Annotated in this window: 65 protein-coding genes (1 of these 65 running past the window's edge); 34 read left to right on the plus strand and 31 right to left on the minus strand. The window is 70.3% G+C overall.

Features of this window, described 5'->3' with window-relative positions:
* The 3 genes from LFM09_RS36040 to LFM09_RS36050 all read left to right on the plus strand — a co-directional run.
* Positions 1-1,024 (plus strand): acetate/propionate family kinase (locus tag LFM09_RS36040; protein ID WP_414101075.1); only part of this gene is annotated, 1,024 nt, incomplete at its 5' end.
* Positions 1,025-1,114: 90 nt separating this feature from the next.
* Positions 1,115-1,453 (plus strand): sporulation protein, encoded by a 339-nt coding sequence (locus LFM09_RS36045; protein ID WP_414101076.1) that lies wholly within the window; start codon positions 1,115-1,117, stop codon positions 1,451-1,453.
* A 6-nt stretch (positions 1,454-1,459) separates the two neighbouring features.
* Positions 1,460-1,774 (plus strand): hypothetical protein, encoded by a 315-nt coding sequence (locus LFM09_RS36050; protein ID WP_414101077.1) that lies wholly within the window; start codon positions 1,460-1,462, stop codon positions 1,772-1,774.
* A gap of 70 nt (positions 1,775-1,844) precedes the next feature.
* On the opposite strand, the gene LFM09_RS36055 is transcribed toward LFM09_RS36050, so the two are convergent.
* The 3 genes from LFM09_RS36055 to LFM09_RS36065 are packed head-to-tail and all read right to left on the minus strand — an operon-like array spanning position 1,845 to position 3,186.
* Positions 1,845-2,060, minus strand: coding sequence for a PLD nuclease N-terminal domain-containing protein (locus LFM09_RS36055; protein WP_414101078.1), 216 nt, complete (start codon positions 2,058-2,060; stop codon positions 1,845-1,847).
* Positions 2,057-2,500, minus strand: a complete 444-nt coding sequence (locus LFM09_RS36060) for a universal stress protein (RefSeq protein ID WP_414101079.1) — start codon at positions 2,498-2,500, stop codon at positions 2,057-2,059. The genes LFM09_RS36055 and LFM09_RS36060 overlap by 4 nt, the downstream gene beginning before the upstream one ends.
* Positions 2,500-3,186, minus strand: a complete 687-nt coding sequence (locus LFM09_RS36065; RefSeq protein WP_414101080.1) for a CBS domain-containing protein — start codon at positions 3,184-3,186, stop codon at positions 2,500-2,502. Before LFM09_RS36065 ends, LFM09_RS36060 begins: the two co-directional genes overlap by 1 nt.
* A gap of 163 nt (positions 3,187-3,349) precedes the next feature.
* Here LFM09_RS36065 and LFM09_RS36070 point away from each other — a divergent pair, with 163 nt between their 5' ends.
* Genes LFM09_RS36070 through LFM09_RS36085 form a run of 4 tightly spaced genes read left to right on the plus strand, consistent with a single transcriptional unit; the run spans position 3,350 to position 6,960 of the window.
* Positions 3,350-3,814 carry a universal stress protein gene (locus tag LFM09_RS36070; RefSeq protein ID WP_414101081.1) on the plus strand — a complete coding sequence of 155 codons (465 nt, stop codon included), beginning with the start codon at positions 3,350-3,352 and terminating at the stop codon, positions 3,812-3,814.
* Positions 3,771-4,694 (plus strand): ATP-binding cassette domain-containing protein, encoded by a 924-nt coding sequence (locus LFM09_RS36075; protein ID WP_414101082.1) that lies wholly within the window; start codon positions 3,771-3,773, stop codon positions 4,692-4,694. The genes LFM09_RS36070 and LFM09_RS36075 overlap by 44 nt, the downstream gene beginning before the upstream one ends.
* A 2-nt stretch (positions 4,695-4,696) precedes the next feature.
* Positions 4,697-5,866, plus strand: coding sequence for an ABC transporter permease (locus tag LFM09_RS36080; RefSeq protein ID WP_414101083.1), 1,170 nt, complete (start codon positions 4,697-4,699; stop codon positions 5,864-5,866).
* A complete protein-coding gene (locus tag LFM09_RS36085) occupies positions 5,863-6,960 on the plus strand; it encodes an ABC transporter permease (RefSeq protein ID WP_414101084.1) in 1,098 nt (365 codons plus the stop codon). Before LFM09_RS36080 ends, LFM09_RS36085 begins: the two co-directional genes overlap by 4 nt.
* Here LFM09_RS36085 and LFM09_RS36090 read toward each other — a convergent pair.
* Complete coding sequence (locus tag LFM09_RS36090) at positions 6,866-8,263, minus strand: wax ester/triacylglycerol synthase family O-acyltransferase (protein ID WP_414101085.1); 1,398 nt, start codon at positions 8,261-8,263, stop codon at positions 6,866-6,868. The genes LFM09_RS36085 and LFM09_RS36090 overlap by 95 nt on opposite strands.
* A gap of 94 nt (positions 8,264-8,357) precedes the next feature.
* A complete protein-coding gene (locus LFM09_RS36095; RefSeq protein ID WP_414101086.1) occupies positions 8,358-9,056 on the minus strand; it encodes a type II CAAX prenyl endopeptidase Rce1 family protein in 699 nt (232 codons plus the stop codon).
* Between the two features lie 12 nt (positions 9,057-9,068).
* On the opposite strand from LFM09_RS36095, the gene LFM09_RS36100 reads away from it, so the two are divergent.
* The 3 genes from LFM09_RS36100 (at position 9,069) to LFM09_RS36110 (ending at position 10,781) form a co-directional block, all read left to right on the plus strand.
* Entirely contained in the window at positions 9,069-10,223 is a 1,155-nt protein-coding gene (locus tag LFM09_RS36100) for an acyltransferase family protein (protein ID WP_414101087.1), read from the plus strand.
* Positions 10,201-10,428: a hypothetical protein gene (locus tag LFM09_RS36105; RefSeq protein WP_414101088.1), complete on the plus strand. Its 228-nt coding sequence runs from the start codon at positions 10,201-10,203 to the stop codon at positions 10,426-10,428. The genes LFM09_RS36100 and LFM09_RS36105 overlap by 23 nt, the downstream gene beginning before the upstream one ends.
* A 188-nt stretch (positions 10,429-10,616) precedes the next feature.
* Positions 10,617-10,781: a 2-oxo acid dehydrogenase subunit E2 gene (locus LFM09_RS36110; protein WP_414101089.1), complete on the plus strand. Its 165-nt coding sequence runs from the start codon at positions 10,617-10,619 to the stop codon at positions 10,779-10,781.
* Between the two features lie 3 nt (positions 10,782-10,784).
* On the opposite strand, the gene LFM09_RS36115 is transcribed toward LFM09_RS36110, so the two are convergent.
* Together LFM09_RS36115 and LFM09_RS36120 are read right to left on the minus strand one after the other, a co-directional pair.
* Positions 10,785-11,912: a Gmad2 immunoglobulin-like domain-containing protein gene (locus LFM09_RS36115; protein WP_414101090.1), complete on the minus strand. Its 1,128-nt coding sequence runs from the start codon at positions 11,910-11,912 to the stop codon at positions 10,785-10,787.
* A gap of 10 nt (positions 11,913-11,922) precedes the next feature.
* On the minus strand, positions 11,923-12,168 hold the full coding sequence (locus LFM09_RS36120; RefSeq protein ID WP_414101091.1) for a hypothetical protein: 246 nt from the start codon (positions 12,166-12,168) through the stop codon (positions 11,923-11,925).
* A 1-nt stretch (position 12,169) separates the two neighbouring features.
* Here LFM09_RS36120 and LFM09_RS36125 point away from each other — a divergent pair, with 1 nt between their 5' ends.
* The 6 genes from LFM09_RS36125 (at position 12,170) to fbp (ending at position 16,450) form a co-directional block, all read left to right on the plus strand.
* Positions 12,170-12,352: a hypothetical protein gene (locus LFM09_RS36125; protein ID WP_414101092.1), complete on the plus strand. Its 183-nt coding sequence runs from the start codon at positions 12,170-12,172 to the stop codon at positions 12,350-12,352.
* Entirely contained in the window at positions 12,349-12,624 is a 276-nt protein-coding gene (locus tag LFM09_RS36130; protein ID WP_414101093.1) for a DUF4342 domain-containing protein, read from the plus strand. Before LFM09_RS36125 ends, LFM09_RS36130 begins: the two co-directional genes overlap by 4 nt.
* Positions 12,621-13,268 (plus strand): LiaF transmembrane domain-containing protein, encoded by a 648-nt coding sequence (locus LFM09_RS36135; RefSeq protein WP_414101094.1) that lies wholly within the window; start codon positions 12,621-12,623, stop codon positions 13,266-13,268. The genes LFM09_RS36130 and LFM09_RS36135 overlap by 4 nt, the downstream gene beginning before the upstream one ends.
* Positions 13,265-14,356 carry an AI-2E family transporter gene (locus LFM09_RS36140; protein ID WP_414101095.1) on the plus strand — a complete coding sequence of 364 codons (1,092 nt, stop codon included), beginning with the start codon at positions 13,265-13,267 and terminating at the stop codon, positions 14,354-14,356. The genes LFM09_RS36135 and LFM09_RS36140 overlap by 4 nt, the downstream gene beginning before the upstream one ends.
* Positions 14,289-15,227: a hypothetical protein gene (locus LFM09_RS36145; protein ID WP_414101096.1), complete on the plus strand. Its 939-nt coding sequence runs from the start codon at positions 14,289-14,291 to the stop codon at positions 15,225-15,227. Before LFM09_RS36140 ends, LFM09_RS36145 begins: the two co-directional genes overlap by 68 nt.
* Before the next feature lie 104 nt (positions 15,228-15,331).
* Positions 15,332-16,450 (plus strand): fructose-1,6-bisphosphate aldolase/phosphatase, encoded by a 1,119-nt coding sequence (fbp, locus tag LFM09_RS36150; protein WP_414101097.1) that lies wholly within the window; start codon positions 15,332-15,334, stop codon positions 16,448-16,450.
* 76 nt (positions 16,451-16,526) lie between these two features.
* Here the strand turns inward: fbp and LFM09_RS36155 are convergent, their stop codons facing one another.
* Genes LFM09_RS36155 through LFM09_RS36165 form a run of 3 tightly spaced genes read right to left on the minus strand, consistent with a single transcriptional unit; the run spans position 16,527 to position 19,933 of the window.
* Positions 16,527-18,800, minus strand: coding sequence for a heavy metal translocating P-type ATPase (locus tag LFM09_RS36155; protein ID WP_414101193.1), 2,274 nt, complete (start codon positions 18,798-18,800; stop codon positions 16,527-16,529).
* A gap of 25 nt (positions 18,801-18,825) precedes the next feature.
* Positions 18,826-19,350 carry a flavodoxin domain-containing protein gene (locus LFM09_RS36160; RefSeq protein ID WP_414101098.1) on the minus strand — a complete coding sequence of 175 codons (525 nt, stop codon included), beginning with the start codon at positions 19,348-19,350 and terminating at the stop codon, positions 18,826-18,828.
* A gap of 10 nt (positions 19,351-19,360) precedes the next feature.
* Positions 19,361-19,933, minus strand: coding sequence for a CBS domain-containing protein (locus LFM09_RS36165; RefSeq protein WP_414101099.1), 573 nt, complete (start codon positions 19,931-19,933; stop codon positions 19,361-19,363).
* A gap of 149 nt (positions 19,934-20,082) precedes the next feature.
* Here LFM09_RS36165 and LFM09_RS36170 point away from each other — a divergent pair, with 149 nt between their 5' ends.
* Positions 20,083-20,553: a GyrI-like domain-containing protein gene (locus tag LFM09_RS36170; RefSeq protein ID WP_414101100.1), complete on the plus strand. Its 471-nt coding sequence runs from the start codon at positions 20,083-20,085 to the stop codon at positions 20,551-20,553.
* Here LFM09_RS36170 and LFM09_RS36175 read toward each other — a convergent pair.
* Positions 20,514-21,896, minus strand: coding sequence for a DUF4389 domain-containing protein (locus LFM09_RS36175; protein ID WP_414101101.1), 1,383 nt, complete (start codon positions 21,894-21,896; stop codon positions 20,514-20,516). The genes LFM09_RS36170 and LFM09_RS36175 overlap by 40 nt on opposite strands.
* 124 nt (positions 21,897-22,020) lie before the next feature.
* Here LFM09_RS36175 and LFM09_RS36180 point away from each other — a divergent pair, with 124 nt between their 5' ends.
* Positions 22,021-22,539 carry a flavodoxin domain-containing protein gene (locus tag LFM09_RS36180; protein WP_414101102.1) on the plus strand — a complete coding sequence of 173 codons (519 nt, stop codon included), beginning with the start codon at positions 22,021-22,023 and terminating at the stop codon, positions 22,537-22,539.
* On the opposite strand, the gene LFM09_RS36185 is transcribed toward LFM09_RS36180, so the two are convergent.
* Both LFM09_RS36185 and LFM09_RS36190 read right to left on the minus strand, forming a co-directional pair.
* On the minus strand, positions 22,508-22,963 hold the full coding sequence (locus tag LFM09_RS36185; protein ID WP_414101103.1) for an OsmC family protein: 456 nt from the start codon (positions 22,961-22,963) through the stop codon (positions 22,508-22,510). The two genes, LFM09_RS36180 and LFM09_RS36185, sit on opposite strands and share 32 nt — an antisense overlap.
* A 10-nt stretch (positions 22,964-22,973) precedes the next feature.
* A complete protein-coding gene (locus tag LFM09_RS36190; protein ID WP_414101104.1) occupies positions 22,974-23,855 on the minus strand; it encodes a universal stress protein in 882 nt (293 codons plus the stop codon).
* Positions 23,856-24,088: 233 nt separating this feature from the next.
* Here LFM09_RS36190 and LFM09_RS36195 point away from each other — a divergent pair, with 233 nt between their 5' ends.
* The 4 genes from LFM09_RS36195 (at position 24,089) to LFM09_RS36210 (ending at position 28,421) form a co-directional block, all read left to right on the plus strand.
* Positions 24,089-25,084: an Acg family FMN-binding oxidoreductase gene (locus LFM09_RS36195; RefSeq protein WP_414101105.1), complete on the plus strand. Its 996-nt coding sequence runs from the start codon at positions 24,089-24,091 to the stop codon at positions 25,082-25,084.
* 34 nt (positions 25,085-25,118) lie between these two features.
* A complete protein-coding gene (pflB, locus tag LFM09_RS36200; protein ID WP_414101106.1) occupies positions 25,119-27,368 on the plus strand; it encodes a formate C-acetyltransferase in 2,250 nt (749 codons plus the stop codon).
* Positions 27,365-28,096 (plus strand): pyruvate formate-lyase-activating protein, encoded by a 732-nt coding sequence (pflA, locus tag LFM09_RS36205; RefSeq protein WP_414101107.1) that lies wholly within the window; start codon positions 27,365-27,367, stop codon positions 28,094-28,096. Before pflB ends, pflA begins: the two co-directional genes overlap by 4 nt.
* A gap of 115 nt (positions 28,097-28,211) precedes the next feature.
* Positions 28,212-28,421 carry a hypothetical protein gene (locus LFM09_RS36210; protein WP_414101108.1) on the plus strand — a complete coding sequence of 70 codons (210 nt, stop codon included), beginning with the start codon at positions 28,212-28,214 and terminating at the stop codon, positions 28,419-28,421.
* Between the two features lie 4 nt (positions 28,422-28,425).
* On the opposite strand, the gene arcC is transcribed toward LFM09_RS36210, so the two are convergent.
* The 4 genes from arcC to LFM09_RS36230 are packed head-to-tail and all read right to left on the minus strand — an operon-like array spanning position 28,426 to position 32,945.
* A complete protein-coding gene (gene arcC, locus LFM09_RS36215) occupies positions 28,426-29,325 on the minus strand; it encodes a carbamate kinase (protein ID WP_414101109.1) in 900 nt (299 codons plus the stop codon).
* Positions 29,325-30,317 carry an ornithine carbamoyltransferase gene (gene argF / locus LFM09_RS36220; RefSeq protein ID WP_414101110.1) on the minus strand — a complete coding sequence of 331 codons (993 nt, stop codon included), beginning with the start codon at positions 30,315-30,317 and terminating at the stop codon, positions 29,325-29,327. Before argF ends, arcC begins: the two co-directional genes overlap by 1 nt.
* Positions 30,318-30,330: 13 nt before the next feature.
* Positions 30,331-31,575, minus strand: coding sequence for an arginine deiminase (locus LFM09_RS36225; protein ID WP_414101111.1), 1,245 nt, complete (start codon positions 31,573-31,575; stop codon positions 30,331-30,333).
* Positions 31,572-32,945 (minus strand): APC family permease, encoded by a 1,374-nt coding sequence (locus tag LFM09_RS36230; protein WP_414101112.1) that lies wholly within the window; start codon positions 32,943-32,945, stop codon positions 31,572-31,574. The genes LFM09_RS36225 and LFM09_RS36230 overlap by 4 nt, the downstream gene beginning before the upstream one ends.
* A gap of 190 nt (positions 32,946-33,135) precedes the next feature.
* Between LFM09_RS36230 and LFM09_RS36235 the strand changes: the two genes are divergently transcribed.
* Positions 33,136-34,173 (plus strand): zinc-dependent alcohol dehydrogenase family protein, encoded by a 1,038-nt coding sequence (locus LFM09_RS36235; RefSeq protein WP_414101113.1) that lies wholly within the window; start codon positions 33,136-33,138, stop codon positions 34,171-34,173.
* A 56-nt stretch (positions 34,174-34,229) separates the two neighbouring features.
* Here LFM09_RS36235 and LFM09_RS36240 read toward each other — a convergent pair whose 3' ends face one another.
* Positions 34,230-34,838, minus strand: coding sequence for an HPP family protein (locus LFM09_RS36240; protein WP_414101114.1), 609 nt, complete (start codon positions 34,836-34,838; stop codon positions 34,230-34,232).
* Between the two features lie 13 nt (positions 34,839-34,851).
* A complete protein-coding gene (locus LFM09_RS36245; protein WP_414101115.1) occupies positions 34,852-35,538 on the minus strand; it encodes a CBS domain-containing protein in 687 nt (228 codons plus the stop codon).
* A 185-nt stretch (positions 35,539-35,723) separates the two neighbouring features.
* On the opposite strand from LFM09_RS36245, the gene LFM09_RS36250 reads away from it, so the two are divergent.
* The 3 genes from LFM09_RS36250 to gap all read left to right on the plus strand — a co-directional run bounded on the left by LFM09_RS36250 (position 35,724) and on the right by gap (position 40,177).
* The gene (locus LFM09_RS36250) at positions 35,724-36,719 is read left to right on the plus strand and encodes an Acg family FMN-binding oxidoreductase (protein WP_414101116.1); all 996 of its coding nucleotides are present in this window, start codon (positions 35,724-35,726) and stop codon (positions 36,717-36,719) included.
* Between the two features lie 173 nt (positions 36,720-36,892).
* Positions 36,893-39,139: a phosphoenolpyruvate synthase gene (gene ppsA / locus LFM09_RS36255; RefSeq protein WP_414101117.1), complete on the plus strand. Its 2,247-nt coding sequence runs from the start codon at positions 36,893-36,895 to the stop codon at positions 39,137-39,139.
* Between the two features lie 27 nt (positions 39,140-39,166).
* On the plus strand, positions 39,167-40,177 hold the full coding sequence (gene gap, locus LFM09_RS36260; RefSeq protein WP_414101118.1) for a type I glyceraldehyde-3-phosphate dehydrogenase: 1,011 nt from the start codon (positions 39,167-39,169) through the stop codon (positions 40,175-40,177).
* 56 nt (positions 40,178-40,233) lie between these two features.
* Here the strand turns inward: gap and LFM09_RS36265 are convergent, their stop codons facing one another.
* Positions 40,234-40,758, minus strand: a complete 525-nt coding sequence (locus LFM09_RS36265) for a flavodoxin domain-containing protein (protein ID WP_414101119.1) — start codon at positions 40,756-40,758, stop codon at positions 40,234-40,236.
* Positions 40,759-40,879: 121 nt separating this feature from the next.
* On the opposite strand from LFM09_RS36265, the gene LFM09_RS36270 reads away from it, so the two are divergent.
* On the plus strand, positions 40,880-41,374 hold the full coding sequence (locus LFM09_RS36270) for a flavodoxin domain-containing protein (RefSeq protein ID WP_414101120.1): 495 nt from the start codon (positions 40,880-40,882) through the stop codon (positions 41,372-41,374).
* A gap of 9 nt (positions 41,375-41,383) precedes the next feature.
* Here LFM09_RS36270 and LFM09_RS36275 read toward each other — a convergent pair whose 3' ends face one another.
* Both LFM09_RS36275 and LFM09_RS36280 read right to left on the minus strand, forming a co-directional pair.
* Entirely contained in the window at positions 41,384-42,979 is a 1,596-nt protein-coding gene (locus LFM09_RS36275) for an ABC transporter permease (RefSeq protein ID WP_414101121.1), read from the minus strand.
* On the minus strand, positions 42,976-43,863 hold the full coding sequence (locus LFM09_RS36280) for an ATP-binding cassette domain-containing protein (RefSeq protein ID WP_414101122.1): 888 nt from the start codon (positions 43,861-43,863) through the stop codon (positions 42,976-42,978). Before LFM09_RS36280 ends, LFM09_RS36275 begins: the two co-directional genes overlap by 4 nt.
* 133 nt (positions 43,864-43,996) lie before the next feature.
* Here LFM09_RS36280 and LFM09_RS36285 point away from each other — a divergent pair, with 133 nt between their 5' ends.
* Positions 43,997-44,338, plus strand: coding sequence for a spore germination protein GerW family protein (locus LFM09_RS36285; protein WP_414101123.1), 342 nt, complete (start codon positions 43,997-43,999; stop codon positions 44,336-44,338).
* A gap of 14 nt (positions 44,339-44,352) precedes the next feature.
* Here LFM09_RS36285 and LFM09_RS36290 read toward each other — a convergent pair whose 3' ends face one another.
* The gene (locus LFM09_RS36290; protein WP_414101124.1) at positions 44,353-44,604 is read right to left on the minus strand and encodes a hypothetical protein; all 252 of its coding nucleotides are present in this window, start codon (positions 44,602-44,604) and stop codon (positions 44,353-44,355) included.
* A 165-nt stretch (positions 44,605-44,769) separates the two neighbouring features.
* Between LFM09_RS36290 and LFM09_RS36295 the strand changes: the two genes are divergently transcribed.
* Both LFM09_RS36295 and LFM09_RS36300 read left to right on the plus strand, forming a co-directional pair.
* Positions 44,770-45,912, plus strand: a complete 1,143-nt coding sequence (locus tag LFM09_RS36295; RefSeq protein WP_414101125.1) for a site-2 protease family protein — start codon at positions 44,770-44,772, stop codon at positions 45,910-45,912.
* Positions 45,909-47,237: a nicotinate phosphoribosyltransferase gene (locus LFM09_RS36300; RefSeq protein WP_414101126.1), complete on the plus strand. Its 1,329-nt coding sequence runs from the start codon at positions 45,909-45,911 to the stop codon at positions 47,235-47,237. The genes LFM09_RS36295 and LFM09_RS36300 overlap by 4 nt, the downstream gene beginning before the upstream one ends.
* Here the strand turns inward: LFM09_RS36300 and LFM09_RS36305 are convergent.
* The gene (locus tag LFM09_RS36305; RefSeq protein ID WP_414101127.1) at positions 47,225-47,974 is read right to left on the minus strand and encodes a slipin family protein; all 750 of its coding nucleotides are present in this window, start codon (positions 47,972-47,974) and stop codon (positions 47,225-47,227) included. The two genes, LFM09_RS36300 and LFM09_RS36305, sit on opposite strands and share 13 nt — an antisense overlap.
* A 151-nt stretch (positions 47,975-48,125) precedes the next feature.
* Between LFM09_RS36305 and LFM09_RS36310 the strand changes: the two genes are divergently transcribed.
* The 3 genes from LFM09_RS36310 to LFM09_RS36320 all read left to right on the plus strand — a co-directional run bounded on the left by LFM09_RS36310 (position 48,126) and on the right by LFM09_RS36320 (position 49,440).
* Positions 48,126-48,599, plus strand: a complete 474-nt coding sequence (locus LFM09_RS36310; protein ID WP_414101128.1) for a LiaF transmembrane domain-containing protein — start codon at positions 48,126-48,128, stop codon at positions 48,597-48,599.
* 28 nt (positions 48,600-48,627) lie between these two features.
* Positions 48,628-48,801 carry a hypothetical protein gene (locus LFM09_RS36315; protein ID WP_414101129.1) on the plus strand — a complete coding sequence of 58 codons (174 nt, stop codon included), beginning with the start codon at positions 48,628-48,630 and terminating at the stop codon, positions 48,799-48,801.
* Positions 48,802-48,888: 87 nt separating this feature from the next.
* Positions 48,889-49,440, plus strand: coding sequence for a hypothetical protein (locus LFM09_RS36320; RefSeq protein ID WP_414101130.1), 552 nt, complete (start codon positions 48,889-48,891; stop codon positions 49,438-49,440).
* A gap of 54 nt (positions 49,441-49,494) precedes the next feature.
* On the opposite strand, the gene LFM09_RS36325 is transcribed toward LFM09_RS36320, so the two are convergent.
* On the minus strand, positions 49,495-50,400 hold the full coding sequence (locus LFM09_RS36325) for a universal stress protein (RefSeq protein ID WP_414101131.1): 906 nt from the start codon (positions 50,398-50,400) through the stop codon (positions 49,495-49,497).
* Between the two features lie 5 nt (positions 50,401-50,405).
* Positions 50,406-50,999: a hypothetical protein gene (locus LFM09_RS36330; RefSeq protein WP_414101132.1), complete on the minus strand. Its 594-nt coding sequence runs from the start codon at positions 50,997-50,999 to the stop codon at positions 50,406-50,408.
* Positions 51,000-51,167: 168 nt separating this feature from the next.
* Between LFM09_RS36330 and LFM09_RS36335 the strand changes: the two genes are divergently transcribed.
* The gene (locus LFM09_RS36335; protein WP_414101133.1) at positions 51,168-51,569 is read left to right on the plus strand and encodes a hypothetical protein; all 402 of its coding nucleotides are present in this window, start codon (positions 51,168-51,170) and stop codon (positions 51,567-51,569) included.
* Here the strand turns inward: LFM09_RS36335 and LFM09_RS36340 are convergent.
* The 5 genes from LFM09_RS36340 to ppk2 form a co-directional block, all read right to left on the minus strand.
* The gene (locus LFM09_RS36340) at positions 51,539-51,667 is read right to left on the minus strand and encodes a magnesium transporter (RefSeq protein ID WP_414101134.1); all 129 of its coding nucleotides are present in this window, start codon (positions 51,665-51,667) and stop codon (positions 51,539-51,541) included. The genes LFM09_RS36335 and LFM09_RS36340 overlap by 31 nt on opposite strands.
* Before the next feature lie 24 nt (positions 51,668-51,691).
* Positions 51,692-51,961: a hypothetical protein gene (locus LFM09_RS36345; RefSeq protein WP_414101135.1), complete on the minus strand. Its 270-nt coding sequence runs from the start codon at positions 51,959-51,961 to the stop codon at positions 51,692-51,694.
* A gap of 142 nt (positions 51,962-52,103) precedes the next feature.
* Positions 52,104-52,460, minus strand: a complete 357-nt coding sequence (locus LFM09_RS36350; RefSeq protein ID WP_414101136.1) for a hypothetical protein — start codon at positions 52,458-52,460, stop codon at positions 52,104-52,106.
* Positions 52,444-52,854 carry an Hsp20/alpha crystallin family protein gene (locus LFM09_RS36355; RefSeq protein ID WP_414101137.1) on the minus strand — a complete coding sequence of 137 codons (411 nt, stop codon included), beginning with the start codon at positions 52,852-52,854 and terminating at the stop codon, positions 52,444-52,446. Before LFM09_RS36355 ends, LFM09_RS36350 begins: the two co-directional genes overlap by 17 nt.
* Positions 52,851-53,307: the 3' portion of a polyphosphate kinase 2 gene (gene ppk2 / locus LFM09_RS36360; RefSeq protein ID WP_414101138.1), read on the minus strand. Its footprint extends 365 nt past the window's final position; only the last 457 of its 822 coding nucleotides appear in the window; its start codon lies off the right edge, out of view; the stop codon is at positions 52,851-52,853. Before ppk2 ends, LFM09_RS36355 begins: the two co-directional genes overlap by 4 nt.

The raw sequence follows: 53,307 nt of genomic DNA on the forward strand, positions 1-53,307 counted from the left end.
CGGCACCGTTCTCGCCGAGCACCACGTCGAGCGCTGGCAGGGGGACACCGGTCCGCTTCGGGACTTCCTCGCCGACGCGCCGCCCGTGGACGCGGTCGGGCACCGGGTCGTGCACGGCGGATCGGCCTTCACCAGCGCGACCGTGATCGACGACTCGGTGCGCGACGAGATTGAAGCCCTCACCGCGCTGGCGCCGCTGCACCAGCCTCGCGCACTGGCCGGCATCGACGCCGCGCGCGAGCTGCTGCCCACGGTCCCGCACGTCGCCTGCTTCGACACGGCGTTCCACACCACGATGTCAGCTGCCGCAACGACATATGCGGTACCCGCTGCCTGGCAACGGAAGTGGGAGCTGCGCAGGTACGGGTTCCACGGGCTGTCGCACTCCTACGCCTCCCGGCGCGCGGCGGAGCTGGCCGGCACACCGGACGCTCGAGTGGTCAGCTGTCACCTCGGTGCCGGGGCGTCGCTCACGGCCGTCGCAAGTGGATGTTCGGCGGACACGACGATGGGCTTCACTCCCCTGGCGGGCCTGGTGATGGCGACCCGCAGCGGGGACGTCGATCCCGGTCTGCTGGTGTGGCTGCAGCGGGCTGGACTGTCCCTCGACGAACTGGAGGACGGGCTGGAGCATCACGCGGGGCTCGCGGGTCTGTCCGGGGTCGGCGGCGACCTGCGCGACGTGCGCCGAGCCGCCGCGGCCGGCGACCGGCGGGCAGTGCTCGCGGTCGAGGTGTACGTGCACCGGTTGCGTCAGGGGATCGCCGCGATGGCCGCCTCGCTCGGCGGGATCGACCTGCTCGTCTTCACCGGTGGCGTGGGTGAGCACGACGCCGTGCTGCGGGCCGACGCCGCTGCCGGGCTGGAGTTCCTCGGCATCGGAGTGGACGCGGGCCGCAACACCGGGCCTGGGCGGATCAGCCGGGACGGTTCGGCTGTCGGGGTGTGGGTCGTCACGGCCAGGGAAGACCTCGAAATCGCCGGACAGACCCGTGTCGCGATGGGCCACGGCCGAGTGGCTTGAGGCTCACCAGCGCGGGGACCTGCGGCCCTGTCTCGCTCACGGTGCCACCGCCGAGGCTGGAAGCGTCAGCCCGACGTCGAAGGAGCGACGATGAAGATCGACGAGATCATCGGCAGGACCAAGGACTCGCTGGAGGCGCGCACCGTCTACGCCGAGCCCGTCGAACGGGACGGGATCACCGTCATCGCCGCCGCCACCATCGCAGGCGGCGCGGGTGGCGGCACCGGGCGGGACGAGAAGGGCAAGGAGGGTGAGAGCGGGGGCTTCGGCCTCACCGCGAAGCCCGCGGGCGCCTACGTCATCGACCACGGCGAGCTGCACTGGAGGCCCGCGGTCAACGTGAACCGGCTGATCGCCGTCGCAGGCTCGGTGGCCGTCGCCGCGCTGCTGGTCGTGGTGCGCGTGCTCCGGCCGCGGCAGAAGGACTGAGTCGCGATGGCCCGCCGGACGTGGGTGGTGCTCGCGGCCGTGGCGCTCGTGGCCACGGCCTGCGCGGCCGGACCGAACGCGGTGTCCTCTGTGGACGGTGTGACGGTCGCGGGGTTCTGGCGCGGGGTGTGGCACGGGCTGATCTACCCGGTCACGTTCATGATCTCGTTGTTCACCGACAACGTGAACATCTACGAGGTGCGCAACAACGGCAACTGGTACGACTTCGGATTCGTAGCGGGCATCGGCCTGCTGCACACCGTGCTCGGCCACGGCCGGCGTGTGTCGCCCAAGCGCCGCAAGGCCGCCAAGGCATCCTGAGCGGTCATCGCAAAGGCGGTGCGGAGGAGAACCTCCGCACCGCCTTTCGCACGACCACCGAGCCGCGGGATCAGGTCCTCCTGCCCCAGCGGAAGTAGGCGATCGGGCCGACGAAGTTGACCAGGATCACCAGCGCCCACCACAGTTTCCGGCCACGGACGAACTCCGCGGGCCGCAGTGCCAGATCGGTCCACGCCGCCCCGGCGAGGGCGACCTCGGCCACCATGGTGGCCACCGCCGTCCTGCGCTGCCACGGAGTCAGTTCGCTCCAGTGCTTTCTGGTCATCCGATCTTCTCCTCCTTCACGACCACGACTGGGCAGGCCGCGTGGTGCAGGCAATGTGCGCTGACAGAACCGAGAAGTGCCTCGGCGACCACGCCGTGCCCGTGGTTGCCGACGACGAGCAGGTCCGCCTCCGCGGACGCGTCCACGAGCACGCCGCGCGGATCGCCCTCGGCGAGCACGGGACGGATGCGCACACCGACGTTGCCGATGTCGTACATCGCCTCGTCCAGGACCTTCTGCCCAAGGGACTTCATGTGCCCGTCCGACAGTTGCACGGCCATCTCGGCGGACATGGGGCCCGAGACGAGGCCCTTGTCGCGGTGCCACGCCGATATCGCTGCCACGTCGCAGTCACGTAGCACGGCCTCGTCCACGGCCCAGCGCAGGGCCGCCATCGAGACCGGCGAGCCGTCGACTCCGACGACGATCGAGCCGCCCATCAGCCGAAGATCTCGGTCTGGCGCTTCGGCTTCGTGTCGTCCCACTCCGCCCGGAGGTGGTTCTCGACGTCCACGACACCGGGGGTCGTCCGCACGAGGTGTTCGGCGATCTCGATCTGGCTGCGCTGCTCGAGCCGGCCGCTCAGCGTGACCACACCCGCGGAGACCTCGACGCCGATGCCCAGCGGGTCGACCCACAGAGCCCGGCCGAACACCTCGTCCTTGATCTCGCGGCGCAGGTCGGCGTCCTCCCGCACGTACAGCGACAGCAGGTCACGGCGGGACAGCACGCCCACCAGCACACCGTTGTCGTCGACCACGAACAGCCTGCGCACGCCCGCGACCGCGAGCTCGCGGGCCGCCCTGCTCGCCGGGGTGTCCAGGGTCACGGTCCGCACCGGCGAGGTCATGACATCTCGCGCGGTCAGCCCGGCGGACTGCGCCCAGCGGTGCTTCTCCGCGTGTCCGGCGAACAGTCCAGGACGCTCCTCGGCGCCCGCGCGGAACTCCTCCTTCGGCAGCAGGTCGGCCTCGGAGACCACGCCGACAGGCCGGTCGTCCTCGACCACCGGCACCGCGCTGATCCTGTTGTCCTCCAGCAGTCGCACGAGGTCCTGGAACGGGGTGTCGGGGCTCGCACCGATGACCTCGGCGGTCATCAGTGAGGCCACGGTGGGTTCGCGCATGACAATCCTCCGCGAGTCGTCGGGTACCTGCCTGACCAGCGTTCATCCGGACCGTGGGCCCGCGACACGTGCAAAAGCCGGTGCCCTCACGGGACGAAGGGCTCTGCGCGACGAGGTCGGGCACTGGGCAAGCTGATCAGCGAACCCACCCGAGGAGCAGCTCATGAACGACAAGTCCCGCATCGTCGTCGGCGTCGACGGCTCCCCCGCCGCGCGGGCCGCGCTCGCCTGGGCCGTCGCGGAAGCGAGGCGCACCAACGCGTCCGTGCTGGCGCTGTCGGTCTGCCAACTGAACCCCTCGCTCGACGAGGGCGTCGATCCGTTCAGCGCGACGCACCGCCGCGACCTGGAGGCGGCGCTGGAGTCACTCGGCACGTCCGCCTCGGACGTCCGCATCGACACCGAGGTGCCGCAGGGTGTGCCCGGCCCCGTGCTCGTGGAGCGCTCCGCCGACGCTGCGTGCCTGGTCGTCGGCGGGCACGGCTACCACAAGGTGGGCGTGCTGGTGATGAGCTCCGTCACGAGCTACTGCATGAGGCACTCCCGTTGCCCCGTCGTCGTGGTCCCGTTGGAAGGAGCGCACCATGACGGTCCTCTCATGCTCCGGCCTGAGCCGCAGGTTCGGTGACGTCCAGGCGGTCGACGACGTCTCGTTCGCGATCGCCGAAGGAGAGACCTACGGTCTGCTCGGACCCAACGGCGCGGGCAAGACCACCACGATCTCGATGATCACCGGTGTGCTCGAACCCGACGCCGGAGAGGTGGTCGTCGCCGGCCAACCCATGTCCACCAGCGCCATCGCCGCCAAACGGCTGGTCGGCTACGTGCCACAGGAGCTCGCGCTCTACCCCGACCTCACCGGCCGGGAGAACCTGCGGTTCTTCGCGAGCCTCTACGGCGCCGCCCGTTCCCGTGTGGACCACGTGCTCGACGTCGTCGGTCTGACCGATCGGGCGGGCGACCTGGCCCGCGAGTACTCCGGCGGGATGAAACGGCGGCTCAACGTGGCGATCGGGCTGCTGCACGAACCACGTCTGCTGGTGCTCGACGAACCCACCGCGGGAGTGGATCCGCAGAGCCGCAACCAGATCATGGACAACGTCCGTGCGCTCGCCGCCGAGGGCATGGCGATCCTCTACACCACGCACTACATGGAGGAGGCCGAACGGCTCTGCGACCGGGTCGGCGTGATCGACTCCGGCCGGCTCGTCGCCGAGGGCACCCGCCGGGAGCTGGTGGAACAGCTCGGCGAACGGGACCGGATCTCGTTGCTGCTGGACGGGGATCTCGCCCACGCCGCGACGATGCTCGGCGACATCCGCGACGTGAAGAGCGTGGCGGTGCACGGGAACGGGCTCGAACTCGTCGTCGACGACGCGCGGGAATGCCTGCCCCTCGTGCTCTCCGCGGTCACCTCCAACGGCGTCGTGGTGCGCTCCGTCGAGGTGGACGAGCCGAACCTGGAGACCGTCTTCCTGCACCTCACCGGCAAAGCACTGCGGGAGTGACCATGCGGCACGCACTGCTGATCGCCCTGCGCGACCTGCGCGAACGAGCCCGCGACCGCACCGCCTACGTGCTCGCGCTCGTGCTGCCGCTCGGTCTCGCGGGCGTGTTCACGTTGATACTGGGCAACATCGGCGGCGACGGCGAGGTGTTCCGCTACGCGGTCGCCGACGCCGACCGCGGTGTCATCGCCACGACGTTCACCGACGAGGTGCTGCGCGGTGCGGCGGCGGGCGGCGCGATCGAGATCCGCACCGCGTCATCCGCGGCGGAAGCCAGGGCGATGGTGGACAAAGGTGAGGCGACGGCGGCGTTCCTCCTGCCGGAGGGCCTCACCGAGGACGTCGTCGCGGGTCGTGCGGCACGGATCGAGGTCATCGGCGACGTCGACGCGCCGACCGGCACCCAGGTCGCGCGCTCGCTCGCCGAGACCTACACCGGCCGCCTGGCCGCAGTGCGGGTCGCGGTGGCGGCAACCGTCCACTCCGGAGTGACGACCGAGCCGGCCGAGCTCGCCGCCGAGGCCGCGGCCGGGCTGCCCGCGACCGTCGTCGCCGAGGACACCACCAGCCGCCGGCAGCTCGACCCGAAGACCCAGTACGCGGCGGGCATGGCGGTGTTCTTCCTGTTCTTCGCCGTCCAGTCCGGTGTCACCGGTCTGCTCGACGAGCGCCGCATCGGCACGTTGGCGCGGTTGCTCGCCGCGCCCGTGCGCCGGTCGTCGATCCTCGCGGGCAAGCTGCTCACGAGCGTCGTCATCGGTGTGCTGAGCATGACGGTGCTGATCGTGGCGTCCTCGTTGCTGATGGGCGCACGTTGGGGGCATCCTGCCGGCGTCGGGCTGCTGGTGCTCGCCGGGGTGCTGGCCGCCACCGGGGCGATGGCGGTCGTGGCCGCCCTCGCGAAGACCGCGGACCAGGCAGGTGGCTGGCAGGCCGTCGTCGCGATCGTGCTCGGTGCGCTCGGCGGCGCGTTCTTCCCGGTGGCACAGGCGGGTCGCGCTCTGGAGGTGCTCAGTCTCGTGACGCCGCACCGCTGGTTCCTGCGCGGGCTCGCCGACCTGGCCGGTGGCGGGGTCGCCGCCGTGCTGCCCTCGGTCGCCGCCATGACCACGTTCGCCGCGGTCACCTGTGCCGTCGCCCTGGTGTTGTTCCGGAAGGTGGTGCGACCGTGAAGGTCCTCTCGATCGCGTGGGTGAACCTGCGGCGCGTGACGCGCGACCGCACCGGGCTGTTCTTCCTGGTGGCGCTGCCGTTGATGCTGGTCTTCATCATCGGCGCGTCGTTCGGCGGAGCGACCACGCCGCTGCTCGGGGTGGTGGGCGACGCCGGGGCGCTGCGCGCCGAGCCCGCGTTGCGGGTCAAGGACTTCCCGGACGAGGCCGCGTTGCGCGCCGCCGTGGAGCACGGCGAGGTCAGCGCAGGTCTGGTGCGGGCGAACGAGGACACGCCCCGGATGCTGGTGCGGCCCGACCGGACGGGCCAGCAGTTGCGGATGCTCGTCACGACGACGCTGACGCGGGAGGCGAACCGTTCCGCCGCAGGTGATTTCGTCGCGTCCCACACCGGGCTCGACCAGGCCACCGCACTGTCCGTTGTGGATTCGATCCGGGTGGAGCCGGTCGAGGTCCGCACCGGCACCACGGGCGAGGCGCTGTTCCCCCAGGGATTCTCCGGCTTCGACCTCGGCGCCGCCAACCAGCTGGTGCTGTTCACGTTCCTCAACGCGCTCACCACCTCGGCCGCGCTGGTCGAGTCCCGCGCTCTCGGTGTCACGCGGCGGATGCTCGCCACCCCGACGCCGGCCCGTGTCGTGGTGGCCGGTGAGGCGCTCGGCCGCGTCGCGATCGCGTTGCTGCAGGGGCTGATCGTGCTCGTCGGCTCGGCGCTGCTGTTCGGCGTGCGCTGGGGCGACCCGCTCGGCGCTGCCGCACTGCTGGGCGCGTTCGCCCTGGTCTCCGGAGGTGCCGGGCTGCTGGTCGGCTCGTTGTGCCGCACTCAGCAGCAGAGCACGGGTGCGGGCATCCTGCTGGGGTTGAGCCTCGCGGCGTTCGGCGGGTGCATGGTGCCGATCGAGTTCTTCAGCCCCGCGCTGCACACCGTCGCCTTCACCACGCCGCACGGCTGGGCGGCCGACGGATTCGCTGCGCTCACCCGCCGCGGCGGCGATCTCCTCACCGTGGCGCCGCACCTGGGCGTGCTGCTCGGGTTCGCGGTCGTGCTGTTCGTGCTCGGCGCCTGGCGGTTGCGGCGGGCGGTGACGGCGTGACACGGACCGCCGCGCTCACCAGTTCGGCGATGGCGTCGCGCAACGCTCCTGCCAGCACGTCCACGTCCGGGTTGCTGTCGTAGTCGGCGGTGATGCCGATGGTGAGCCGGTCGGCGTACGAGAGCACCGCGATGCCCGTCCTGATGCGCACGGCGATCGGCACGTAGGGAAGGATCTCGACGATCCGGCGGCCCAGCACCTTCAGCGGTTTCCCAGGTCCTGGCACGTTCGTGGTCACCGTGACGATGCTGCGCTGCGGCAGCATCGCGCCGAACCGGATGCTCCACGACAGCGGCGCGAACGGCTCGTGCCGCGCGAGTTCGGTCACCGCGTGCCCCGCTTCGGCCTCGTTGCCCTTCTTCAGCGCGGCGAACCGTTGGTGCACAACCGAAAGCGCGTCGACGACATGCTCGGTGTCGACCGGCAGGAACGCCAGCCGGAGGCTGACCTGGTTGTCCATCCGGCGGTCGCCGCGCACCGACACCGGCACCATCGTCCGCACGCTCTCCGGGTCTGGCTCTTCTCCCCGTGCGAGCAGGACGGCGCGATACGCCGAGCTGACCGCCGCGAGCACGACATCGTTGACGGTCACGCCGAAGGTGTGCGCGGCCTCCTTCACCTCGGCCAGCGAGGCGCGGACGATCCGGTAGTGCCGTGCGGAGCCGAGAGGCCCGAACAGCGACGAGGCGTGCACCGGCAGCAGTGAGCCCACGAGCGACACGAGGCCGCTCACCGCGGACACGACCAGCCGCGCGGAGCGCACCGGGGAACTCACCACCGCGCCCAGCAACGACAGCAGGCCCGCCTCCTGCTCCGGAGCGGGCTCCGGTGCGGGTGCGTCGCCGTACATCACGTCGTAGAGCATCGTGCCGCCCACGCCGTCGACCAGGCAGTGGTGCACCTTGGCGACGATCGCCCAGCGGCCGCCCTCGAGTCCTTCGACCACCCAGTACTCCCACAACGGGCGGTCGCGGTCCAGTCGCTGCCCCATGACGCGGGCGATCAGCGCGGACAGCTCCGCGTCACCACCCGGCGTGGGCAACGCGGTGCGGCGCACGTGGTAGGCGAGGTTGAACGCCGGATCGTCCTGCCAGCCCGGCGTGCCCAGGTCGAGCGGGACGCGGACGAGCTTCTGGCGGGCGCGCGGCAGCACGGGCAGCTTCGCCCGCATCAGCGCGAGGAACTCGTCGTGGGACGGCACCGGTCCTTCGACCACCGCCACCGAGGCGATCGCGAGGGAGGCGTGCGGATCCGCGTCCTCGATGTCGAGGAACGCCGCGTCGAGCGGGCTCAGGAGGTCCATGAACCCAGTGCAGCAACTCCGGTCCCGCTCCGACACGGCCCGGCGTCCCGCTCGGGGCGAGCACTTGGGCCCTGCCCGAACGGCCGCGTGCGGATCACGCTGACGACAGGACGTACCAGGCGACCAGCACACCGCCGGAGTTCGTCGCGAGGTGCACCAGCGCGGGTGCGAGCACGCCTTTGCCGGTGTGCCGCCACCACAGCAGCAGCACACCCGCGACCGCCGCGGCGAGCATCGCCACCACGGACACCAGCGCCAGCGACGCACCGCCGAAGACGGCGCCGACCGCGGCGTTGCTCGTCAACGCCAGTGAGGGAAGCACGTGCCACAGCCCGAACAGCGCCGACGCCCCGAGCACCGGCCCCCAGCGCCAGCGGTCGCCACCGCCGAGCAGGGCGGGCAGCACGCCGCGGAAGGCGACCTCCTCCAGCAGCACCGTGCCGAACGGGATGCGGATCAGCATCACCCACAGCAGCGGCCCCACCGCCAGGTCGTGCACCCGGCCGTCGTGGAAGAACGTCCGCAGCGCCGGCACCGCGAGCGCGATCCCGAACCCGAGTGCGATCACGCCGAGGCCCATCAGCCCGAAGAGACCCGCACGACGCAGATGCGCACGGTCGAGTCCGATGGCGGCGGAGCGCAGCCCGGACCAGTACGCGAGGCCGATCAACCCGGCGGTGGTGACGACACCGGTGATCGGGTAGGCCCAGCCGGGCAGGACGCGGTTGACGAGGGTGGTGGCCAGGACGAGAAGGACGACTGCGGCGAACAACGCCGCGATACGACGGCTCATGGTTCTTCCAGTATGCGCCCGCGAGAGGAGTACCTGGACTGGCTGCGTGGCGCGAGCTTGATCGTCGTTGTGTTGTGGCACTGGGCTTTCACGATTCTGCGCTGGACACCGGACGGCCCGGTGCCGACGAGCCCGCTCGGCTTCCTGTCCGGGCTGTGGATCCTGACCTGGCTGCTGCAGGTGCTGCCGGTGTTCTTCTACGTCGGCGGGTGCGTGCACAGCCACTCGTGGGACCGCGACCGCGAGAACGGTGCCTGGGCGTACATCTGGCGGCACGTCCGGCACCTGTTGGTGCCATCCCTCGCGCTGCTGGGCACCTGGGTGGTGCTGGGCTCGCTCGCCGGCGCCGTGTTCGGCTTGCCGTGGATGCGCGGCGTTGTGCTGCTGGTCATCAGCCCGCTGTGGTTCGTCGGCGTCTACGCCGTGCTCATCACGCTCGTCCCGCTCAGCTCGTGGCTGCACCGGCGGTTCGACGTGCTGGTGCCGGTGTGGCTCGGCGGCGTCGCGATGCTCGTGGACGTGCTGAGGTTCCGCTACGACCTGCCCTGGATCGGCTGGGTCAACATGCTCGTGGTGTGGTGGCTGGCGCATCAGGCCGGCTTCTTCCACGAGCGGCTGACCAGGCGAACGGGGTGGGCGCTGCTGTCCGGCGGCCTCTTCGGCCTGGCGGGGCTGGTGTTCTCCGGGCTGTACCCCGGCTCCATGGTCGGTGTGCCGGGCGACCGGCTGTCCAACGTCGGCCCGCCGACGTTCGTGCTGGTGGCCCTGCTCGCCTTCCAGATCGGCTTCGCCGAGGTCACCCGTCCACACGTGGAACGGCTCCTGCGCAACGACCTCGCGCGGCGGATCGTGACCGCGGTCAACGCGTTCGCGCTGCCGCTGTTCCTGTTCCACAGCACCGGCATGGCGCTCGCCAGGACGTTCGGCTACGTCGTGCTGGCCCGGCAGATCTCCGACGACCGCGCCCCCGACCTCATGTGGTGGTTGCAGCGCCCGCTGGCCGTGCTGGCGTCGCTGGTGTTCACCGTGCCCCTGATCGCACTGGTGGGATCGAGAAGGAGACGACCACGACCTCGCGGAAGCTCCCGGTGTGGCGCAAGCTCGCGTGGCGCCCGCCGTCGGATCCCCAGTTCCCGAGCTGCGGGTGCGCGTCGCGTTCGAGCGTGAGCACGACCGCGAGACCATCGACGTCTTCTTCACGACCTCGGTGCACGGCTACAAGGAGCTCAGCGGTGTGACGATCACCGACGTCGCGCACAGGTCCACTGTGGACATCGCCGAGGAGCTGAAGCTCAGGAGCGCCGCGATCGCGGACGGCACCGACGCGGAGTTCGGCGAGGTCAAGGCGGTGCTCGGGTGGTTGCCGATCTGACTGTTGCGGCCGGTGCTGCGCTGCGGTGCCTGGCTCACGGCGGGACTCGTACTGGACCTCAAGGCGATCGGCCTGCCGCGTAAGGCGTTCGGCGGTGCGATGATCACCTAGGTCGGCATGTGGGCGTGCCGCGCGTTCTCGCCTCTTGCCGCGTACTACCGGATTCCGGTGCTCGGCTGGTGGGGTCGGTGGAGCAGCGGGCCGTGGTCGTCGACGGCGAGGTCGTGGCACGGCCCGTGCTCGGGATCACGGCGACATTCGACCGTCGTTACGACGACGGGTCTCAGGCCGTGCGGTTCGCCGCCGCGGCGCGGGAGTACTGCGCCGATCCGGGTGCGTTCGAGCCGGCCTGACCATCACCCGTTCGCGGTCACCGTCGGCTGCGCGCCCCCGAACCCCACCCGCACCGCGGTGGTGAGCACGACGTCGCCGTTCGCAGCCGAGAACTCCTGGAACAGCACCCACCCTCCGCCACCGTTCGGCTGGGCGAAGGTGATCGCGCCGGTGAACGGGCGCAGCACGTCCCCTCCCCCGGTCACGGCACCGCGGCCGATCTCGGTGACGCCCTTGTCGGTCAGGACGCGCACGGTCACGTTGCCCTCGAACACGTGCGCGCGACCGGTGGCGGTGAACGGCGTGGTGAGCACGTCACCGCTGCGGGGCGCGTCGACCTGGATCACCCCGGCGCTGGTGCCGGTGACCGACCACGTGCCTCCGTCGCGGCGCAGCGTCACCACCGTCGGCTGACCCGTCGACGGCACGGTCACGTCGTCGGGGGCCGGCGGGTAGCAGGTGACCTCCGCCAGGTTGCCGGTGCGGCGCACCGTTCCGGCGAACACGCCCCGCATGCCGGCGACCGCGAGCAGGAACTGCTTCGCCTCCCCGATCGCGTCCTGGGCCTCGCCCTGGGACGGCGGCGTGAGCTGCAGCCAGTGGTAGAAGGCGGCCACATCGCCGTTGAACGAGTACACAGTGGACTTGACCGTCGGGAACTGCTGGAGCGTCGCGTCGAGCTCCGCGAGCAGTGCCGCACTGCCAAAGCTGGAGGTCGCGTTCGGGATGAGCTCGCGGAAGTCCAGGAAGTCCGCGTAGGCGACACCGCCTGCGACGCGGACGCTCTTGAGGTCACCCGCTGTCTCGCCCTCGAACATCGACCAGTACCCGGCCTTCCGCTCCGCCTCGGTGGGACCGCGCAGCAGCTCCGTCAGCGCCGCCGTCGCGACCGCCTCGGTCTTCGGCACCGAGCGCGGCACCGCGACCACCTCGCGGGGATCGTCCGGCCTGCCCTGGTGGAAGTACACGGCGAAGCTGGTCGTGTCCGCCGCGGTCGTGGAGGTCGGGGCCGGAGTCGTCGACGGTTCCGGCGACGGTGCCGCAGTGCGATCCGCGCGCACGGCGACCAGCACGGCCGCGACGATGGCCAGGAGCACCACCACGGCGCCGACCGCGAGACCCACTCGTCGTTCATCCTGCCACCACTTCATCTCGGTCTCCTCACGCGAACGAGCTCAGGACGCGAAGTCCGGAGGTGGTCAGCTCCGCGGGTGCCTGCGCGCCGAACGCGGCCTGGCGGGCCGGCCGGAACAGTCCCTCGGCGAACAGCTGGCCGGTGGCCACGAAGTCGCACCACAGTCCGTCGACGGCGAGGCTGGGAACGCGCCCGCACAGGAGTTCGCCACGGCCGTCAGCGATCGCCTGCAGCATCGCGCGGTGCCTCGCCGTGTAACCGTTGGTGCTCATCGTGTTCCCCTTCCTGTTCGCAATTCGGCGGCTGAAGGAGAGCCTGCCCTTCGGCACCGGGCTCGTCGCAGAAGCCAAGGTGTGTTTCGTCACGGGGACCGAGGACCGGCCGGACAGGACCGAAGGTCACTGCCCCCGCCGCGTTCCTGGCGAGATCGTGGAGGTGGAAGGGAGACAGACATGACCGTGGAACAGGAAACCAAGGTGAGCAGGCTGCGCGGCGAGGCTCTCGTCCAGAAGGTCAGGGAGCTCATTCACGAGGGCAACGTCCGGCGTCTGATCCTCAAGAACGACAAGGGGCACACCGTCATGGAGATCCCGGTGACCGCAGGTGTCGTCGCCGCGATCGCCGCCCCGGTCGTCACCGCGATCGGCGCCGTCGCCGCGATCGCGAGCGACTGGACCATCGAGGTCGACCGCCGCACCGGCGACGCGCCGGAGGAGCCGGAGCCGTGAGACCCGTCCGCGTGTGGGTGGGGCTGGTGCTGCTGGCACTCGGTGTCTTCGGCATCCTCGACGCCACCGACGTGCTCGACTCCGGTGCGGCCGTGGGCCGCTGGTGGCCGATCGCGCTGGTGGGGCTCGGTCTCGTGGCGATGGCCGCGCAGCGCCGTGCCTCGCTCGGCCCGGTCGTCATCACGCTGGCCGGGCTGGTGCTGCTGATGGGTTCGCTCGGGTGGGCCACGGGTGACGTCCTGTGGCCGACGGTGCTGGCGTGCGCCGGGATCGCCGTGCTCGTGGGGCTGCGCAGGCACCACGGCACCCGCACGCCGGTCGCGGTGTTCGGCGGTACCACGACCCGTGAACGCACGCAGCACCTGCGGCACGCCGACGTCTCCGCGATCTTCGGTGGTGCCACGCTCGACCTGCGCCAGGCGCAGGTCGACAGCGAGGCGAGCATCGACGCGTTCGCGCTCTTCGGCGGTGTCGAGGTGCTCGTGCCCGAAGGGTGGCGCGTCTCCGTGGGCGGCTTGCCGTTCATGGGCGGAATCGTGGACAAGACCGAGAACGACGGCCTGAGCGACGACGCGCCGGTGCTGACCGTCAACGGCACCGCGCTGTTCGGCGCCGTCGAGGTCGCGAACCAGCCGAAGCGGTGAACGGGAACCTGCGCCGGTGGAGCCGGGGCGGCGCGGCCGCCCTGGTTCTGCTGGCGCTCGGCTACGTCGGATGGCGTGTCGTGGTGGCGCTCGCGGCCGTGCTGATCCCGGTGGCGGTCGCCGTCCTGCTGGCCGCGCTGCTGTGGCCCGCTGTGGCCTGGCTGCGCCGTCATCACGTGCCACGGGCCTTCGCCGCGGCACTGGTGCTGGTCACCTCGCTCGCGCCGCTCGGCACCCTGCTCGCCTTCACGGTCGACGCACTGATCAGCGGCGCGGGCGGGCTGGGCGCCGCGCTGCGCGACGCCCTCGGCAAAGGCCGCGACTGGCTCGTGCACGGTCCGCTTTCGTTGAGCCAACCGCAGATCGACGCCGCTCTCAACGACCTCGTGAACCTGGTCGCGGGTCAGAGCGAGCGGATCCTCGGTGGCGCCACGGCGACCGCGGCCGCGCTGGGCACCGCGCTCGCCGGCGTCGTGCTCAGCCTGTTCGCCCTGTACTTCTTCCTCTACGACGGCGACCGGCTGTGGCGTGGTGCGCTGCGCGCGGCGCCCGTGCACCTGCGCGACCGCGTCGACGGCATCGGCCGGAGGGTTTTCCACGCGTTGTCCGGGTTCACCAGGGCCACGCTGGCGGTGGCCGTCGTGGACGCCGTGGCGATCGGCGTCGGACTCGCCGTGATCGGCGTGCCGATGGTGGTTCCGTTGACGTCATTGGTGTTTCTCAGTGCGTTCGTGCCGTACGTGGGCGCTTTCGTCGCGGGGTGTGCCGCGGTGCTGGTCGCGCTCGTGACGGGTGGCCCGGTGACCGCGCTGCTCGTGCTCGCGCTCACCGTGGCCGTGCAGGAGCTGGAAGGTGAGGTCCTGCAACCGTTCCTGCTCGGCAGGGTCGTCCGGTTGCACCCGCTGACCGTCGTTCTCGCCGTCGCGACCGGCGTGGTGCTGGCCGGCGTCGTCGGAGCGTTGTTCGCCGTTCCCGTCGTGCTCGTCGTGCGGGAGATCTGGCATCGGGAAGGGGAAAGCCGTGAACCTGAAGCCACAGCAGAACGAGGCACTGCACCGGCTCACGACGCAGGGAGTGCTGTCGCCTGACCAGGAGACCGCCGTGCGCGAGGCGCTCACCGGCACGCAGGCGCCGTCACGGGTCGCCGACCGGATCGCGGAGGTCGCCGGCTACGTCGGCGGCGGCCTGGTGCTCGGTGGTGCCGCGCTGCTGCTGGGAGTGTCGTGGGACGACCTGTCCCGGCTCGGCCGCGCCGCCGTGCTCGGCGGTACCACGGTCGCGCTCGTCGTGGCGGCTGTCGTGGTCGCCGGTGGACTCACGGCGATGCGGACCGTTGAGCACCACCGCAGACGTGTCGTCAGCGCACTGCTTTCGCTCGCCGCGATCACTACCGCGTTCACCTCGGGCGCCGCAGCGACGTCCCACGAGGTGACCATCGGCAGCACCGCGGGACTCGCCGCCGCGATCCTGGCCTACGCCGTGGTGCCAACAGCGCTGGCGTACCTCACCACGGCCGCTGCGGCCGTCAGCACGGTCCTCGCGTGGGTCACCGAGTTCATTCCGGACAGTTCGGTTCCCGGTGGCGTCGCGTTGTTCCTGCTGGGCCTCGCCGGCGGGTGCCTCGCCCTGCTCGGAGTGCTGCGACCGGTACCGCTCGCACTCGCCACCGGTGCCGCGGTCGCGCTGTTCGGCGCACAACAACCGTTGGCAGGCAACGGCCCGGACCTCCTGACCTATCTGCTCACCGCCGGCCTCGCGCTCGCGTGCTTCGCGGCCTACCTCGGTGTGCGCACCACGGTTCTGCTCGTCGCGGGGGTCGTGGCCACCACGGTCGTGGTGCCGGAAGTGGTGTGGGACCTGACGGACGGCGCGGCGGGAGGCGGCGTGGTGCTTCTCGTGGCGGGTGGCGTGCTGCTGGCGACGAGCCTGGGGAGCCGCTGGTTGTGGCGCATCCGCTGATGGCCCAAGGCATGCGTCGAATGAGGGCCTTGGTCCCTCTCGCACCGAGGCCGCGAGGGAGACCGTGAGAACAGGAAGTCACGCGACTCGCCGGGAGGCGAAAAATGATCACACTGAGCATCATCAAGGCCGACACGGGCGGCTTCGTCGGTCACTCCGCGGTGCATCCCGACATGCTGGCCGCCGCACAGGAAGCACTCTCGACCGCGGTCGGGGACCACCTGCTCGTGGACGCGAAGGTCGCCAGCTGCGGCGACGACATCTCGCTCATCATGACCCACGAGCACGGCGCCGACGCGGAGCCGATCCACTCGTTCGCCTGGGACGTCTTCGGCCAGACCACTGCGATCGCCAAGCGGCTGGGTCTCTACGGCGCGGGCCAGGACCTGCTGTCCGACGCGTTCAGCGGCAACCTGCGCGGCATGGGGCCGGGGTACGCGGAGCTCGAGTTCACCGAACGGCCCAGCGAGCCGATCATCTGCTTCCTGGCGGACAAGACCGAGCCCGGTGCCTGGAACCTGCCGCTGTACAAGATGTTCGCCGACCCGTTCAACACCGCGGGTCTCGTCATCGACGCGAAGATGCACGCGGGTTTCCGGTTCGAGGTCTACGACCTGTACGAGGAGAAGAAGATCTGGTTCGACTGCCCCGCCGATCTCTACGAGATGCTGATGTACATCGGCGCACCGGCCCGCTACGTCATCCACTCCGTGCAGTCCAAGACACTCGACGAGCAAGCCGCCGCCACCTCGACCCAGCGGCTGTCGCTCATCGCCGGCAAGTACGTCGGCAAGGACGACCCGGTCATGATCGTCCGCGCCCAGTCCGGGCTTCCCGCCGTCGGCGAGGTGCTGGAACCGTTCGCGTTCCCCTACTCGGTCGCCGGGTGCATGCGCGGTTCGCACCACGCGCCGATGATGCCCGTCAGCATCCAACAAGCCCACCCCGCCCGCTTCGACGGACCACCGCGCGTCACCGCGCTGGGGTTCCAGGTGCGTGAGGGCAAGCTGATCGGGCCACGCGACATGTTCGACGACCCGTCGTTCGACCTGGCGCGGTCGCAGGCCAACGAGGTCATGGACTACCTGCGCAGGCACGGCCCCTTCGAACCGCACCGGCTGCCGCTGGAAGACCTCGAGTACACGACGATGCACCAGCTGGAGCAGCGCCTCGCCGCCCGGTGGGAACCGATGGCCCCCGCCCCACTGCCCGTCGTCCGATGACCCCGCAGCCCTGAGGGTCCCGGACTCACGATGAAGGGTTCTTTCCTCCACCTCAAGTGGAGGGAGGAACCCTTCATCAACCGCCCTGCTGGGAGTCGGTCAAGGCGAAGTAGGCCTCTTCCTCCTGGGCGAAGTGCAGGCGCAGCACGGCGTCCAGGCCGTAGAGGGTGGCTCGGAGGTCGTCGACGCTGCCGGTCGCGGGAGTTCCCTGCTCGGCCAGGTGCCGGCCGAGCCGGCGGGTGAGCCGTCCGATCTCGGCGTGTCCCCTGCTCATCGTCACGGTCGCCTCGGCGTCGCCGAACTCGGTGGCGAGAGCGGGGTACAGCTCCACCTCCTCGGCGAGTTCGTGCGGCAGCACCCTCGTCACCATCAGGTCGTGCGCCCGGCGCACCGCCGCGAGTGCCTCGTCGGTCAGACCCGAGCGCAACTCGTCGGCGGCGAACCGCACGGCTTCCCGCGCGGCACGCAGGTCCTCGTGCTCGGCGTCGAACCGCTGCAACAGCCGAGTCGTGTCCTCGCTGAGCCGCAGCCGCCGCACCGGCAGCAGTGCGCGCAACGAATGCAGGATCACCGCGGCGTCGATCGCCTCCTGCACCACCGCGCCGCCTACCGGGGCGAGCCACCCGAACGCCGCGAAGCCCATCGCGGCCAGCGCCAGACCCATCCCCCACATCGCGCTCTGCGTCGCGATCCGGCGTGCCCGTGCGGCGATCTCCACACCGTCGGCGAGCCGGTCGATGCGGTCGTCGAGGATGATCGCGTCGGCGGCCTCCACGGCCGCGGACGAGCCGCGGTTCCCCAGCGCCACACCGACACCGGCCGCGGCGAGCGCGGGTGCGTCGTTGATGCCGTCGCCCACCATGACGGTGAGACCCTTGGCGTTCTCGGCCTGTACGCGGTCCACCTTGTCCTGCGGTGTGCACCGTGCGACGACGTCGTCGAACCCGAGCAGCCCCGCCACGTCCTGCGCGACGGCGGTGCGGTCGCCGGTCAGCATCACGATCCGGTGCAGTCCTGCGGCGCGCAGCCTGCGCACCGTGCGAGCCGCGTCCCGGCGCACCGGATCCCGCAGCAGCAAAGCGCCGGCGACGTGGCCGTCGACCTCCACCCAGACCGCGGTCGCCGCGTCCAGCCCTGCTCGCACGACCACCGCGCGTTCCCAGTCGAGCGCCCCGCTCTCGTCGCGCCTGCCCACGACGACTCGCTGCCCGCCGACCGACCCGGTCACCCCGCGGCCCGGCTGCTCCCGCACGTCCAGCGCAGGCGGTGGCCGCAGTCCCGCCGTCGCGGCGGCCTCGACCACGGCGGCCGCGAGCACGTGGCTGGACAGTTGCTCCACCGCCGCCGCGACCTCGAGCACCCGCTCGGTCGTCCAGCCCGGCGCGCACACCACGTCCACCACCGCCGGATGACCCTCGGTGACGGTGCCGGTCTTGTCCAGCACGGCGATCTTCACGTGCCCCAGCGCTTCCAGTGCCTGGCCGTCCCGCATCACCACACCCGCACGCGAGGCGCGCGACATCCCCGCGGTGATCGCGACCGGCACCGCCAGCAGCAACGGGCACGGCGTCGCCGTGACGAGCACGGCGACCGCACGGACGGGGTCTCTGGCGAGCACCGCGGCCAGCGCGGCGACCAGCAACGCGAGCGGCAGGAAGAAGGCGGCGATCCGGTCGGCGATCCGCACGATCGGCGCGGTCGAGGCAGCGGCCTGCTCGGCGAGCCGCAGCACACCGGCGTACGTGCTGTCCTCCGCGGTGGCCGTGGCGCGCAGCTCGGCCGCCGCACCGGCCGCGACCACGCCGCTGCGGACCCGGTCGCCCCGCGGCCGGTGCACCGCGAGAGGTTCCCCGGTCAAGGCGGACTCGTCGAACTCCGCGTCGGAGAGCAGCATCGCGTCGACCGGCACGATCTCGCCGGGCCGCACGACGACGACATCGCCTGGGACGACCTCTCCGACAGGTACCCGTCGCAGTTCGTCGCCGACGCGCACCTGAACGAACCGCGGCGCGCGGTCGAGCAGCGCGCTCAGGTCCCGCCGCGCGCGGCGTTGCGCGAAGGCGTCGAGCGCGTGCCCGGTGCCGAGCATGACCGCGACCATCGCGCCCGCCAGGTACTCCCCGACCAGCAGCGTGCCCGTCAGCGCCAGCACGGCGAGCACGTCCGCGCCGAACCGCCTGGCGCGCAGGTCCGCCACGACCCAGGTGATCGCGGGCAGAAGTGCCGAGACGGTGGCCACCGCCCAGCAGATCCGGGCGGCACCGGGTTGCCAGAACCACAGCGCGCCTCCCACGACGGTCAGCGTCACCACCAGCGCGAGGAACGCGTGCCCCGCCCACCGCTTCGCCATCCCGAGCACAGTCTTCACAGCCGGGTCACCTGGCCGTGGTCTCGATGTCGGCCAGTGCACCGGCGATCGTGGTGGCCCACTGCTCGATCGCCTGCCAGTCGCGGAAGTCGCCGAACCGGCCGCCCACGGCGCGGAACACCAGCGCGCCGAACTTCCCGAGCATCTCCGCCCGCACGACGCCGCTGAACAGCCGGTGCTCGACCGGCGTGACGTCCTCGCGCAGATGCGCCAGGATCGCCGGTTCCTCCAGCCCCGCCCACTTGCGCAGCGGCCCGTGCAGAGAGCCCGGCAGGCCGACGCTGAACAACCACACGGGCTTGTCCACGAACTTCCGGCGTTCCCTGGACAGGAAGGCCGCACCGGACGGCAGCCAGGCCTGGTCGTGCACCGCGCTGCCGACGACGTAGGCGTCGTAGTTCTCCGCGTCGGTGACCTGATCCACGCTGGACGTGGCAACCACGTGCCCATGTGCGCGCAACACTTCCGCGATGCGCTGCGCGACGCCCACCGTCGAGCCCGCCGCGGTCGCGTAGGCCACCAGCACCTTCATGATCTCCTCCTCAGACGTCTTCGACGCAGGGCTGAACCACGACGGAACGCACTCCCGGCACGCTCTCGGCCAGCGCCGTCACGGCCTGCTCCTCCGCGCGGCCGGTGAACGGCCCCAGCACGGTGGCCGCTCCGGACACCACCACGACGTCCCACGGCCGCGCGCCGAGGTGGTCGCACAACAGCTTGCTGATCCGAGCCGCCGTCACCTCGTCCTGCGGAGTGAGCGCCCGCAGCAGGTCTCCGCGGCTCACCACCCCGACGAGCAGGCCGCCGGACACGACCGGCAGCGACCGGTAGTGGTGCCCGAGCAGCTGCCGCGCGATCTCGCCCACCGGCATCTCCGCCTCCACCGCCACGACGAGATCGCTCATGGCGTCGCTCACGTGGTGTGCGGCGCGGCGTGCCCGCAGCTCCTCGCGCAGCAGGTCCTCACCCGACACGACACCGACGAGCCGGCCGTGGTCGTCCACCACCGGCAATGCGGCGAAACCGTGCTCGGCGACGAGTGCTGCGGCTTCCTCGATGGACGTCCCCGGCGACACCGTCACCACGGGGGCGGACATCACGTCGAACGCACGCATCTGCACTCCTCCGTCCACTCAGGACAGCGGCCGGCCGTCCACGACCCCAGCCTCCGCCGCACCGCGGGCAGCCACCACCTCCTTGCGCCCCAGCGGCCATGGACCTTCGACCCTGCCGGACGAGGACATCGCGAACGACGCTCTGGTGCATGACATACGACATCACGCTCACCGAGCTCTCCCCCACGACGGCGTGTCACCTCAGGGTGCGCACGTCCGCCCACGACATCGCCGCGTCGGTAGGCGGCGGGCTGCAGAACCTCTACGAGTTCGCGGCCGCGGCGAACGTGACACCCTCGGGCCCGCCGCAGCTCGCGTACCCGGGACCGGCCACCGACGGCGACTTCGAGCTCGACCTGTACCTGCCGATCCCCGGCGAGGTCACCGGCGTTGCACCCGTCGACGTCGTCGACCTGCCGGGCGGACCTGCGGCGCACACGTTCCACAAGGGCGCCTACGACCAGATTCCCGCCGCGTACGAAGCCGTTCTCACGTGGGTCCACGAACACGGCCGCACCCCGTCCGGCCCGCCGAGGGAGCTTTACCTCAACGGACCGGACGAGGAGAAGAGCCCCGACGACTACGTCACCGAGGTCGTCGTGCCGTTGCTGCGGCGCTGAGCACCGGCAACGGCCACCGCGACCAGCACGACGCCCAGCAGGAACATCAGGCCCCCGCCGATCATCAGGCCGATGGACGCCGGACGCAGCGCCGGAACCTCGGCCTGCGCGGCGACGCCGGCGTCGACCACTCGCGAGCGGTCGGTGTTGAGCACCACCGCGGTCCAGCTGCCCTGCTCCGCGCGCCAGCTCACCTGACCGGTGCCCGACGCTGCCCAGAAGGTCTGCGCGGCAGGATCCGCCGGCGCACCACCGTCGCGGTGCCAGTACGTCACCCGGTCACCGGTCATGCTCACCTCGTCGTGCTCCACACCGGACAGGTAGCGCATGACGTCATCCGTCCGGCCGATGCCGATGAAGACGCCGTTGTCGGCCTTCAGCCGCACCTCACCGAGCCAGTTGTCCGCCAGCACCCAGTCGGCGTCCGTCCAGCGCAGCTCCAGCGTGCCGAACTCGATCGCGTACCCGTTGCTGTGGAACGACTCCGACCTCGTGCTCAGCAGTCCGGACGAGTCGCGCTGCGTCTGGTCGGCCCACAGACCGAACCCACCCGTGCCACCGACAGCACCACCGGTGATCAGCAGCAACGCCCCGATCACCACGGCGGTGACGCGACCGGCCGACCAGCCCTGTGCGGGCGGCGCCGGCGGTGGTGGTGACTGCTCGATCGTCGTCGTTCCCGCCTCGTCACCACCGGAGTCGAAGCGGAACGGCGGGTAGGAGTCGGTCATCAGGCCCGCGTAGGCCGCCACGCGCAACGCCCAGCGGTCCATGCCCAGCACGAAGTCGAACAGCCCCTGGGGGTAGCGGCCGGTGAACAGCAGCGCGATGCCCGCGAACAACGCCATCAGGCCGACCAGGCCGCCGCCGGAGTTGTAGATGGTCTCTCCGGTCTGGTAGGCGACGTAGCTGCCGCCGCCGACGAAGACTCCGACGATCAGGTAGTGCGGAATCGCGAGCAGCCACCACTTCACCAGGACGAGCCCTCGGGAGAGGTGCTCGGGGTAGGCGATGTCGAGAGTCGCCGGGTAGTCCGGCTCCCCGCCGAGGCTGAACGGCGGATACCGGTCCGTGGCCAGCGCCCCGTAGGTGTAGTACGCCACCCGCCACGTCCAACGCAGCACGCCGACGTTGAAGTCGAACAGGGCGCGCGGATAGCGGCCGGTGAACAGGATCGCGAAGAACGCCACCACGCTGAACAAGACGAACCCCAGCCAGAGGAACGCCAGCACCAGGTAGTGCGGAATCGCGAGGAACCACTTGACGAGCCACAGCCAGCGACTCAGACCGGGCTCCAGCCGTGCGTGCACGTGCACCGGATAGCTGGTGGTAGCAGTAGTCATCGCTGCCTCCTTTCTCACTGCCACCGTCACGCAGATCCGCGGGCGCGGGCAGTACCGCGCGACCCTTCGGCACACAGACCTAGGGCCCTGTTCCCTCCGGTGAGGGGAGGCAGATCGTGGTGGTATGACTGATGTTCTGGTCGCGTACGCGACGAAAATGGGTTCCACGAAGGAGATCGCCGAGGCGATCGGGGAACGGCTGCGCACGGCGGGACACGAGGTGACCGTGCTCGACGCCGCGGGGGTCCGTTCGGTCGAGTTCCACAGCGCACTGGTGCTCGGCAGCGCGCTCTACGCCGCCCGCTGGCGTCGCGAGGCCGTGAAGTTGCTCAAGCGCAACGAGAAGCTGCTGATGGATCGGCCCACGTGGCTGTTCCACAGCGGTCCGCTCGGCACGGAGCTCGCACCGCAGCGTGCACCGCGCAAGGTGCGGGAGATCGCCGCGCGCATCGGCGCCGACGAACCGGTGACGTTCGGCGGCAGGCTCACCGCGCAGACCGCCACCGGCTTCATCGCGAAGAAGATGGCCCAGGGTGCGATGGCGGGCGACTTCCGGGACTTCGACGAGATCCGCGCCTGGGCCGACCGGATCGCCGCACAGCTCGCCGACGTCACCACTCCGGTTCCGCCGGCGGGAGCGTGACGACACCCTCCGGCTGCCCCTCGTGGACGCGGATCTCGATCCGCGGCGGCTGCCGGAGGGTGTTGTGCACGGTGCAGTGGTCCACGACGGCGTGCAGCGCCTGTCGTTGCCGCGGCGTCAGGTCCTGGGCCGGGTCCACGGTCAGGCGCATGCGCCCGATCCGCGCTGGGCGGTCGGCCGCCATGCCGTACTCGGCCACGACCGTGAGCCCCTCCCTCGGCAGGCCGTGCCGGTGCAGGTACCCGCCCGCGTAGTGGGCGACGCACGTGGCGAGCGACGCGGCGAACAGCTCGACCGGGGACATGCCCCGGTCGCTTCCGGGCTGGTCGGTGTGCAGCTCGTGCGCCCGCAGCAGGACGGCGTACTCGTCGCCCTGGACGTGACGCACCCGGACCCTCTGGTGCAGGGGAGTTTCCGCAGTCATCGCGGACCTGTCACTTCTTCGGCGGACGCACGATCGCCAGCGGGCAGGGCGCGTGGTGTACCAGCGCCTGGCTGGTCGAGCCGATCAGCATGCCGACGAACCCGCCGTGCCCGTGGCTGCCGACGACGAGCAGCTGCGCTTCCGCTCCGTAGCGCATGAGCGCCCGCGCCGGCCGGTCCCGCAGCGCGATGCGGTTGACCACCACGTCGGGGTACTTCTCCTGCCAGCCCGCCAGGCGCTCGGCGAGCAGCCGCCGTTCGTCCTCTTCGACCTGTCCCCAGTCGATTCCCAGGCGCGACAACGTGTACGCGCTGTCGGCGGCGAAGTCCGTGACGGTCATGATCGCGGTCAACGAGGTGTTGCGCAGCGAGGCCTCCTCGAACGCGAACGCCAGCGCGGCCTCGCTGGTGGGCGAACCGTCGACGCCGACGACCACGGGGCCGTCGGGAACCGCGGGGCCGCGCACCACGACGACCGGGCTCTGGGCGTGTGCCGCCAGTGCCACCGCCGTGGAACCGATGAAGAGGCCGGTCACGGTGCCGAGTCCCCGCGAGCCGACCACCACCAGCCTGGCGGTCTTCGACAGCTCGATCAGCAACGCGCCCGCGCCGCAGCAGAGGACCTCGGTCGTCACCTCGACCTCGGGGGCGGCCGCTCGTGCCGCTGCTCTGGCCTCCTCCAGCCACACACGGCCCTGTTCCTCCATCGCGTGGCGGATGTCGTTGCCGATGAGCACGACCTCGGGATAGCCGCGGGTCGGCAGCATGAAGGCGTGCACGAGCAACAGCGGCACCTGAAGCCGTGCGCACTCCTGTGCGGCCCAGCCGGCTGCGGCGAGCGCCGAGTCCGAGCCGTCGACACCGCACACGATCGGGGCGGATGGGGCTTTCATCGTTGTCCTCCAGTCAGAAGGCGGGCGTGGATCACACGCTACGAATCGGAAAGCCGCGTGGAAGCTGCCGTTGGTCCCGCGCCGGGCGGGCCCTTGGCACCCGCCACCGGGCTCCACCGGACGGGACCCGCCGATCCCGGTCAGGTCGGGACCTTCGACGGTGGGACCACGCGGTGACCGCACGGACAGTTGGGAGACGGAGAGTTCGACCGCGACACGAAGAGGTGAAGGACATGGCCGAGGTGCCCGAGGCGCTGGGGCTGGCGTCAGAACAGGTCCACCAGGTGCTCGAGGCCGCCTCGCTCGCGCCGTCCGTGCACAACACGCAGCCCTGGCGGTTCCGCGTGCTGCCCGACCGGATCGAGCTGCATCCCGACCCGTGCCACCGGCTTCCCGCCACTGACCCCGACGACCGCGAACTGCGGTTGTCCTGCGGTGCGGCCCTGTTCAACATGCGGCTGGCACTGCAGGGCCTGGGTCTGCGGCCGCTCGTGTCGATGATGCCGGGCCAGGACGCACCCGGTGCGCTGGCGATCGTGCGGCGTGGCGGCACGATGCCGCTCGACGACGAGCACCGCGCGCTGCTCAAGGCGGTTCCCCGTCGCCGCACGAACCGCAGGCCGTTCCACGAAGCGCCCGTCGACCCGCGCCAGCGTCACGCGCTGGTGCGAGCGGCCGAACTGGAGCGCTCGTGGCTGCACCTCGTCTCGAGTCGTGAGGAACGTGCCCTGCTCAAGAAGTTCGTGCAGCAGGCGCACGAGATCCAGCTTCACGACAAGACCGTGCAGGCCGAGCTCGCGGCGTTCACCGGGCAACGGCCCGGCGCGAACGACGGCATCCCACCGGCTTCGGCGGGTGTCCGCCCGGAGCTGCAGGACGAGTGGGTCTTCCGCAACTTCCAGGGACCCGAACGCCTGCCCGGCAAGGACTACGAGTCCGACCCGCTGATCGTCGTCCTCTGCTCGTTCTACGACGGACCGCTCGGCGAACTGCAAGCGGGACAGGCGATGCAGCGCGTTCTGCTCGCCGCCACCGTGCGCGGGTTGTCCGCGTCGTTCCTGTCGCAGCCGGTCGAGGTGCGCAGTGTCCGCGAGCAGCTGCGACGCTCGCTCGGCGGCATCCTCGTGCCGCAGACCGTGCTGCGACTGGGATTCAGCACGCCGGTCCCGGCGACACCGCGTCGTCCCGTCTCCGAACTGCTGATGGAGCCCAAGGGCTGCAGGTCGTGAGTGGACTCCCGACCAACCCACGAGGAGGAGCTCGATGACCGCCACGGCGGAACGTCTGACCACCGCCTGGCGCGGATTCCGCGCGGGGCCGTGGTGCGATGAGATCGATGTGCGTGGCTTCATCCAGGCCAACTACACGCCGTACGAAGGCGACGCCGAGTTCCTGTCCGGTCCGACACCGCGCACGACCGCGTTGTGGCACCGGTTGACGGACATGTTCGTGGACGAACGTGCCCGCGGGATCTACGACGTCGACGCGAGCACCCCGTCCTCGATCACCGCGCACCGCCCCGGCTACATCGATCGCGAGCAGGAACTGGTCGTCGGCCTGCAGACCGACGCGCCGCTCAAGCGCGCCATCATGCCCACCGGCGGCCTGCGCATGGTCGAAACCAGCCTGAAGACCTATGGCTACCAGCTCAACCCGCAGGTGGAGGAGATCTTCACCAAGTACCGCAAGACGCACAACGACGGCGTGTTCGACGCCTACACGGCGGAGATCATGCGAGCGCGCAAGGCCGGCATCATCACCGGTCTCCCGGACGCCTACGGGCGGGGCCGGATCATCGGCGACTACCGGCGCGTTGCGCTCTACGGCGTCGACCGTCTCGTCACGGCGAAGCGGGCCGAACGCACGGCTCTGGACGGGTTGATGTCCACGGAGGACGTCATCCGGGACAGGGAGGAACTGGCCGAGCAGATCCGTGCGCTCGGCGAGCTCCGCAGCATGGCCGCGTCCTACGGTCACGACATCTCCGGCCCGGCGACCAGCGGCCGCGAAGCCGTGCAGTGGCTGTACTTCGCCTACCTGGCCGCGGTGAAGGAGCAGAACGGCGCGGCGATGTCGCTGGGCCGCACGTCCACGTTCCTCGACGTCTACCTTCAGCGCGACATCGACGAAGGTGTGCTGACCGAGCGTGAGGCACAGGAGCTCGTCGACGACCTCGTCATCAAGCTGCGGATCGTGCGGTTCCTGCGCACGCCGGAGTACGACCAGCTGTTCTCCGGCGACCCGACCTGGGTCACGGAGTCGATCGGCGGAATGTCCGACGACGGACGCCCGCTGGTGACGCGCACGAGCTTCCGGTTCCTGCAGACGCTCTACAACCTCGGCCCGGCACCCGAACCGAACCTGACAGTGCTGTGGTCGCCACACTTGCCCGACGGCTTCAAGCGGTTCTGTGCCAAGGTCTCCGTCGACACCAGCTCCATCCAGTACGAGAACGACGACCTCATCCGGCCGCGGTTCAGCGACGACACCGCGATCGCGTGCTGCGTGTCGGCGATGAAGGTCGGCGAGCAGATGCAGCTGTTCGGCGCACGCGTCAACCTCGCCAAGGCGTTGCTGTACGCCATCAACGGTGGCCGCGACGAGATGACCGGTGTCCAGGTTGCACCGGCGTTCCCGCCGATCACCTCCGAGTACCTGGACCACGACGAGGTGCGGGCGGCGTTCGACCGGATGACCGACTGGCTCGCGAAGACCTACGTCGAAGCGCTCAACATCATCCACTACATGCACGACAAGTACGCTTACGAACGCATCGAGATGGCGCTGCACGACCACCCGGTCCAGCGGCTGCTCGGCTGTGGCATCGCGGGCCTGTCGGTGGTGTCGGACAGCCTGTCGGCGATCAGGTACGCCAGGGTGCGGGTGATCCGCGACGAGACCGGCCTCGCGACCGACTACGTGGTGGAGGGTGACTTCCCCAAGTACGGCAACAACGACGAACGCGCGGACGCGATCGCCGTCGAGCTGGTCGAGGAATTCATGCGCAAGGTGCGGCAGTACCCCGCGCACCGCGGCGCCGTGCACTCCCAGTCGGTGCTCACCATCACGTCGAACGTGGTCTACGGCAAGCACACCGGCAACACCCCGGACGGCCGCCGCGCGGGTGAACCGTTCGCGCCGGGTGCGAACCCGATGAACGGCCGCGACCGGCGCGGACTCGTCGCGGCGGCGTTGTCGGTGGCGAAACTGCCGTACGACCAGGCCCAGGACGGGATCTCGCTCACCGCGAGCATCACGCCCGTAGGTCTGGGGAGAACAGAGGACGAGCAGGTGACCAACCTCGTCGGCCTGCTCGACGCCTACACCGACGCCGGCGGGTTCCACCTCAACGCCAACGTGCTCAACCGCGAGACCCTGCTCGACGCCATGGCGCATCCGGAGAACCACCCGCAGCTGACCATCCGCGTCTCCGGCTACGCGGTGAACTTCATCCGGCTCACGCCCGAGCAGCAACGCGACGTCATCAACCGCACCTTCCACGAGTCGCTGTGACCACCACCGGATCAGTCCACTCGTGGGACATCTCCACCGCGGTCGACGGACCGGGCACCCGCTTCGTGCTCTTCCTCAGCGGGTGCCCGCTGCGCTGCCTCTACTGCGCGAACCCGGACACCTGGCACATGCGCGACGGCCACCGCATGACCGTCGACGAAGTCATGGCAGAGGTCGCGAAGTACCGGCGGTTCATCGAGGTCGCCGGCGGCGGGCTGACGCTCACCGGTGGAGAACCGTTGCTGCAACCGGACTTCGCCGCCGCCGTGTTCCACCGCGCCAAACAGCTCGGCCTGCACACCGCGCTCGACACGTCCGGGTTCCTGGGTGCGCGGGCGTCCGACGAGCTCCTGGCCGACACCGACCTGGTGCTGCTGGACATCAAGTCCTGGGACCCGGCCACCTATCGGCACGTGACTAGCGGCGAGGTCGCGCCCACGCTGCAGTTCGCGCGTCGGCTGTCGGCGCTGCGCAAGCCGATGTGGATCAGGTTCGTGCTCGTGCCCGGGCTCACCGACGAACTCGACAACGTGGCCGGCATCGCGTCGTTCGTCAGCACCCTGGACGCCGTCGAACGCGTCGAGGTGTTGCCGTTCCACAAACTCGGTGCGCCCAAGTACGCGGCCCTCGGCATTCCGTTCCCGCTGGCCGACGTCCCCACGCCCGACGCCGAACTCGTGCGGCGGGTGCGCGACCAGTTCGCCGGCTGCGGGGTCCCGGTCAGCTGACCGGGAGCCGGGCGCGGTGGAAGTCGAAGTGCCGCACCGGGAAGCGGTACAGGTCCGCCACGGACATGAACTACCAATGTGCAACAGTGATCCAGCCTCCATCGGAGTAGCCCACATGAGCCGCTTCATGAACGACATACGTGGCGCCGTCCAGCGCGGCGATCTGCCCGCGCGATTTCGTCCCGATGACGTGCGCAAGGCCTGCCCAGGTTGGGCCCGCCACACCTACGGTGTGTTCCTTCCGAAGCACCGCAGGGGCAATCCTGGTGGATACACCGTCTACTTCGAACGCCACGCGGACGGCACCTACAGCCTCATCACCTGACCGCCTACACGCTGATCGTCGTACCGGCCTCGCCCAGAAGCAGAGCTTCCGCGTCGGTCAGCGCACCGATCGCCGCCGTCGATCCGGTGGCCAGCACGAACCGGCGGCAGGCCTCGATCTTCGGCCCCATCGAGCCGGTGGGGAACGTCAGCTGCTCGATCTCCGCCACGTCGAGGTGGCGCAGCGGTTCGGCGTCCGGCAGGCCGAAGTCGGTCATGACGGCGGACACGTCGGTCAGCAGGAGCAGGCGATCGGCTTTGAGGGCGATCGCGAGCTGGGCCGAGCTGAGGTCCTTGTCCACCACGGCCTCCACACCGCGCAGCCGGCCGTCGTCGACCACGGGCGCACCTCCCCCGCCCGCGCACACCACGATCGTTCCACCGCTCACGAGCTGCTCGATGGACTCCTGTTCGACCAGCCGCAGCGGCTCCGGTGACGGGACGACGCGGCGCCAGTGCGGACCGTCCGCCGCCATGGTCCAGCCGTTCCGCGCGGCCAGCCGGTCGGCCTGCCCGCGGTCGTAGACAGGGCCGATGAACTTGGTGGGCGCCGAGAACGCGGGATCCGCGGCGTCGACGACGGTCTGGGTGACGACGGCGAGCACCGGTTTGCGGACCCCGGCGTTGCGCAGCGACTGTGCCAGCCAGTAGCCGATCATGCCCTGGGTCTCGGCACCGAGGGTGTCGAGCGGGTACGGGCGGGTGAGCGACGGGTCGGCCTCGCTTTCCAGTGCGAGCAGGCCGATCTGAGGGCCGTTGCCGTGGCACACCACGAGTTCGTGTTCCGCGGCCAGCGGCGCGAGTGCTCGCGCCGCTGCCTCGACGTGGTGGAGCTGGACGGAGGCGTCCGCGCGTTCGCCGCGCATCAGCAGGGCGTTGCCACCGAGGGCCACGACGATCCGCATCACGAGGCCAATCCGGCGACGATGACCGCCTTGATGGTGTGCAACCGGTTCTCCGCCTGGTCGAAGACCACGGAAGCGGCCGAGGAGAACACCTCGTCGGTGACCTCCGCGCCCTCCAGGCCGTACTGGTCGTAGACCCGGCGGCCGACCTGAGTGGTGCGGTCGTGGATGGACGGCAGGCAGTGCAGGAACTTCGTGCCGGGCTTGCCGGTGGCCTTCATCAGTTCGGCGGTGACGCGGTAGGGCGTCAGCAGCGGCACACGGGTGTCCCAGGCCTCCGGTGAGTCGCCCATGCTCACCCACACGTCGGTGTAGATGAAGTCGACGCCGGCGACGGCCTGTTCGGGGGCGTCGGTGACGAGCACGCGGGCACCACTCACGGCGGCCAGCTCGTGAGCCTTGGCGATCACGTCGGCGGGTGGCTGCAACTCGGTGGGTGCGGCGATGCGGACGTCCATGCCGAGCAGGGCGCCGGTGATGAGCAACGAGCGGGCGACGTTGTTGTGGCCGTCGCCCACGAACGCGAAGCTGATGTCCTCGACCTGGCCGTCGAAGTGCTCGATCATGGTGAGGACGTCGGCGAGCATCTGGGTGGGGTGCCACGAGTCGGTCAGGCCGTTCCACACCGGCACGCCGGCGTGCTCGGCCAACGACTCCACCGTCTCCTGGGCGAAACCGCGGAACTCGATGGCGTCGAACATCCGGCCGAGCACCTTGGCGGTGTCCGGAACGGACTCCTCGCGGCCCATGTGGGAGCCGGTCGGGTCGAGGTAGGTGACGTGGGCGCCCTGGTCGTGGGCCGCGACCTCGAACGCGCAGCGCGTGCGTGTCGAGCTCTTCTCGAAGACCAGGGCGATGCTCTTGCCCTTCAACAGGGGGTGCTCGGTGTGGGAGGACTTGGCGCGCTTCAGCCCGCGCGCCTGGGAGACGAGGTCGAGGAACTTCTCCTTGGTGAGGTCGAGTTCCTTGAGCAACGAGCCGGGGTGTCGCATCGAAGAAGTCCTTTCAGATGCCGTCGCGCTGGATCGGGCAGGTCATGCAGCGGGCGCCGCCCCGGCCGCGGCCGAGTTCGTTGCCGGGGATGGAGATGACCTCGATGCCGTGGTCGGCGAGCATGGTGTTGGTGACCGTGTTGCGCTCGTAGCCCACGACGACGCCGGGTGCGAGCGCAAGGAAGTTGTTGGCGTCGTCCCACTGTTCGCGTTCGGCCGCACGAGCGTCCTCGTCCGCGCACAGCACGCGGAGGCGGTCGATGCCCACCCGATCGGCGATGGTGGCGAACACCGAGGCCCGCTCCTGCACCCGCAGACCCGCCGAGCTGCGCTCGACCACCTCCTCCGCGTCGGCAGGGGTGATCACCCACGTCCGCAGGGTTTCCGGGTCGAGGCCCGGATAACGGATGAACGTCTCCAGGTCGAGCATCGTCATGACCGTGTCGAGGTGCATGAGGGCGTGCGAACGGGGCAGCTGCACGGCGATCACGGAACTCGCCTGGCCGGTGCGGAACAGTTCGCGCGCCAGGATCTCCACGCCCATCGGGGTTGTCCGCTCCCCCATGCCGATCAGCACGACCCCGCGTCCCAGGACGAGGATGTCGCCGCCTTCCAGCGTGGCCGGTTGGTGGTTCACGTCGTCGGCGCCGTAGTAGATCGGGAACATCGCGTCGGCGAACAGCGGGTGGAAGCGGTAGATCGCCTGGCAGTGCAGGGATTCCCGGCGCCGGGCGGCTTTCGCCATCGGGTTGATCGTCACGCCGCCGTAGATCCACGCCGAGCTGTCGCGCGGGAACAGGGTGTTCGGCAGCGGCGGCAACACGAAGTCGTCCAGTCCCAGGATGTTCCAGCGCAGGCTCGGCACGCCGAGCGGAGACAGGTCGGCGCGAGTCACGCCACCGACGAGCAGCTCGGCGAGGTTCGCGGCGTCGACCTTCTCCGCGAACTCGCGTACCGGGCCCACCAGCGTCGGTCCCAGCAGTTCCGGCGTGCACACGCGGTCCAGCACGAATCCCCGTGCCTCCGGCAGCGCCAGGGTCTCCGCGAGCAGGGTGCCGGTGTGGTGCACGGTGATCCCGCGGTCGCGCAGCACACCTGCGAACACGTCGTGCTCCTCCTGGGCCTTCGCGGCCCACAGCACGTCGTCGAACAGCAGCTCGTCGCAGTTGCGCGGGGTGAGCCTGCTGAGCTCCAGGCCCGGTCGGTGCACGATCACCTGGCGGAGTGCACCGACCTCCGAACCGACGCCGAGACTCATGACGTGACCTCGCCGTACTCGCGACGGCCGACCTTCAGCCAGACGTAGAGCGGCACACCCAGCAGCAAGCACACGACGCCGTAGTAGACGGCCTGGTAGCCACTTCCGGCCAGGGCCCAGAAGGCGAAGGCGAGCGCGAGCGCCGAGACCACGCCGTCACGCACGAGGTGCGGCCATTCGGCCTTGCGGCCGCGGACCAGCAGCCAGAACAGCTGCGCGGCAGCGCTGAACAGGTAGGGCACGACGGCGGTGAACACCGACAGCAGCACCAGCGTGGTGAAGACCTGCTCGAAGTTGGTGTAGCTGAAGGCCACCAGCGCCGAGGCCAGCGCAGTGGAGCTGATGATGCCGAAGCTGGGGATGTCGCCGCGGGTGCGCAGGAACACCTTGGGGAACAGCTTGTCCTTCGCAGCGGCCATCGGCATCTCGCCGACGATCAGCGTCCAGCCGACGAGGCAGCCGAGGCCGGAGACGACCGCGGCGACCGCGATGGCCTGCCCTGCCCACTGGCCGCCGAACATGGCGTTGGCGGCGTCGGTGAACGGCGCTTTGCTCTCCTGCAACGCCCCGTTCGGCACGGTGCCGAACACGGTGAGCGTGCCGAGGATGTACACGACGGCACAACCGATCGTGCCGAACACGGTGGCGCGGCCGACGTTGCGCTCGGGGTCGCGGACCCGGCCGGCGGCCACCGAGGCGGTCTCGATGCCGATGTAGCTGAACAACGCGATCGCCGCGGCGGCGGAGATGGCGCCACCGATCGAGGTGCCGCTCGCGTTGAACGGGCCGAAGTTCGCGGACTTGATGAAGAACAGGCCGACGGTCGCCATGAACAACAGCGGCACGATCTTCAGCACGGTGAAGACGATCTGCGTGACGGCCATGCTCCGCAGCCCGGACAGGTTCACGAGCGCGGGAATCCACAGGCCCGCCAACGCGATGACGATCGACCAGCCGACCTGGTGCTCGGTGTTCACGAACACCTCGACGTAGCCGACCAGTGCCACGACTATTGCCGCGTTGCCCGCCCACGCGGTGATCCAGTAACACCACGCGTTGAGGAACCCGGCGAACTCGCCGAACGCGTCCCGCGCGTACACGTACGGGCCGCCCGAACCGCTGATCCGTTTCGCCAGCGCACCGAACGTGAGGGCGAGGGCCAGCGCACCGACCGTCACGAGGACGAACGCGAGGAGGCTGACCGGACCGAACGGTGCCAGCGCGGACGGCAGGCCGAACACGCCGGTGCCGATCACGGAACCCACCACCAGTGCGGTCGCGGTGGGCAGGCCGAACCTGGACGGTCGCGGCCGATCACTTCCCGGATCCGACCGAGTCCCGGCCTCCGGTCCGGCGGTGTCTGTGCTCACGGCGAACTCCTCACTCCGATGTGGACTGTTTCGCTGTGAGCAGCCTGCGCCGCGAGCGCGCGATCCCCCACCACCCCAGGTCTTCTCGGTGGCGGGCACTAGGTCCCAGGCCGCGCGGGACCCCGGTCTCTGCGCGGCGCGCACCAGCGCGAGCAGCCTGAGGTGGAAACCGGACAGAGGAGGGCTCCCGATGAAGGCGCTGGTCTACCACGGGCCTGGGCAACGCGCGTGGGAAGAGGTTCCCAAGCCGACGGTCAAGGACCCGGCGGACGCCGTCGTGCGCGTCACGGCGGTGACGATCTGCGGTACCGACCTGCACATCCTCAAAGGCGACGTGCCGGAGGTCGAGCCGGGGCGCATCCTCGGTCACGAGGCCGTCGGCGTGGTCGAGGAGGTGGGCGCGTCCGTCACCGGTCTCAAGCCGGGCGATCGAGTGCTGATCTCCTGCATAACCACGTGCGGGCGCTGCCAGTACTGCCGCACCGGCAGTTACGGGCAATGCCTCGGTGGAGGCGGCTGGATCCTCGGCCACCTGGTCGACGGCGTGCAGGCCGAGTACGTGCGCGTGCCGTTCGCCGACACCTCGACCCACCTGCTGCCGGACGACGTCAGCGACGCCGCCGCGGTCGTGCTCGCCGACATCCTGCCCACCGCTTACGAAGTCGGTGTGCTCAACGGGACCGTCAAGCCCGCGGACACCGTCGTGATCGTCGGCGCCGGGCCGATCGGGCTGGCCGCGATCCAGACCGCGCAGCTCTACAGCCCGAGCCACATCATCGCCGTGGACCTCGCGGCGTCGCGGCTCGACGCGGCCAAGCAGTTCGGTGCGGACATCACCGCGTCGACCGCCGAGGAGGCCGAGCGGATCGTCAAGGAGCTGACCGGCGGTCTGGGTGCCGACGTCGCGATCGAGGCGGTCGGGGTGCCGGACACGTTCGAGCTGTGCGCGAAGCTCGTGCGGCCCGGCGGGCACGTCGCGAACGTCGGTGTGCACGGCAAGCCCGCGACGTTGCACCTGGAGAGCCTCTGGATCCGCAACGTCACCATCACCACCGGGCTCGTCGACACCGTCTCCACGCCCACGCTGCTGCGCATGGTGGAGGCCGGCCGGATCGACGGGGAACGGTTCATCACGCACCGGTTCGCGCTGAACGAGATGGAGCAGGCGTACGAGGTGTTCGAGAACGCCGGTGACACCGGAGCGCTGAAGGTCGTCCTGCAAGCCTGACACGGCAACGACAAAGGCGCCGGGGGGAACCCCGGCGCCTTTCGCTCGTTCCCGGTTCAGCTTCCCGCGTACTCCACGAACCGCACGTCGGTCACGCCCGCGACGGCCCGTGCCAGCACGTCTGCCACGTGCCGGTCCGCCGGGTCGTTCATCTTGTCCACAATGGACACCTTGCCGCAGTGCACCTCGACCGACCACCGGCCCGCGGAGCCGATCATGTCCAGGCGGTGCCGGATCTCGGCCTCGATGATCCAGTCGTCCCTGCTGATGGAGCGCAGCAGGTCACGGCGCGTCACGATGCCCGCGAGGTGGCCCTCGTGGACCACCGGCACGCTGCGCACGCCGTGCTCCAGCATCAGGTCCGCGACCTCGGCCAGGTCGGTGTTCGGGGTGACCGTCACCGGCGTCATCATCACCTGCCCCACCAGGTCGGCGGGGGCCACCCTGGCCTCCGCCGGTTCGCCGTGCACCAGCTTCCTCGGGTCCTGGGGAAGCCTGTGCCGCAGCAGCTCGGTCTCGCTCACGAGGCCGACCAGCACACCGAGTTCGTCCACGACCGGCAGCGCGGTGAAGCCGCGTTCGGCGAGCAGGTGGGCCGCGTCACGGGCGAGGGTGTCCTGCCTGACCACGATGACGTCGTGCGTCATCACATCTCGAGTCCTCATCGTGCTCTCTCCTTCACCCGAAGATCTCGGTCTGGCGGGGGTGCGAGGTGTCGTTCCACCCGGCCTGCAGCCGGTTGTGCACGTCCACGACGCCCGGCAGAGAGCGCACGAGGTGTTCGGCGATCTCGACCTCGCTCTGGCGCTCCAGCGGCCCCTCCATCGTCACCACGCCGTCCGAAACCTCGACGTCGATGGTGTCCGGGTCCACCCACAGCATCCGGCCGAGGATCTCCTCGCGGATCTGCGTGCGCAGCTCGTCGTCCTCCCGCAGGAAGAGCTTGAGCAGGTCGCGCCGGGAGAGCACGCCGACGAGCGCGCCGTCGGAGTCCATGACGAAGAGCCTGCGCAGCCCCTCGGAGGCGAGCTCCCGCGCGGCCGCGCTCGCGGTGGTGTCCGGCGACACGGTCTTCACCGGCGCGGTCATCACGTCTCGGGCGGTCAGCCCGCTCGCCTGCTCCCAGCGGTGCTTCACCGCACGGCCCGCGAACACACCCGGTGCGTCCCCGGTGCCGCCGCGGAACTCCTCCTTCGGCAGCAGGTCGGCCTCCGACACGACGCCGACCGGGTAGCCGCCGTCGAGCACGGGAACAGCGCTGATCGCGTTGTCCTCCAGCAGTTTCACGACGTCCCTGAACGAGCTCCCGACGTCGGCGGTGATCACCTCACGCGTCATCAGCGAGGCGACTGTCGGTTCACGCATGACACCCTCCGGTGATCCTTGGTCCACGTGCCTCCAGCCTTCAACCAGGACCGCGAACTGGACACCTGCCAAAGGTGTCGCCAGGCGGGGACACGGGTCCCGGAAAGGCGGGGACCTAGGCCCCTCACCCTCGGCCGTCGTCGCTGCGAGTTTCATAGTGCGACTTCGACCTGGAGGTGAGCCGGATGGACCGCGGTCAGCCGGACGAGAAGACACTGCGGGCGGCGGTGGCGCTCGCCTGCCGCGCACCGTCGGTGCACAACTCCCAGCCGTGGCGCTGGGAACTCGGCGCGCACAGCCTGCACCTGTACGCCGATCGCACGCGCAACCTGCCCGCGATCGACCCGACGGGCGCCGACCTCGTGATCAGCTGCGGGGCCGCGTTGCACCACGTGCGCGTCGGCCTGGCCGCGCTCGGCTGGCGGGCGGTCGTGCACCGGCTGCCCAACCCCGGCCGGCCGGACCACCTCGCCGCGATCGAGTTCGAGGCGCGCGAGCCCAACGAGGCGTACGTGGCCCTCGCGACCGCGATTCCGCGCAGGCGCACCGATCGCCGTGCGTTCTCCTCCTGGCCACCGCCCGACGCGGTCCTCGACCAGCTGGTGGCACGCGCCCGCAACGAGGGCGTGGAGGCGCAGGTGGTGACCGGCCGGGCGCGGGACGAGCTGCTGATCGCGATCGACAGGGCGTCCGCCACCCAGGAAGCGGATCCCGCCTACCGCAACGAGATCCGAGAGTGGAGCGGTGTCTACCCCGGTGCGTCCGCGGGTGTGCCCGCCGCGAACATCCCCGCGGGGACCCGGCAGTACGGCAACCTCCGGATGCGCGAGTTCGCCCCCGGCGAGCTGCTGCAGCCCGACCGCCGCCTGCTCGGCGAGGACGCGGGTGCGTTGCTGGTGCTCAGCACCTCGTCCGACGACGACCTGTCCCGGCTGCGTGCCGGTGAGGCGACGAGCGCGGTGCTGCTGGAGGCCACGTCGGCGGGACTAGCGACGTGCCCGCTGAGCCAGCCGCTGGAGGTCGTCGAGACCAGGGAGCTGGTGCGCGACCACGTGCTCGGCGGTTCGACCTGCCCGCAGCTCGTCGTCCGGGTCGGCTGGGCCGGGTTCAACGCCGACCCGCTGCCCGCCACGCCCCGCCGTCCCGTCATCGACGTCCTCGGCCACCAAGAACAGAAGTGAGCACCAACGTCTCCAGCCACCAACGGCAGCGGTGAACACCTGCATCGGCGGTGTCGCCACGCACGGCGACACCGGCACCGACGTCCCAGCCACCAACAGCAGCACTGAGCAACCGCACCTGCCACCACGCCCGGCGACCACGACACCGACGACCCCAGCCACCAGGAGCAGCAGTGAGCACGTACATCCGCGACTTCACCACGCTCGGCAAGAACGACACCGACATCGCCGGCGGCAAGGGTGCCAACCTCGGCGAGCTGACCCGCGCGGGTCTGCCGGTGCCACCCGGCTTCGTCGTGACCGCCGAGGCGTTCCTGACCTCGATGAGCCAGGTCCGCCAAGACCTCGCCACCGAACTCGCCGTCGCGCTCGACCGGGCCACCACACCGGATCGGCTGGCGGAGTCCGCCGAACGCATGCGCGACCTGGTGCGCAAGGCCGGCGTCTCCGACGACGTGCGGCACGCCGTGCTGCAGGCCTACCGCGAGCTCGGCCAGGACGAGTCCGTGGCCGTGCGGTCCTCGGCCACGTCCGAGGACACCGCCGGCGCCTCGTTCGCCGGGATGAACAGCACGTTCACCAACACCCGCGGCGCGCACGCTCTGCTGGACCGGCTGCTGGACTGCTGGGTGTCGTTGTTCGGCACCAGGTCGGTGGCCTACCGGGCCGAGCAGGGAATCTCCGACGAGCCTGCCATCGCGGTCGTCGTGCAGCGCATGGTCGACTCGGAACGCTCGGGCGTCATGTTCACCGCCGACCCGTCGACCGGTGAGCGCGACCGCCTGCTCGTCGAGGCGTCGTTCGGGCTCGGCGAGGTGGTCGTCAGCGGCTCCGTCGAGCCCGACACCTACATCCTGCGCCGTGACGGCGATGCGGTGTCCCTTGTGGACACTCGGGTCGGCCGCAAGACGCACAAGATCGTGCGAGGCGCGAACGGGAACGACGAACGCATCGAGCTCACCGCCGAGGAGTCGCACGCACAGGTGCTCACCGAGGCCGAGGCCGTCGCGATCGGACAGCTGGGCGTGCGCGTGCAGCGGCACTACGGCGAGCCGCAGGACACCGAGTGGGCGATCGCCGACGGCAAGACGTGGCTCGTGCAGTCCCGTCCCATCACGACACTGCCCGCCGCAGGCATCACTCCGGACGGGCCGCTGGTCGCCGGGCTCGGCGCCTCACCGGGCATCGCGTCCGGCCGGGTGCGCGTGCTGACCTCCCCCGACGAGGGCTCCCGTCTGCGTGACGGCGAGATCCTGGTCGCCGAGATGACCAACCCCGACTGGGTGCCGACGATGCGGCGGGCGTCCGCGGTCGTCACCGACGGCGGAGGCATCACCTGCCACGCCGCCATCGTGGCTCGCGAACTGCGCGTGCCGTGCGTGGTCGGCACCGGCTCGGCCACCACCGTCCTCAAAGAAGGCCAGCAGGTCACCGTCGACGGCAGCGCGGGCGAGGTCCGCGCCGGCGCCGCACCGATCACCACCGCGCCGCGCATCGTGCCGCCGGCTGTGCTCGCCACGGAGGCGCTGGGCACGCGGGTGTACGTGAACCTCGCATTGCCTGAGCACGCCGCCGAGGTGGCCGCCATGCCGGTGGACGGCGTCGGCCTGCTGCGAGCCGAGTTCATGCTCACCGAGGCGCTCGGCGCCGAACACCCGCGCCGATTCCTGGCACAGCACGGCAGCGACGACTTCCTCAACGCCATGACGTCGTCGCTGCTGCAGATCACCCACGCGTTCGCACCGCGGCCGGTCATCTACCGCACGATGGACTTCCGCACCAACGAGTTCCGCGAACTCAAGGGCGGCGACGAGTTCGAGAAGCACGAGCACAACCCGATGATCGGCTACCGCGGCTGCTACCGGTACGTCGACGATCCGATGCTGTTCGGGCTGGAGCTCGAAGCCCTTGCGCGGGTGCGGGAACAGACGCCGAACCTGCACCTGATGATCCCGTTCGTGCGCACCAAGTGGGAACTTGAAGCCTGCCTGGAGCAGATCGACCGCAGCCCGCTCGGCCGCCACCGCGGCCTGCACCGGTGGGTCATGGCCGAGGTTCCCTCGGTGGCGTACTGGATTCCCGAGTACGCGCGGTCCGGCATCGACGGCGTTTCCATCGGCAGCAACGACCTCACGCAGCTGATGCTCGGCGTCGACCGCGACTCCGAGCTGTGCGCGGACCTGTTCGACGAGTCCGACCCCGCAGTGCTCGACATGATCGGCCGGATCGTCGGCGCCGCACGGGACGCGGGCATCACCTCGTCGCTGTGCGGACAGGCGCCGTCCAACAAACCGGAGTTCGCCGAGAAGCTCGTGGAGTTCGGCATCACCTCCATCTCGGTCAACCCGGACGCCGTGCCGGCGGCCAGGGCGGCGATCGGTTCGGCAGAACGCCGGCTCCTGCTGCGGCACGCCCACTGACACCTCAACTCACCTGGGAGAAGCACCATGGCTGTACGGGTCGGCATCAACGGGTTCGGGCGCATCGGCCGTGACGTGCTGCGCGCCGCCTTCGACCGCCACGACACGGCGATCGAGATCGTCGCCGTCAACGACATCACCGACGCGGAGACGTTGGCTCACCTGCTCGCCTACGACTCGACGTACGGCCCGTGGAGCCGCCACGTCACCGTCGAGCACAACACCATCACCGTGGACGGCCACAGCATCCTCGTGATCTCGCAGGCAGATCCGAAGGACCTCAACTGGGGTCTGCTCGGCGTCGAAGTCGTCATCGAGGCCTCAGGCCGGTTCCGCACCCGTGAGACGGCGGGCGTTCACCTCGAACGCGGTGCGCGCAAGGTCATCATCACGGCTCCAGGCAAGGACGTCGACGCCACCATCGTCATGGGCGTCAACGACGACGTCTACGACGCGGGCGAGCACCACATCATCTCGAACGCCTCGTGCACCACCAACTGCGCGGCGCCGATGGCCGCCGTGCTGGACGAGGCGTTCGGCATCGTCGAGGGCGTGATGACGACGATCCACAGCTACACCGGCGACCAGGCGCTGCTCGACCGCCCGCACAAGGACCTGCGGCGGGCGCGCTCGGCCGCGGTCAACATCATCCCGACGTCGACCGGTGCCGCCCGCGCCATCGGTCAGGTCATCCCGTCGCTGGACGGCAAGCTCGACGGCCTGGCGGTGCGCGTGCCCGTCGAGGACGGGTCGCTCACCGACCTGACGGTCCGCCTCGCCGAGCCGGCGACGGTGGGACAGGTCAACCGCGCGTTCGCGGAGGCAGCCGCCCGGCATCTCAAGGGAATCCTGCGCTACACCACGGATCCCGTCGTGTCCCGCGACATCATCGGTGACCCGGCGTCGTGCGTGTTCGACGCCTCGCTGACCAAGGTGCAGGGACACGTCGTCAAGGTGATGGGCTGGTACGACAACGAGTGGGGCTACGCCAACCGCACGATCGACCTCGCCGACCGGGTCGCGAGGACGCTGCCGTGACCAGGATCTGACGAGTCAGATCCCCAGTGCCGGGCACCGCTGGTGCCCGGCACTGGTCAGCGTCGCGCCGCCTCGATGCCGGCGAGCACGTCCGAGATGGAGGCGCTCCACCTCTCAATCTCCGCCCAGTCGCGGAAGTCACCGAACCTGCCGCCCAGCAAGCGGAAGACCAGCGCTCCGAACCATCCGAACGCCTCAGCGGTGACGACACCCGTGAACAGGCGGTGTTCCACCGGGTCGACGTCGTTGAGCAGGGCGACCAGCACGTCGGCCTCACCCCAGGCCGCCACCCGGCGCAACGGATCGCGCAGCGCGCCGGGCAACCCGACGCTGAACAACCAGACCGGTTTGCCGCGCAGAGCGCGCCGCTGCCGCGTCAGGAACTCCCGGCCGGCGGGCAGCCAGGCCTGGTCGTGCACGGCACTGCCGATGACGAACGCGTCGTAGCCGCTCACATCGCGCACCTCGTCAACGGAACGCACCACGACGTCGTGCCCGCGCGCCAACAACGCTCCCGCGATCCAGTCCGCGATTCCCGCCGTCGATCCCTCGGCGGTCGCATACACCACGAGAACCTTCATGGCCTTCTCCTCCACCAACAATCGTCACGCCCGAAGACCGTTGGCGGCAGTAACCGGCGTCCTGTCGTGGCGGAGCACAAGTGCTCTGTCCACACTCACGGCGCAGTCGCATTGTGTTGGTATGGCTGAGATTCTCGTCGCGTACGCGACCAAGTCAGGTTCCACCAGGGAGATCGCCGAGGTGATCGCGGAACAGATCCGCCACGCCTCGCACGAGGTCACCGTGCTCGACGCCGCGGACGTGCGGTCCGTCGAGCCGTACAAGGCGGTCGTGCTGGGCAGTGCGCTCTACGCGGGCCGCTGGCGGCGCGAGGCCGTCAAGCTGTTGATGCGCAACGAGAAACTGCTCGCCCGCCGGCCGGTGTGGCTGTTCCACAGCGGGCCCATCGGCCCGCAGCAGGTGCCCCAGCGGGCGCCGCGCAAGGTCCGCGAGATCGCGGCGCGCATCGGTGCGGACGAGCCCGCCACGTTCGGTGGCAGGCTCACGAGCGAGACCGCGGTCGGCTTCATCGCCAAGAAGATGGCGGGCAGCAGCCTGGCCGGCGACTTCCGGGACTGGGACGACATCCGCCTCTGGGCGTACCTGATCTCCGAGAGACTGGTCGCCGCGCGCTGATCCTCGCGCTCACCCCACGTCCCGGCGCCTCAACGCGGTCAGTCCAGCGGCTGTCAGCGCGGCGGCCACGACCACCAGCCACACCAGCGGCGCCGCCGTGACGGTCCCGCCCGGCATGCGCGGCACGTGGGCGAACGGCGAGAAGTCCATCAGCCACTGGTCGAGCTCCAGCAGCGATCCGAGGTCGCCGAACAACAGGAACGTCACCAGCACCGCCCAGCCCGTTGCGGCCAGCCTCGACGCAACGCCGAACAAGGCGACCACGACACCGGTCAGCACCCACGCGGCGGGCACCTGCACCAGCGCACCGGAGAGAACACGACCCACCTGGCCCGCGTCACCGGTCTGCACCGCGTGCATCACGCCAGCCGCAAATCCAGCGCTCACGAGCAGAAGCGCTGTGCCTGCGAGAGCGATCCAGGCGTGACTCATCGCCCACCGCGCACGGCTCACCGTCGTGGCGAGCACGGGGTCCGCCCGGCCGGCCACCTCTTCGGCGTGCAGGCGCATCGAGGTCTGCACCCCGTACGCAGACGCGATGACGGCCAGCAGTCCGAACATGGCGGCGAACACCGCGTCCGTCAGCACGTCCCGGCCACCGAGCTTGAGGAGCATCTCCTGGGACTCGGCGCTGCCCATCATGGAGCCGATGCTGCCCGCGACGCTGCCCACCATCAGGCCGTACGTCACGAACCCGATGGTCCAGCCCAGCAGCGCTCCCCGGTGCAGCCGCCAGGCCAGCGAGAGCGGTCCTCGCAGCGACGGCGCCGCGGTGGCGGGCCCGAGGCGTTCGGGGAACACCCCCGCGCCGTGGTCGCGGCGTGAGACGAGCAGATAGGCCACCGCGGTGAGGACGGCCGCGAAGACGAGGGTGATCACGAGGACCCACCACCGGTTGCCGGCGTACGGGCGGAACTGCTGTCCCCACCCGAGCGGCGACAGCCAGGACAGCCACCTCGGTCCGGCCACGTCCGCGGTGTCCCCCGCCGCGCGCAGCAGGAACACCACACCCAGCAGGGCCATCGACAGGCCGATGGCGGCTCGTGCGGTTCGCACGAGCTGCACCGCCACGGCCGCGATGCACGCGAACGCGATGCCGACGCTCGTCCAGGCCAGGCCGAAGACCATCGATCCGGCGACGGGCAGACCTGAAGCCGCCACCGCGACCGCCGTCAGCAGCCCGAGCACGATGTCCGCACCGACGACGACCGCCAATGCGGCGGTCAGCGGTGCCCAGCGGCCGACTACGCCGGACCCGACGAGTTCGAGCCGTCCGGCGTCCTCCTCGGCGCGGGTGTGCCGCACCACGAGCACGATCGACAGGATTCCGACGATCACCGCGCCGGTCCCCAGCGCCTTCAGCATCGCCAGCGCGCCGAGCGAAGTCGGGTCGTAGATCCGGCCGTACACCGCGACCAGCGCGGGCGTGCCGTTCATGACGGATGCCGCCTGCACCACGGAGTCCACCGTGGGGAACAGGCCCTTCGTCGCCGCAGCCGACGTCACGGCCACCAGGACGAACACCGCGATCCAGACCGGCAGCAGCACCCGGTCACGCCGCAGCGCGAGCCGGACGAGCGTGCCCGTGCCCGACAGCGCGTTCACCGGTTCACCTCGTAATGGCGCAGGAACAACTCCTCCAGCGTCGGTGGCCGGCACATCAGGCCGCGCACGCCGAACCCGGTCAACGCCTGCAGCACGGGATCGAGCTGGTCTGTGTCCACCTGACAACGAAGATGCGTTCCGGAGACGTGCGCCTCGTGCACACCGGGCAGCCTGACGACGCCGTCCGGCGGGCTGACCAGATCCGCCTCGACGGAGGTCCGGGTGAGGTGGCGCAGTTCCGTGAGCGAGCCGCTTTCCACCAGCTTGCCGTGGCGGATGATGCTCACCCGGTCACAGACCTTCTCGACCTCGGCGAGGACGTGGCTGCTGAGCAGCACCGTGCGGCCCTCCGCGCGGATCTCGGCCACGCAGTCCTCGAAAACGGCCTGCATCAACGGATCCAGCCCAGCGGTGGGCTCGTCCAGCAGCAACAGCTCGACGTCACTGGCCAGCGCGGCGATCAGCGCGACCTTCTGCCGGTTGCCCGACGAGTACGCGCGGCCCTTCTTCGTCGGGTCGAACTCGAAGCGTTCGATCAGCTTCGTCCTGCGGGTGGTGTTGATGCCGCCGCGCAGCCTGCCGAGCAGATCGATGACCTCACCACCGGTGAGGTTCGGCCACAACGTCACGTCGCCCGGCACGTAGGCCAGCCGCCGGTGCAGTGTCGCGATGTCGCGCCACGGATCGCCACCGAGCACGGTGGCGGTGCCGCCGTCGGCGCGCAGCAGTCCGAGCAGGATGCGCAACGTGGTCGTCTTCCCCGCGCCGTTGGGCCCGAGCAGACCGTGCACCTCTCCCGCGCGGACGGTCAGGTCCAGTCCGTCGAGTGCGGTGGTCCGGCCGAACGACTTTCGCAGGCCGGACAAGGCGATTGCTGCTGTCATGGTTCGAAGCTAGGGATCCGGCCTGTGGCGGCGGAGGGGCTTGCGACACCACCGCGCGGAACCGAAGGACCCTGTCAGCGCTGGTCCTGACGGCAGACGCTGGATCGCAGCCGAACACGAACCAGGAGCCGTGATGAAGATCGACGAACTGATCGCGAACGTCAAGGACTCGGTGGACGCCAAGAAGGTCTACGCCGAGCCGTACGAGAAGAACGGGGTCACGATCATCCCTGCCGCGATTGTGGCCGGTGGCACCGGTGGCGGCACCGGTCGCGACGAGAAGGGGCAGGAGGGTGAGGGCGGCGGCTTCGGGATCAGTGCGAAACCGGCTGGCGCTTACGTCATCAGCGACGGGCACGTGACGTGGCAGCCCGCGATCGACGTCAACCGCCTGATCGCCACCCTGGGCGCGGTCGTCGTCGCGGCGCTCTTCGTCGCCGCTCGGATCGTCAAGCTGCGCAGCCAGAACCAGTGAGGCAGGCCAGGTGATCAGGCAGCCACCAGCGTGCCGAGAACCTGCCTGCCGATCGACGTGAGGATCGCCGGAACCCGCGCCCCCGCCTGGGATTGCGATGCCGCCGCAACCAGTCCCGCAGCGTACAGGTCATTCGTGGCGGTGAAGTCGCACCAGAGTCCGTCCACGGACAGACTGGGGGCGCGGCCGCCCATCAGCTCGGCGCGGCCTTCCGCGACCGCCTGCAACATGGCCCGGTGCCTGGCGGTGTATCCGTGGATGCTCATCTGACTTCCCCTTCCCGCACTTGCCCTTCGTGGTGAGGTAAGGCTGCTCTTCGGGCCGGGGTGTGACGCAGATCCCAACGTGGTGACCGTGCCGGGACCATCGCCGCACTCGGGTGAGACCTGAGGCTCTGCCTGGCGGGGACGCCGGCCGAGACGCTGGAGCGCATGAACACACTTCTGCGCACCGTTCCGCTCGGCCGCTACCGGGGCGTCGCAGTGGGCGCGCACTGGTCGACCCTGGTCGTCGTCCTGCTCATCGCACAGGTCGTGGCCGTGTCGTTCCTGCCCGCCACCGCACCGGGGTACTCGCCGGTGAGCTATTGGCTGGTCGGGGTGCTCGCCGCGATGGCGTTCATGTTGTCGTTGCTGGGCCACGAGCTGATGCACGCGCTCGTCGCGAAACGGTTCGGTGTCGGAGTGCGTCGCATCGACCTGTGGCTGCTCGGCGGGGCCACGGAGCTCACCGAACCACCGCCGACGCCGCGGGCGGACCTCCTGGTCGCACTGGCGGGACCAGGTGCCAGTGCGGTCACCGCCGTGGTCGCCGGCGTCGCCGCGACGGCTCTGAACGCGGCCGGCGGGCCGGCGCTGGTGGTGTCGCCGCTGATCTGGCTCGCCGCCGCCAACGTGCTGCTGGCCGCGTTCAACCTGGTTCCCGCCGCGCCGCTCGACGGCGGGCGGGTGCTGCGGGCGATCGTCTGGTGGCGCACGGGTGACCAGGCGCGCGGCGAGCGGGTGGCCTCTGTCGCCGGTCGCGCGTTCGGCCTCGTCCTGGCCGTGGTCGGTGCGGGAGAGGTGCTCCTCGGACAGATCTCCGGGCTGTGGCTCGTGCTCATGGGCGCGTTTCTCGTCGTCTCCGCTTCCGCCGAACAGTCGTACAACCAGGTGCGGCACCAGCTGGAGGGTGTGCTGGTGCGCGAGGTGATGACGCCGGATCCGCCGGTGGCGCCGGGGTGGTGGACCGCGGACTCCTTCCTGCACGCCTGCACCGCGGATCGGCACCAGCGGGTCTTCCCCGTGATCTCCTTCGACGGCACGCCGGTCGGTGTGGTGAGCATCGCCGATCTCGTGCGGGTACCGGACCGGGCGAACACGAGGGTGTCCGACGTCGCCAGGGAGGTACCGACCGCGCGGCCCGGCGAGCCGGTCCTGGACGTGATCGGCAGGGCGTCGCCGACGACCGGCAGGAACGTCGTGCCGGTGCTGGAGGGCGGCAGGCTCGTCGGCGTGCTCGGCGCCGAGGACGTCGCCTGGGCGACCGAGATCAGCCGGGCGGTCCGGCTCGGTGACCGGGAGACGTCGTCATGAGTGGCAACCGGACCGACCTCTACGAGATCCGCATGGCGCTGAGCTACCTGCGCAGGGACATGTGCGCGCCGGCGACGTTCAGCCTGTTCGTCCGCGCGCTGCCGCAGTCGCGCGGATTCCTCGTGGCCGCCGGGCTCGCCGACTGCCTGTCGTTCCTCGAGGACTTCGGCTTCACCGACGCCGAGCTCGCCGCCCTCGAACGGATCACCGGCCTCGACGTCACACCGCTTGCCGGTCTGCGGTTCACCGGCGAAGTGCGTGCCGTCGAGGAGGGACGGGTGGTGTTCGCGGGCGAACCGCTGCTGGAGGTCACCGCTCCCCTCGCCCAGGCGCAACTGGTCGAGACGGCGTTGCTGAACCTGGTCACCCACCAGACGGCGATCGCGGCCAAGGCCGCCCGCTGCCGGATCGCCGCGGCCGGTCGCGACCTCGTCGACTTCAGCGCGCGTCGCACACACGGCCCGGACGCCGCGATGGCGGCGGCCAGGGCTTCCGCGATCGCGGGTTTCGCGGGCACCAGCTACGTGGCGGCCGCGGACCGGTACGGCCTCGCGGCCAGCGGCACGATGGCCCACTCCTACGTGCAGGCGTTCCCGGACGAGCGCGCGGCCTTCGAGGCGTTCGCCGCGGACTTCCCCGCCTCCAGCGTCTTCCTGGTCGACACCTACGACACGCTGACCGGGGTGGACCGGGCGATCGAGGTGGCCAGGCGGATGCCGGCGCACCAGCCGGTCGGCGTGCGGCTCGACTCAGGTGACCTCCACACCCTGTCCTGGGTGACGCGCAAGCGGCTCGACGACGCCGGCCTGACCGGTTCCCGGATCATCGCGAGCGGCGGGCTGGACGAGCACTCCATCGCCCGGCTCGTGGCCGCGGGCGCGCCGATCGACGTGTTCGGTGTCGGCACCCGCATGGGCGTCTCCTCCGACGCACCCGCGCTCGACAGCGTCTACAAGCTGGTCGACCTCGACGGCAGGCCGACGATGAAGCTCTCCGCGGGCAAGGTCGGCATTCCCGGACGCAAGCAGGTCTTCCGCCCCACGGGCAGGCCCGCGGACGTTCTCGCCGCTCACGACGAGGAAGTCCCGCGCGATCACGAGCCGCTGCTGACCACGGTTGTGCGCGACGGCCGGCGCATCGGTCCACTTCGGACTGAAGCGGAACTGGTCCAGGACGCGCGGGACAGGTTCACCGCGGACCTCGCGTGGTTGCCGGCGCACGCGCGGGACCTCGTCGACCCGACACCGGTGCGGGTGCGCGTCAGCGACCGGCTGCACGCGCTCGCCGAGCACGTGCGCCGGTCGCTCTGCTCTCAGCCGATCTGACTCAACGGGTCGCGGGCTGCCGGGATCTCCCGGTCCAGGAACGTGTTCACGGCTCGGACGCTGTCCATCAGTTGCGCCGGGAACAGGATCGTCGAGTTGCGCTCGATCGCGATCTCCCCGAGCACCTGCAGGTTCCGCAGCTGGAGCGCGATCGGGTGCCGGGCGATCACGTCGGCGGCCTCGGCGAGCTTGCCCGCCGACAACGCCTCGCCCTCCGCGGCGATGATCTTGCCGCGCTTCTCGCGCTCGGCCTCGGCCTCGCGCGCCATCGCGCGCTGCATCGACTGCGGCAGCTCGATGTCCTTGAGCTCCACCAGTTCGACCAGCACTCCCCACCGCTCGGTGGTGGCGTCGAGGATCTCCTTGATCTTCTCGTTCAGCGTCTCGGTCTCGGCCAGCACGTGGTCGAGCGGCGTGCGCCCCACCACGTTGCGCACCGTCGTCTGGGCGATCTGGCTGATCGCCGCCTCGACGTTCTCGATCTCCACGATCGACTTCACCGGGTCCACCCTGCGGAAGTAGGCGACCGCGGCGACACCGATCGACACGTTGTCCTTGGTGATCACCTGCTGCGACTGGATCGGCATGGTCACCGTCCGCAGGGAGACCTTCCTCATCTTGTCCGCCAACGGGATCATGAACCGCCAGCCCGGTTCGCGCACGCCGTGCAGCTTGCCCAACCGGAACACCACACCGCGTTCGTACTGCCGCACGATCGCCATACCCAGATTGCTCACGACTTCCCTCCCACGTCTGCGCGGTTCGTCGCCTCCACGGTGAAACCGGGGCCGCACCAGAAGCAGTGACCGACGGCCCGACATCGAGGACCGAACGCCACTGCCCTCCCCGTGCGCACGGCCACATCGTTGTGGTGGAAGGGAGAGGAAGGTGACTGTCGAGAGTGGACTCTCCGGGAAACCGGTGCGGCTGTGGATCGGCCTGGTCCTGCTGGCGCTCGGCACGTTCGGCGTCCTCGGCGCGATGGACGTCCTGGACACGGGCGCTCTGGTGGGCACGTGGTGGCCGACCGCGCTCATCGGGCTCGGCGTCGTCCCGATGGCGGCACAGCGCCGCGTGTGGGCGGGACCCGCGGTGGTGACGGTGCTCGGGCTCGTCCTGCTCGTGAACAACCCCGGCTGGCCGGGCGGCGGTCTGCTGTTGCCGAGCGCGGTCCTCGTCGTGCGTCATCGTGCTCTGGGGCCTGCGCGGGCCTCGTGGCTCCCGCAGCTCGTTCGCGTTGTTCGGCGGGGCCACCATCAGGGAACGCAGCCCTCACCTGCGTCACGTCGACACGTCGGCACTCTTCGGCGGCACTGCGCTGGATCTGCGGCACGCGCACATCGACGACGAGGCGACCGTTGACGCGTTCGCGTTGTTCGGCGGTGTCGATGTGCTGGTGCCTCGAGGGTCACGGGTCTCGATCGGCGGCCTGCCGTTCATGGGCGGTATCGACGACAAGACCACGCCGGACGGGGACCTTCCCGCCGACGCCCCGGTCCTGGTCGTCAACGGCATGGCCATGTTCGGCGCCGTGACGGTGAAGGACGGGCCCGATGAGGAGTGACGTCCCGGCCGGATCGGGACCAAGGCCCGCGTCCGCCGGGGTTCAGGCCGAGAAGACTCGAAGCAGAAGAACACTTGGGAGGTAACGATGTCCGCTGTTCATGCCCCTGTTCGCACCCGCACCGACGCGGGTGCGCTGTCCCTCGCGGTCCTGCGCATCGCGACCGGCTTGCTGTTCCTGTGGGCGTTCGTCGACAAGGCTTTCGGTCTCGGTTACGCCACTCAGGCCAAGAACGCGTGGTTCTCGGGTGGTTCGCCCACGAAGGGCTTCCTGAGCCGGGTGAACGTGGGTCCGTTCGAATCCATCTTCCACGACATCGCCGGAACGTGGTGGGCCGACGGTCTTTTCATGATCGGTCTTCTCGCGATCGGTGTCGCGCTGGTGCTCGGCATCGGCCTGCGCATCTCCGCGGTCGCCGGCTCCCTGATGATGCTGCTCATGTGGGCCGCCGAATGGCCGCCGGCGCAGCACAACTCGGCCGGCGAGGCCACCATGTCCACCAACCCGCTCATCGACTACCACATCGTCTACGCGCTGGTGCTGATCGCGCTCGCCGCGACGGCCTCCGGTGCGGTGTGGGGCCTTGCCCGCTGGTGGGCCGAGCTGCCGTTCGTCAAGGCCAACACCTGGCTGCGGTGACGGCACCGCGAAAGGGGAGGGCACCGCGGTGCCCTCCCCTTTCGCATGCGCGGCTCAACCGGCGCGGCGGGCGTGGTCGATCTGCTCGTCGAGCCCGGGCCGCACGAGCAGGACCGGGCACGGGGCGTGGAGGACGACCGCCTGGCTGGTCGAGCCGAGCAGCTTTCCGCGCAGACCGCCGGTGCCGTGCGACCCGATCACCAGCAGGGAGGCACCCGCGGCGAACTCGACCAGGCGGTGCGCGGCGGACCCGTGCACCACGTGCCGCTCCACCCGCACACCGGGGTGCCGGTCGGCGCACGCCTCAAGCCGCTGCGCCACCGTGGCGTCACGAACGGTGTGCAGCTCGGACCACACGATCCCGACCGACTCGGCGAGCTTCTCGTTGCCCAGCGGCGGGTGCCAGGCGTGCACGGCGACGAGCGACGCGCCCCGGATCTCCGCCTCCTCGAACGCGCGGTCGAGGACCACCCAGTTGTGCGGTGCGCCGTTCACCCCGACGACCACGGGACCTTCGGCCTCGTCACCCCGGACGACGGCCACAGGGCACTTCGCACGGCAGGACAACGCGACGGCTACCGAGCCGAGCAACAAGCCCGTGAAGCCGCCCATACCGCGTGAACCGACGACGACCAGTCCGGCCGTCGCCGACTCCTGCTCCAGCAGCCAGGCGGGTGTGTTCACCTCGACCCGGTACGTGATGTCCAGCGCGGGCGCGGTGTCGAGGGCACCCGTGACCGCCTCGCGCACCCAACCCATCGCCTCGTCGTGCAACGCGCTGCGCGCCATCCCGGTCATGTCCAGGGCGTCGGCGGGCAGGGGCAGCTCGGCGTGCACGATGCGCAGAGAGGCACCGCGACGATCGGCTTCCCGTGCCGCCCAACGAACAGCGCGCTGCGCCGACTCCGAACCGTCCACTCCGACGACGACCTCGTTCGAATGTCCGATCGGGACGATCACACGACTCACCTTCCAGTCCAGTCCGGGGCGATCTGCTCCCACTCACGAGCCCATCGGTACAGCCGGATCCGCTTGTGCACGAACCGCGTGGCGAGGTAGAGCAGCGCCATCGCGCCGGCTGCGCCGCTCCACAGCATCAAGGCGAGCGCGATCGCATCGATCGCCGCGCCCTCCGTGGTCATCGGCGGCTCCGACACGGTGCCGCTCTCGTCGACCCAGATCGTCACTCCGGCGCCGGCTTTCGCGTCGTAATGCGCCTGAACCACGCCCTCCCGCGCAAGTCCGTCCGCCAGGCGCCACCTCGCGAGCACGGGAGCCGTCTCGACGACACCGCCGCGTTCGGAAGACCCGATCGCCTCAGGTGCGTCCTCGATCAGCACGGCGTCGACCTTGTGCCGGGTCGCCTGTTCGACGGCGACCCGCGCCTTCTGGGTCGCGTAGATCTCCGACCCCATCGCACCCACGACGGGGACCGCCAGCAACGTGACAGCCAGCCCCAGCACGAGCACCGCGCCCTCGACGCGGTCACCCGCCGTCGCGAGCCGGTTGCGGCCGGGGAAGGCTTGATGGACGAATCTGGACATCGGTTTCGCGGTCATGTGGTCCACCTCCTGGTTCAAGATTTCCGCGTGGAGGTGGCAGGTCCCAGGGTCCTTCGTCGCATCGGCGATGAGCCCGTGGTCTCGCCGAAACGAAGTCGGGATGCGGTGTTGGCGGCATGTGCCGAAGAGCAGCCTGGGAGCAGACTTCGACACCGGGAGACCACGATGACCACGCCACTTCTCGTCGCCGACCAGCAGCGCTACGCGGACGTCAGGGACCGCAGGCTCGCCGCGGTGCTCACGGAGGAGGACGCCGCGGAGGAGCTCGGGCTGAACCCGCTGGAACGCATCTCGTGCCGGCTGCACCGCCGCTGGCTGCACCACTGCGTGCACTCCGCGGACCACGTCATCAAGGTCACCGGCCACCGGTGGTGCCGGGACTGCTCAGCGGTCGCCTCCGTCGGTGTCGACGAGCTGACCGGTGACGTCCTGGTCCGCTGCCAGTCGTGCGGCACGACCCCGGACACCACGGCGACCCGGCAGATCGTGCGCACATGCCTCGCGAGCCTCGCCGCGGCGCAGGGCTTCTTCGCCCATCACACGATGGCCGTCGCGATCGCGAAGTAGATCAGCACCGGCAGCAGGTCCCGCACGACCGTCGCGAGTGGACCCGAGCCGAACGCCGGGTCGCGGCCCAGCCGGTGGAACAGCCACGGCGGCGCCACCTCGACCCCCAGGCCACCCGAGGCTCACCCCACACCGGCAGGATCACCGGGGAACGCCAGGCAGGCGAGCGCCGCACCGATGAGCACCCCGGTCACCACTTCGCTCACCTCGGCCCTCCCGATGCCGGCACCGACCGACAGGCCGCGGATCACCAGCGCCTCGGTCTGCGTGCCGATCGCGTCCGCGATGTTGACCACTCCGGGCACGAAGAACGCCACGAGCACCTGCCGTGCCAGCACTTCCTCGTAGGCACCCACGACACCGGCCGCCAGCAGCGCGCCCAGCAGTCCCACGAGCAGCCACGGCAGGCGATGCCACAACCGCCGCCCGACGGGCTCGGTCGACGCGGTACGCGCGGAGGCCGTCGACGACAGGAATCCTCCGAGCCGCGCGAGGTCCTCGTCGTGCGCCTCCAGCAGCGCCGCCTCGGCGGGATCAGCCCGGCGAACCGGCCGGCGTCGTCCACGACCGCCAGGCCGGGTCCGCGTGCTGCACCTCCTGCCAGGCCACGTGTTCCTGGTCCGCGCCTGGCCGCACGACCGGTGGCGTGGCGTCCACGACGTCGCGGATCCGGTCCTGGGGGCTCGCGGCCGGCAGCCGTTCGACGGTGAGCAACCCGACGAGCGCGCCGCCCCGGCACACGGCCAGGACGGACGCGCTGTCGAACCGCTTGCCGAGCAGGCCGCGCAACGCCGCGTCAGCGGTGTCCTCCGCCGTGACGACGGGAACGTTCACCGACGCGTGCGCCGCCTCGGTGCACACGCGGTGGTTCAGCTCATTCGGGCTGGACATCGATCGCGATCTTGCGTTCCTCCGGCGCCGCCGCCAGCGGAACGCGCACCTCCAGGATGCCCTTCTCGTACTTCGCGGCGATCTTCTCCGCGTCCGCTCCCGCAGGCAGCGTGACGGAACGGGTGAACGAGCCGTAGTGGAACTCGGTCCGGTGCTGTTCCTTGGTGGTCTCCTCCCGCTTGGCCGTGATGGTCAGCACTCCGTTGGCCGCGCTCACGTCGATGTCCTTCGTGGCGTCGAGTCCCGGGAGCTCCGCCCGGACGACGTAGGCACCCTTCTCGACGAAGTCCTCGATGTGCATGGGGTGCCTGGACGAGAACGGCCAGGACGTCTCGAACATGTCCCAGAGGTCGGGGATCAGTGCCCCGACGGGACGACGGGCGAGCGAAGTCATGTCCTCACCTTCCTGTTGTGGTTGTCTCGCACCAGCCCCGCGGCGTGATCCGGAACCTCCGTCTGCAGGGCACGTGCGGTGCGCTGATAGCCCGTCGACGACGGGCGGTCGGGCAGGGTGATCCGCGGCGCGGTCACCTCGTGGTAGTCGATCGTGCTGATCAGGTGGGCGATCATGTTGATCCGCGCGCGCCGCTTGTCGTCGCCTTCGACCACGTACCAGGGAGAATCGGCGATGTCGGTGTGCACCATCATCTCGTCCTTGGCGCGCGAGTAGTCCTCCCAGCGCGTCAGCGACTCGAGGTCCATCGGCGAGAGCTTCCACCGCTTGAGCGGGTCGTCGAGGCGCTTGCGGAAACGGCGTTCCTGCTCGGCGTCGCTGACCGAGAACCAGTACTTGCGCAGCAGGATCCCGTCCTCGACGAGCATCCGCTCGAACAGCGGGCACTGCCGC

The organism is Lentzea alba (genome assembly GCF_047445655.1).
Lineage (GTDB): Bacteria > Actinomycetota > Actinomycetes > Mycobacteriales > Pseudonocardiaceae > Lentzea > Lentzea alba_A.

Bases quoted from the DNA above. Each gene is read 5' to 3' on its own strand.
- LFM09_RS36335 (WP_414101133.1), top strand. From the start codon at position 51,168: ATGACCACGCCACTTCTCGTCGCCGACCAGCAGCGCTACGCGGACGTC.
- LFM09_RS36235 (WP_414101113.1), top strand. From the start codon at position 33,136: ATGAAGGCGCTGGTCTACCACGGGCCTGGGCAACGCGCGTGGGAAGAG.
- LFM09_RS36045 (WP_414101076.1), top strand. From the start codon at position 1,115: ATGAAGATCGACGAGATCATCGGCAGGACCAAGGACTCGCTGGAGGCG.
- LFM09_RS36350 (WP_414101136.1), bottom strand. From the start codon at position 52,460: ATGTCCAGCCCGAATGAGCTGAACCACCGCGTGTGCACCGAGGCGGCG.
- LFM09_RS36180 (WP_414101102.1), top strand. From the start codon at position 22,021: ATGACTGATGTTCTGGTCGCGTACGCGACGAAAATGGGTTCCACGAAG.
- LFM09_RS36160 (WP_414101098.1), bottom strand. From the start codon at position 19,350: ATGAAGGTGCTGGTGGCCTACGCGACCGCGGCGGGCTCGACGGTGGGC.
- LFM09_RS36155 (WP_414101193.1), bottom strand. From the start codon at position 18,800: ATGGCGAAGCGGTGGGCGGGGCACGCGTTCCTCGCGCTGGTGGTGACG.
- LFM09_RS36165 (WP_414101099.1), bottom strand. From the start codon at position 19,933: ATGCGTGCGTTCGACGTGATGTCCGCCCCCGTGGTGACGGTGTCGCCG.
- LFM09_RS36290 (WP_414101124.1), bottom strand. From the start codon at position 44,604: ATGAGCATCCACGGATACACCGCCAGGCACCGGGCCATGTTGCAGGCG.
- LFM09_RS36175 (WP_414101101.1), bottom strand. From the start codon at position 21,896: ATGACTACTGCTACCACCAGCTATCCGGTGCACGTGCACGCACGGCTG.
- LFM09_RS36195 (WP_414101105.1), top strand. From the start codon at position 24,089: ATGGCCGAGGTGCCCGAGGCGCTGGGGCTGGCGTCAGAACAGGTCCAC.
- LFM09_RS36090 (WP_414101085.1), bottom strand. From the start codon at position 8,263: ATGGACCTCCTGAGCCCGCTCGACGCGGCGTTCCTCGACATCGAGGAC.
- gap (WP_414101118.1), top strand. From the start codon at position 39,167: ATGGCTGTACGGGTCGGCATCAACGGGTTCGGGCGCATCGGCCGTGAC.
- LFM09_RS36355 (WP_414101137.1), bottom strand. From the start codon at position 52,854: ATGACTTCGCTCGCCCGTCGTCCCGTCGGGGCACTGATCCCCGACCTC.
- LFM09_RS36100 (WP_414101087.1), top strand. From the start codon at position 9,069: ATGCGCCCGCGAGAGGAGTACCTGGACTGGCTGCGTGGCGCGAGCTTG.
- LFM09_RS36080 (WP_414101083.1), top strand. From the start codon at position 4,697: ATGCGGCACGCACTGCTGATCGCCCTGCGCGACCTGCGCGAACGAGCC.
- LFM09_RS36075 (WP_414101082.1), top strand. From the start codon at position 3,771: ATGACGGTCCTCTCATGCTCCGGCCTGAGCCGCAGGTTCGGTGACGTC.
- arcC (WP_414101109.1), bottom strand. From the start codon at position 29,325: ATGCGGATCGTCGTGGCCCTCGGTGGCAACGCCCTGCTGATGCGCGGC.
- LFM09_RS36065 (WP_414101080.1), bottom strand. From the start codon at position 3,186: ATGCGCGAACCCACCGTGGCCTCACTGATGACCGCCGAGGTCATCGGT.
- LFM09_RS36250 (WP_414101116.1), top strand. From the start codon at position 35,724: ATGGACCGCGGTCAGCCGGACGAGAAGACACTGCGGGCGGCGGTGGCG.
- LFM09_RS36185 (WP_414101103.1), bottom strand. From the start codon at position 22,963: ATGACTGCGGAAACTCCCCTGCACCAGAGGGTCCGGGTGCGTCACGTC.
- LFM09_RS36115 (WP_414101090.1), bottom strand. From the start codon at position 11,912: ATGAAGTGGTGGCAGGATGAACGACGAGTGGGTCTCGCGGTCGGCGCC.
- LFM09_RS36280 (WP_414101122.1), bottom strand. From the start codon at position 43,863: ATGACAGCAGCAATCGCCTTGTCCGGCCTGCGAAAGTCGTTCGGCCGG.
- LFM09_RS36130 (WP_414101093.1), top strand. From the start codon at position 12,349: ATGACCGTGGAACAGGAAACCAAGGTGAGCAGGCTGCGCGGCGAGGCT.
- LFM09_RS36070 (WP_414101081.1), top strand. From the start codon at position 3,350: ATGAACGACAAGTCCCGCATCGTCGTCGGCGTCGACGGCTCCCCCGCC.
- LFM09_RS36120 (WP_414101091.1), bottom strand. From the start codon at position 12,168: ATGAGCACCAACGGTTACACGGCGAGGCACCGCGCGATGCTGCAGGCG.
- LFM09_RS36240 (WP_414101114.1), bottom strand. From the start codon at position 34,838: ATGAGGACTCGAGATGTGATGACGCACGACGTCATCGTGGTCAGGCAG.
- LFM09_RS36270 (WP_414101120.1), top strand. From the start codon at position 40,880: ATGGCTGAGATTCTCGTCGCGTACGCGACCAAGTCAGGTTCCACCAGG.
- LFM09_RS36300 (WP_414101126.1), top strand. From the start codon at position 45,909: ATGAGTGGCAACCGGACCGACCTCTACGAGATCCGCATGGCGCTGAGC.
- LFM09_RS36330 (WP_414101132.1), bottom strand. From the start codon at position 50,999: ATGACCGCGAAACCGATGTCCAGATTCGTCCATCAAGCCTTCCCCGGC.
- pflB (WP_414101106.1), top strand. From the start codon at position 25,119: ATGACCGCCACGGCGGAACGTCTGACCACCGCCTGGCGCGGATTCCGC.
- argF (WP_414101110.1), bottom strand. From the start codon at position 30,317: ATGCGACACCCCGGCTCGTTGCTCAAGGAACTCGACCTCACCAAGGAG.
- LFM09_RS36060 (WP_414101079.1), bottom strand. From the start codon at position 2,500: ATGGGCGGCTCGATCGTCGTCGGAGTCGACGGCTCGCCGGTCTCGATG.
- LFM09_RS36095 (WP_414101086.1), bottom strand. From the start codon at position 9,056: ATGAGCCGTCGTATCGCGGCGTTGTTCGCCGCAGTCGTCCTTCTCGTC.
- fbp (WP_414101097.1), top strand. From the start codon at position 15,332: ATGATCACACTGAGCATCATCAAGGCCGACACGGGCGGCTTCGTCGGT.
- LFM09_RS36245 (WP_414101115.1), bottom strand. From the start codon at position 35,538: ATGCGTGAACCGACAGTCGCCTCGCTGATGACGCGTGAGGTGATCACC.
- LFM09_RS36210 (WP_414101108.1), top strand. From the start codon at position 28,212: ATGAGCCGCTTCATGAACGACATACGTGGCGCCGTCCAGCGCGGCGAT.
- LFM09_RS36055 (WP_414101078.1), bottom strand. From the start codon at position 2,060: ATGACCAGAAAGCACTGGAGCGAACTGACTCCGTGGCAGCGCAGGACG.
- LFM09_RS36190 (WP_414101104.1), bottom strand. From the start codon at position 23,855: ATGAAAGCCCCATCCGCCCCGATCGTGTGCGGTGTCGACGGCTCGGAC.
- LFM09_RS36295 (WP_414101125.1), top strand. From the start codon at position 44,770: ATGAACACACTTCTGCGCACCGTTCCGCTCGGCCGCTACCGGGGCGTC.
- LFM09_RS36170 (WP_414101100.1), top strand. From the start codon at position 20,083: ATGACATACGACATCACGCTCACCGAGCTCTCCCCCACGACGGCGTGT.
- LFM09_RS36320 (WP_414101130.1), top strand. From the start codon at position 48,889: ATGTCCGCTGTTCATGCCCCTGTTCGCACCCGCACCGACGCGGGTGCG.
- LFM09_RS36265 (WP_414101119.1), bottom strand. From the start codon at position 40,758: ATGAAGGTTCTCGTGGTGTATGCGACCGCCGAGGGATCGACGGCGGGA.
- LFM09_RS36225 (WP_414101111.1), bottom strand. From the start codon at position 31,575: ATGAGTCTCGGCGTCGGTTCGGAGGTCGGTGCACTCCGCCAGGTGATC.
- LFM09_RS36050 (WP_414101077.1), top strand. From the start codon at position 1,460: ATGGCCCGCCGGACGTGGGTGGTGCTCGCGGCCGTGGCGCTCGTGGCC.
- LFM09_RS36285 (WP_414101123.1), top strand. From the start codon at position 43,997: ATGAAGATCGACGAACTGATCGCGAACGTCAAGGACTCGGTGGACGCC.